The 55,020-nt window shown below is 69.8% G+C and carries 60 protein-coding genes (2 of these 60 only partly in view); 43 read left to right on the top strand and 17 right to left on the bottom strand.

Translation table 11 applies throughout. The features are described from left to right. Both ACYVIH_RS04580 and ACYVIH_RS04585 read left to right on the top strand, forming a co-directional pair. Positions 1 to 1,287: the 3' portion of a hypothetical protein gene (locus ACYVIH_RS04580; protein ID WP_460866471.1), read on the top strand. 33 nt of this gene lie to the left of the window's left edge; the window shows 1,287 of its 1,320 coding nt (coding positions 34–1,320); the start codon falls outside the window, past its left edge; the stop codon is at positions 1,285 to 1,287. A gap of 117 nt (positions 1,288 to 1,404) precedes the next feature. Then, positions 1,405 to 1,548 carry a hypothetical protein gene (locus ACYVIH_RS04585; RefSeq protein ID WP_460866473.1) on the top strand — a complete coding sequence of 48 codons (144 nt, stop codon included), beginning with the start codon at positions 1,405 to 1,407 and terminating at the stop codon, positions 1,546 to 1,548. Between the two features lie 30 nt (positions 1,549 to 1,578). Here ACYVIH_RS04585 and ACYVIH_RS04590 read toward each other — a convergent pair whose 3' ends face one another. Continuing rightward, positions 1,579 to 1,866 carry a hypothetical protein gene (locus ACYVIH_RS04590; protein WP_460866475.1) on the bottom strand — a complete coding sequence of 96 codons (288 nt, stop codon included), beginning with the start codon at positions 1,864 to 1,866 and terminating at the stop codon, positions 1,579 to 1,581. After that, on the bottom strand, positions 1,866 to 2,477 hold the full coding sequence (locus ACYVIH_RS04595; protein ID WP_460866477.1) for a hypothetical protein: 612 nt from the start codon (positions 2,475 to 2,477) through the stop codon (positions 1,866 to 1,868). The genes ACYVIH_RS04590 and ACYVIH_RS04595 overlap by 1 nt, the downstream gene beginning before the upstream one ends. Before the next feature lie 103 nt (positions 2,478 to 2,580). Here ACYVIH_RS04595 and ACYVIH_RS04600 point away from each other — a divergent pair, with 103 nt between their 5' ends. The 30 genes from ACYVIH_RS04600 (at position 2,581) to ACYVIH_RS04745 (ending at position 33,684) form a co-directional block, all read left to right on the top strand. Then, positions 2,581 to 3,411 (top strand): hypothetical protein, encoded by an 831-nt coding sequence (locus tag ACYVIH_RS04600; protein WP_460866479.1) that lies wholly within the window; start codon positions 2,581 to 2,583, stop codon positions 3,409 to 3,411. A gap of 103 nt (positions 3,412 to 3,514) precedes the next feature. Further along, positions 3,515 to 4,825, top strand: coding sequence for a PhoH family protein (locus ACYVIH_RS04605; RefSeq protein ID WP_460866481.1), 1,311 nt, complete (start codon positions 3,515 to 3,517; stop codon positions 4,823 to 4,825). An 85-nt stretch (positions 4,826 to 4,910) separates the two neighbouring features. Next, the gene (locus tag ACYVIH_RS04610) at positions 4,911 to 5,831 is read left to right on the top strand and encodes a hypothetical protein (RefSeq protein ID WP_460866483.1); all 921 of its coding nucleotides are present in this window, start codon (positions 4,911 to 4,913) and stop codon (positions 5,829 to 5,831) included. Between the two features lie 2 nt (positions 5,832 to 5,833). Next, a complete protein-coding gene (locus ACYVIH_RS04615; protein WP_460866485.1) occupies positions 5,834 to 6,457 on the top strand; it encodes a hypothetical protein in 624 nt (207 codons plus the stop codon). Positions 6,458 to 6,471: 14 nt separating this feature from the next. Further along, the gene (locus ACYVIH_RS04620) at positions 6,472 to 7,050 is read left to right on the top strand and encodes a hypothetical protein (protein WP_460866486.1); all 579 of its coding nucleotides are present in this window, start codon (positions 6,472 to 6,474) and stop codon (positions 7,048 to 7,050) included. Further along, positions 7,047 to 7,472, top strand: a complete 426-nt coding sequence (locus ACYVIH_RS04625) for a hypothetical protein (protein ID WP_460866489.1) — start codon at positions 7,047 to 7,049, stop codon at positions 7,470 to 7,472. The genes ACYVIH_RS04620 and ACYVIH_RS04625 overlap by 4 nt, the downstream gene beginning before the upstream one ends. A 179-nt stretch (positions 7,473 to 7,651) precedes the next feature. Then, positions 7,652 to 10,528, top strand: a complete 2,877-nt coding sequence (locus ACYVIH_RS04630; protein ID WP_460866491.1) for a vitamin B12-dependent ribonucleotide reductase — start codon at positions 7,652 to 7,654, stop codon at positions 10,526 to 10,528. Between the two features lie 115 nt (positions 10,529 to 10,643). Then, a complete protein-coding gene (locus tag ACYVIH_RS04635; RefSeq protein WP_460866493.1) occupies positions 10,644 to 11,411 on the top strand; it encodes a hypothetical protein in 768 nt (255 codons plus the stop codon). Between the two features lie 74 nt (positions 11,412 to 11,485). Then, on the top strand, positions 11,486 to 11,884 hold the full coding sequence (locus tag ACYVIH_RS04640) for a hypothetical protein (protein WP_460866495.1): 399 nt from the start codon (positions 11,486 to 11,488) through the stop codon (positions 11,882 to 11,884). Positions 11,885 to 12,001: 117 nt separating this feature from the next. After that, positions 12,002 to 12,772, top strand: coding sequence for a hypothetical protein (locus ACYVIH_RS04645; protein ID WP_460866497.1), 771 nt, complete (start codon positions 12,002 to 12,004; stop codon positions 12,770 to 12,772). A gap of 221 nt (positions 12,773 to 12,993) precedes the next feature. Further along, the gene (locus ACYVIH_RS04650; RefSeq protein ID WP_460866499.1) at positions 12,994 to 13,344 is read left to right on the top strand and encodes a hypothetical protein; all 351 of its coding nucleotides are present in this window, start codon (positions 12,994 to 12,996) and stop codon (positions 13,342 to 13,344) included. Between the two features lie 56 nt (positions 13,345 to 13,400). Further along, positions 13,401 to 14,462, top strand: a complete 1,062-nt coding sequence (locus ACYVIH_RS04655; RefSeq protein WP_460866501.1) for an ArdC-like ssDNA-binding domain-containing protein — start codon at positions 13,401 to 13,403, stop codon at positions 14,460 to 14,462. A 129-nt stretch (positions 14,463 to 14,591) separates the two neighbouring features. Further along, on the top strand, positions 14,592 to 15,170 hold the full coding sequence (locus ACYVIH_RS04660; RefSeq protein WP_460866503.1) for a hypothetical protein: 579 nt from the start codon (positions 14,592 to 14,594) through the stop codon (positions 15,168 to 15,170). A gap of 51 nt (positions 15,171 to 15,221) precedes the next feature. After that, complete coding sequence (locus tag ACYVIH_RS04665) at positions 15,222 to 15,713, top strand: hypothetical protein (RefSeq protein ID WP_460866504.1); 492 nt, start codon at positions 15,222 to 15,224, stop codon at positions 15,711 to 15,713. Between the two features lie 69 nt (positions 15,714 to 15,782). Beyond that, positions 15,783 to 15,989, top strand: coding sequence for a hypothetical protein (locus ACYVIH_RS04670; RefSeq protein ID WP_460866506.1), 207 nt, complete (start codon positions 15,783 to 15,785; stop codon positions 15,987 to 15,989). Then, entirely contained in the window at positions 15,986 to 16,564 is a 579-nt protein-coding gene (locus tag ACYVIH_RS04675) for a hypothetical protein (RefSeq protein WP_460866509.1), read from the top strand. Before ACYVIH_RS04670 ends, ACYVIH_RS04675 begins: the two co-directional genes overlap by 4 nt. 286 nt (positions 16,565 to 16,850) lie before the next feature. Beyond that, positions 16,851 to 17,918, top strand: coding sequence for a pilus assembly protein PilM (gene pilM, locus ACYVIH_RS04680; protein WP_460866511.1), 1,068 nt, complete (start codon positions 16,851 to 16,853; stop codon positions 17,916 to 17,918). Continuing rightward, positions 17,918 to 18,706, top strand: a complete 789-nt coding sequence (locus ACYVIH_RS04685; RefSeq protein ID WP_460866514.1) for a hypothetical protein — start codon at positions 17,918 to 17,920, stop codon at positions 18,704 to 18,706. Before pilM ends, ACYVIH_RS04685 begins: the two co-directional genes overlap by 1 nt. Beyond that, positions 18,703 to 19,314 (top strand): hypothetical protein, encoded by a 612-nt coding sequence (locus ACYVIH_RS04690; protein ID WP_460866516.1) that lies wholly within the window; start codon positions 18,703 to 18,705, stop codon positions 19,312 to 19,314. The genes ACYVIH_RS04685 and ACYVIH_RS04690 overlap by 4 nt, the downstream gene beginning before the upstream one ends. A 5-nt stretch (positions 19,315 to 19,319) precedes the next feature. After that, positions 19,320 to 20,048 carry a prepilin peptidase gene (locus ACYVIH_RS04695; RefSeq protein WP_460866518.1) on the top strand — a complete coding sequence of 243 codons (729 nt, stop codon included), beginning with the start codon at positions 19,320 to 19,322 and terminating at the stop codon, positions 20,046 to 20,048. A gap of 197 nt (positions 20,049 to 20,245) precedes the next feature. Beyond that, positions 20,246 to 21,937, top strand: coding sequence for a GspE/PulE family protein (locus ACYVIH_RS04700; protein WP_460866520.1), 1,692 nt, complete (start codon positions 20,246 to 20,248; stop codon positions 21,935 to 21,937). Beyond that, entirely contained in the window at positions 21,934 to 22,239 is a 306-nt protein-coding gene (locus ACYVIH_RS04705) for a hypothetical protein (protein WP_460866522.1), read from the top strand. Before ACYVIH_RS04700 ends, ACYVIH_RS04705 begins: the two co-directional genes overlap by 4 nt. 54 nt (positions 22,240 to 22,293) lie before the next feature. Further along, entirely contained in the window at positions 22,294 to 23,637 is a 1,344-nt protein-coding gene (locus ACYVIH_RS04710; RefSeq protein WP_460866524.1) for a type IV pilus twitching motility protein PilT, read from the top strand. A 28-nt stretch (positions 23,638 to 23,665) separates the two neighbouring features. Beyond that, positions 23,666 to 24,934 carry a type II secretion system F family protein gene (locus ACYVIH_RS04715; protein WP_460866526.1) on the top strand — a complete coding sequence of 423 codons (1,269 nt, stop codon included), beginning with the start codon at positions 23,666 to 23,668 and terminating at the stop codon, positions 24,932 to 24,934. Positions 24,935 to 25,168: 234 nt separating this feature from the next. After that, on the top strand, positions 25,169 to 25,699 hold the full coding sequence (locus ACYVIH_RS04720; protein ID WP_460866528.1) for a hypothetical protein: 531 nt from the start codon (positions 25,169 to 25,171) through the stop codon (positions 25,697 to 25,699). A gap of 203 nt (positions 25,700 to 25,902) precedes the next feature. Then, positions 25,903 to 26,526, top strand: coding sequence for a type IV pilus modification PilV family protein (locus ACYVIH_RS04725; RefSeq protein ID WP_460866529.1), 624 nt, complete (start codon positions 25,903 to 25,905; stop codon positions 26,524 to 26,526). Beyond that, complete coding sequence (locus tag ACYVIH_RS04730) at positions 26,523 to 28,070, top strand: hypothetical protein (protein ID WP_460866531.1); 1,548 nt, start codon at positions 26,523 to 26,525, stop codon at positions 28,068 to 28,070. The genes ACYVIH_RS04725 and ACYVIH_RS04730 overlap by 4 nt, the downstream gene beginning before the upstream one ends. A gap of 16 nt (positions 28,071 to 28,086) precedes the next feature. After that, positions 28,087 to 31,083 carry a hypothetical protein gene (locus ACYVIH_RS04735; RefSeq protein ID WP_460866533.1) on the top strand — a complete coding sequence of 999 codons (2,997 nt, stop codon included), beginning with the start codon at positions 28,087 to 28,089 and terminating at the stop codon, positions 31,081 to 31,083. Positions 31,084 to 31,154: 71 nt separating this feature from the next. After that, on the top strand, positions 31,155 to 32,384 hold the full coding sequence (locus ACYVIH_RS04740) for a hypothetical protein (protein WP_460866535.1): 1,230 nt from the start codon (positions 31,155 to 31,157) through the stop codon (positions 32,382 to 32,384). Between the two features lie 118 nt (positions 32,385 to 32,502). Further along, complete coding sequence (locus ACYVIH_RS04745) at positions 32,503 to 33,684, top strand: hypothetical protein (protein ID WP_460866537.1); 1,182 nt, start codon at positions 32,503 to 32,505, stop codon at positions 33,682 to 33,684. 321 nt (positions 33,685 to 34,005) lie between these two features. Here ACYVIH_RS04745 and ACYVIH_RS04750 read toward each other — a convergent pair whose 3' ends face one another. From ACYVIH_RS04750 to ACYVIH_RS04820, 15 genes are all read right to left on the bottom strand, one after another. Beyond that, complete coding sequence (locus ACYVIH_RS04750) at positions 34,006 to 34,647, bottom strand: RES family NAD+ phosphorylase (protein WP_460866539.1); 642 nt, start codon at positions 34,645 to 34,647, stop codon at positions 34,006 to 34,008. A gap of 11 nt (positions 34,648 to 34,658) precedes the next feature. Then, positions 34,659 to 35,435 (bottom strand): hypothetical protein, encoded by a 777-nt coding sequence (locus ACYVIH_RS04755; RefSeq protein WP_460866541.1) that lies wholly within the window; start codon positions 35,433 to 35,435, stop codon positions 34,659 to 34,661. Positions 35,436 to 35,517: 82 nt separating this feature from the next. Continuing rightward, positions 35,518 to 35,760, bottom strand: a complete 243-nt coding sequence (locus ACYVIH_RS04760) for a hypothetical protein (protein ID WP_460866543.1) — start codon at positions 35,758 to 35,760, stop codon at positions 35,518 to 35,520. Positions 35,761 to 35,765: 5 nt separating this feature from the next. Beyond that, on the bottom strand, positions 35,766 to 36,290 hold the full coding sequence (locus tag ACYVIH_RS04765; RefSeq protein ID WP_460866545.1) for a hypothetical protein: 525 nt from the start codon (positions 36,288 to 36,290) through the stop codon (positions 35,766 to 35,768). A gap of 73 nt (positions 36,291 to 36,363) precedes the next feature. After that, positions 36,364 to 36,936 (bottom strand): hypothetical protein, encoded by a 573-nt coding sequence (locus tag ACYVIH_RS04770; protein ID WP_460866547.1) that lies wholly within the window; start codon positions 36,934 to 36,936, stop codon positions 36,364 to 36,366. A 188-nt stretch (positions 36,937 to 37,124) separates the two neighbouring features. Beyond that, entirely contained in the window at positions 37,125 to 38,897 is a 1,773-nt protein-coding gene (locus tag ACYVIH_RS04775) for a hypothetical protein (RefSeq protein ID WP_460866550.1), read from the bottom strand. Between the two features lie 65 nt (positions 38,898 to 38,962). After that, positions 38,963 to 39,823 (bottom strand): ATP-grasp domain-containing protein, encoded by an 861-nt coding sequence (locus tag ACYVIH_RS04780; RefSeq protein WP_460866552.1) that lies wholly within the window; start codon positions 39,821 to 39,823, stop codon positions 38,963 to 38,965. 569 nt (positions 39,824 to 40,392) lie between these two features. After that, positions 40,393 to 40,635: a hypothetical protein gene (locus ACYVIH_RS04785; RefSeq protein WP_460866554.1), complete on the bottom strand. Its 243-nt coding sequence runs from the start codon at positions 40,633 to 40,635 to the stop codon at positions 40,393 to 40,395. Then, positions 40,632 to 41,804, bottom strand: coding sequence for a sigma 54-interacting transcriptional regulator (locus ACYVIH_RS04790; protein ID WP_460866556.1), 1,173 nt, complete (start codon positions 41,802 to 41,804; stop codon positions 40,632 to 40,634). Before ACYVIH_RS04790 ends, ACYVIH_RS04785 begins: the two co-directional genes overlap by 4 nt. A 50-nt stretch (positions 41,805 to 41,854) precedes the next feature. Continuing rightward, positions 41,855 to 42,694, bottom strand: a complete 840-nt coding sequence (locus ACYVIH_RS04795) for a hypothetical protein (RefSeq protein ID WP_460866559.1) — start codon at positions 42,692 to 42,694, stop codon at positions 41,855 to 41,857. Beyond that, the gene (locus ACYVIH_RS04800; protein ID WP_460866562.1) at positions 42,691 to 43,098 is read right to left on the bottom strand and encodes a hypothetical protein; all 408 of its coding nucleotides are present in this window, start codon (positions 43,096 to 43,098) and stop codon (positions 42,691 to 42,693) included. The genes ACYVIH_RS04795 and ACYVIH_RS04800 overlap by 4 nt, the downstream gene beginning before the upstream one ends. After that, complete coding sequence (locus ACYVIH_RS04805; RefSeq protein WP_460866565.1) at positions 43,095 to 43,556, bottom strand: hypothetical protein; 462 nt, start codon at positions 43,554 to 43,556, stop codon at positions 43,095 to 43,097. Before ACYVIH_RS04805 ends, ACYVIH_RS04800 begins: the two co-directional genes overlap by 4 nt. After that, a complete protein-coding gene (locus ACYVIH_RS04810) occupies positions 43,553 to 43,804 on the bottom strand; it encodes a hypothetical protein (protein ID WP_460866568.1) in 252 nt (83 codons plus the stop codon). Before ACYVIH_RS04810 ends, ACYVIH_RS04805 begins: the two co-directional genes overlap by 4 nt. A 243-nt stretch (positions 43,805 to 44,047) precedes the next feature. Further along, complete coding sequence (locus ACYVIH_RS04815) at positions 44,048 to 44,224, bottom strand: hypothetical protein (RefSeq protein ID WP_460866571.1); 177 nt, start codon at positions 44,222 to 44,224, stop codon at positions 44,048 to 44,050. Beyond that, positions 44,224 to 45,846 (bottom strand): vWA domain-containing protein, encoded by a 1,623-nt coding sequence (locus tag ACYVIH_RS04820; RefSeq protein ID WP_460866573.1) that lies wholly within the window; start codon positions 45,844 to 45,846, stop codon positions 44,224 to 44,226. The genes ACYVIH_RS04815 and ACYVIH_RS04820 overlap by 1 nt, the downstream gene beginning before the upstream one ends. Positions 45,847 to 46,533: 687 nt before the next feature. Here ACYVIH_RS04820 and ACYVIH_RS04825 point away from each other — a divergent pair. The 11 genes from ACYVIH_RS04825 to ACYVIH_RS04875 all read left to right on the top strand — a co-directional run. After that, a complete protein-coding gene (locus ACYVIH_RS04825) occupies positions 46,534 to 47,724 on the top strand; it encodes a hypothetical protein (protein WP_460866576.1) in 1,191 nt (396 codons plus the stop codon). Between the two features lie 129 nt (positions 47,725 to 47,853). Next, positions 47,854 to 49,137 carry an AAA family ATPase gene (locus tag ACYVIH_RS04830; RefSeq protein ID WP_460866579.1) on the top strand — a complete coding sequence of 428 codons (1,284 nt, stop codon included), beginning with the start codon at positions 47,854 to 47,856 and terminating at the stop codon, positions 49,135 to 49,137. Between the two features lie 200 nt (positions 49,138 to 49,337). After that, positions 49,338 to 49,910 carry a hypothetical protein gene (locus tag ACYVIH_RS04835; protein WP_460866581.1) on the top strand — a complete coding sequence of 191 codons (573 nt, stop codon included), beginning with the start codon at positions 49,338 to 49,340 and terminating at the stop codon, positions 49,908 to 49,910. A 125-nt stretch (positions 49,911 to 50,035) separates the two neighbouring features. After that, positions 50,036 to 50,326 carry a hypothetical protein gene (locus ACYVIH_RS04840; RefSeq protein WP_460866583.1) on the top strand — a complete coding sequence of 97 codons (291 nt, stop codon included), beginning with the start codon at positions 50,036 to 50,038 and terminating at the stop codon, positions 50,324 to 50,326. A gap of 8 nt (positions 50,327 to 50,334) precedes the next feature. Beyond that, entirely contained in the window at positions 50,335 to 50,793 is a 459-nt protein-coding gene (locus ACYVIH_RS04845; RefSeq protein ID WP_460866586.1) for a deoxycytidylate deaminase, read from the top strand. A gap of 70 nt (positions 50,794 to 50,863) precedes the next feature. After that, a complete protein-coding gene (locus ACYVIH_RS04850) occupies positions 50,864 to 51,361 on the top strand; it encodes a hypothetical protein (RefSeq protein ID WP_460866588.1) in 498 nt (165 codons plus the stop codon). A gap of 56 nt (positions 51,362 to 51,417) precedes the next feature. After that, positions 51,418 to 51,684: a ubiquitin family protein gene (locus ACYVIH_RS04855; RefSeq protein WP_460866590.1), complete on the top strand. Its 267-nt coding sequence runs from the start codon at positions 51,418 to 51,420 to the stop codon at positions 51,682 to 51,684. Between the two features lie 229 nt (positions 51,685 to 51,913). Beyond that, on the top strand, positions 51,914 to 52,222 hold the full coding sequence (locus tag ACYVIH_RS04860) for a hypothetical protein (protein WP_460866592.1): 309 nt from the start codon (positions 51,914 to 51,916) through the stop codon (positions 52,220 to 52,222). Between the two features lie 96 nt (positions 52,223 to 52,318). After that, entirely contained in the window at positions 52,319 to 52,885 is a 567-nt protein-coding gene (locus ACYVIH_RS04865) for a hypothetical protein (protein ID WP_460866594.1), read from the top strand. A 71-nt stretch (positions 52,886 to 52,956) separates the two neighbouring features. After that, positions 52,957 to 54,012, top strand: coding sequence for a hypothetical protein (locus tag ACYVIH_RS04870; RefSeq protein WP_460866596.1), 1,056 nt, complete (start codon positions 52,957 to 52,959; stop codon positions 54,010 to 54,012). 255 nt (positions 54,013 to 54,267) lie between these two features. Next, positions 54,268 to 55,020 carry the 5' portion of a hypothetical protein gene (locus ACYVIH_RS04875; RefSeq protein ID WP_460866598.1) on the top strand. The gene runs 6 nt beyond the window's last position, so only the first 753 of its 759 coding nucleotides appear in the window; the start codon lies at positions 54,268 to 54,270; its stop codon lies off the right edge, out of view.

Genomic DNA, 55,020 nt, shown 5'->3' on the forward strand with positions numbered 1-55,020 from the left:
ATCCCCGTCGGCGGCCAGTTCGCCGCCACCGCGCACGCAGAGGCGGACCTGTCCCTGGCACCGGACAATGGTGGTGTGGAGCCGCCCGAGCACGAGTACACCTCATCGTGGGGCGAGACGTCCTACGAGTTCCCGCGCTGGGCGGAGGAGAAGGCAATCGCCTCCATCGAGCGGGCCAACCGCCGCGCCGAGAAGGCGGGGATCCCGGACCGGTTCGCCTACGAGATCGAGCACTACGAGCGGCGCGTCCCGGACCCGAACGGCGGTGTCGAAAGGTTCGAGGAGCGCACCCGGCTGACCCTCGACCGGCCCACCGTCGAGCATGACGGCTGGCGGTTCGCCGCCACCCTCACCTGGGATCCCGAGGCGGGCATGGTCTCGCGCACCGTGCCCGGCGAGACGCTCCTGGAGCGGCCCGAGGAGAAGCGTTGCGACGTGTGCGGCAAGCCTCGTAACCGTCGCGACACCTACGTCATCCAGCGCGACGGCGAGCAGATGCAGGTCGGCTCCGACTGCCTGGAGCAGTTCCTCGGGATCCGGCCGCAGGGCCTGTGGATGCTCGACTTCGAGCCCGACTGCCCAGACCCTCGCGACGAGGAGAACTACGGCGCCACCACGACGGCCCGCGACGTCCGCTACGACACCCGCGACGTGCTCCGGATCGGCCTGGCCGTGGTCCGCCAGCACGGTTGGGTTCCCCGCTCCGCCGCGTACGAGGGACGGCCAGCGACCGCGGACCTGGTCGCCGAGGTCGTGGAGAACCGGCCGCGCACCGACACCGAGCGACGCTGGATCGACGCGATCCGCACCGAGGCGCAGGACCTCGGCGAGGAGGCCGCCGAGGTCCTCGCCCTGGCCCGGGACATGGACGGCGACTCCGACTACGCCTTCAACATGCGTGCCGCCGCCGCACCGGACACGGTCACCTGGCGCAACGCTCCCCTGCTGCTGTCGGCCATCTCGACCAAGTACAAGAACGAGGAGCGCCAGGCACGGCGGAAAGCGACTGCGAACTCCCAGCACATCGGCAAGCCGAAGGACAAGATCGCCGACCACGAGGTCGAGGTCATCGGCGTGCGTCACACCGACGGGTTCCGCGGCGGGGTCACCACGATCGTGACGATGACCGACACCGACGGCAACGTGCTGAAGTGGTTCGCCTCCGGACACAAGGACTACGAGACCGGCAAGCGGTACAAGGTCAAGGCGACGATCAAGGGCCACGACGAGTACCAGGGCGTCAAGGAGACCGCGGTCACCCGTGCCACATTGGACCCGCTCGACTGACGACCCACCCGCAGTCGACCCCGGCGACGTGCCGAGCGGGGACTGTTCTGGTCCGCGGCTTCGCATGTGTCCGGGCATGGTGCCCCAGACCGCCTCTCACCGCTCAACGGTGCGCCGATGACCGGCAGGCCGGGACGGGACGCCTGGTTCGCCGCCCTCGACGGGCACGAGGTCAGGCGGGTGGCGACGCTGGCCAAACGCCGCCGGATCAAGGCGCTGCGAGACGAGCGACGTGAGTACCGTCGTCGCATGTCGGCCTGACTCGGCCCGCGCGTGCCAGCCGGGGCCGGTTCAGTGGGGGTCCGGAAAGCCAGGGAAGTCCTCGTCGGGACCGTCGGCTGGAGCGAGCACCTCGACCCTGGCCGCGCCCAGCATCGGGTAGTTCGTCTCCACCCGGCGCCCCGCGTCGGTGACGAGCACCGGAAGCCCACCCCCGAGGATGCCCTGCTCGACAGACTCGACGGTGCCTTCGATCACCAGCCGGACCCGGTCACCGGGCTCGATCTGGATCGGGCCGCTGCCTCGGCCGGGCTCGCGGACGCTCACGACCAGGTAGGCCGGTCGGCCGGGCTCGCGCATCAGAACTCATCCCGCTGGCCGGACTCGACCTGGTGGATCAGCCGGGCGACCTCGTGGTCCTGGACCGGGTAGAAGTCCCACACGTCCACGCCGACGTTCACGCCCCGGTCGCGGACGGTGTACAGCCCGTGCACGTGACCGTGGATCAGCCAGGCACCCTCGTCGCGGAGCCGGAACTGGTTGTAGCGCGGGCCGTCTAGGTGGTCGGCGTGATAGGGGAAGTGGCTGAGCAGCACCTTTCGGGCCGGAGCGCCACCCTTGACCTGCGGCAGGGCCAGCGTGCCATATTCCACGGCGCCGTGGAACCCGGCGTCAAGGTACTCGCGCTGGTGCGCCCAGGCGTTGGACTTGGTGCCCGATCCCCGGTCGTGGTTGCCCCACACGAGAACGTGCTCGCCGTTCAACTGTCCCAGGATCTCGGCCAAGCGGCCACGGTCGCCGAACAGGAAGTCGCCGAGATGGATCGTGCGGTCGCCCTCGCGGACCCGCTTGTTGTGGCGGCGGATCATCTCGTGTGCGCACTCGTCGACGGTCTCGAACGGCCGCTCGGCGAGGTCGTTGATGGCGGCATGGAAGTAGTGCTCATCGCTGGTCAGGAAGGTGGCGCCCATGCCGACCAGGTGTCCGGCGGATCCGAGTTCCCTCCCCAGCCGGTCTCAGGACACAGCCGCCATCCCCGGCGCATCGGGGCTTCCCGCCGCGCACCCCCAAGGCATGACCGAGAACCCGAACCGTCAGCCCGCAGGAGTGCCGACCGGCGGGCAGTTCGCCGCGGCAGCCAAGTCCGAGTCGGAGGTAACGCTCGTCGTCCAGCACGGCGCCGGGCACCTCGCGCTGACCAGGGACGGCCGCGCGGTCCCGGGCTTCACCTGCCCCGCGTGCGGCAACGGCTACGCCAGCCAGGCCGGACTCGACGCCCACCCGTGCGAGGGCGTTCCAGACGCCGCCGCACCGACGCCCCGCGACGTCGAGCACCTGGTCGAGCACAAGGGCGTCTTCGAGAACGGCTACGACCAGGACGACGTGAACCGGGTCCTCGGCAACTTCGAGGCCGCCCGTCTGGTGTGCACCTGGGACGCCCACGACGACCTCGGCTACGGCGGCGACTCCGAGTTCGTCGGCATCGCCAAGCAGGACCTGGGCGTGACCGCACACGGCCACCGCGCCACCACCGACGCGGGCGTGTGGCGCAGCATCCACCCCGACGTGTGGGAGTACCTGTCCGACCCAGACAGCGATCTCGACCCCGAGTCGATCCCGTCCCTGCTCGCCGACGAGCCGTTCGAGCGCCAGGACATCGACGACCTGCCCGGAGACGGGTGGTGCAACATCGCCTACGAGACCGATGGCGAGGAGTGCACGCACTGCGGCGGCCCGACCGACGACGGCGAGGGCTGGGACGGCTACTGCGGGACCTGCGAAGACCTGCGCACCCAGCACGACGCCGACGAGCACGCCGGTCGCCCCGACGAGGACTGCCCCGACTGCGTCCACGTCTTCACCGAGGCCGACGCCATGCGCAAGGCCGCGAAGGGCGAAGCGTGACCCGCCCTGACCTGTTTCGGCATAGGGGGTGGTGACGACTCACCTGATCGTCGGCAAGCAGCACAGACAAGCACCACACCCCTGAGAAGAAACCAGGTCCCCGATGTCGAAGCAGCACCCGAAGATGTACGTCCTGGACACCAGCGTCCTGCTCTCCGCCCCGGCGGCGTTCCGCACCTTCGCCGAGCACGAGGTGGTCATCCCGCTGGTGGTCATCAAGGAACTCGAAGGCAAGCGCCACGACCCAGAACTGGGTCACACCGCCCGGGCCGCGCTCCGCGGCCTGGAAGCGTTGCGCGAGCGAGGCGACCTCCGCGACGGCGTCGAAGTCACCGACGAGGGCGGCATCGTCCGCATCGAGATCAACCACGTCGACCAGTCGGGCCTGCCCGACGCGATGGCCAGCGATCGGACCCATGACACCCGGATCCTCGCCGTGGCCAAGAACTTCGCCAACCAGGGCCGCGACGTCACCGTGGTGTCGAAGGACATGCCGATGCGGATCCTCGCCGAGACCCTCGGCCTGGCTGCCGAGGAGTACCGCCGCGAGCAGGTCGTCGTCGACCACGCCTACAGCGGTGTGGTCGAGGTCGACGTCGAGCACAGCCTCGTGGACGCCCTCTACAAGGACAAGTCTGTCGACTACCCCACCGCCGACGACGAAGGCCTGCTCGTGAACACCGGTGCCGTGCTGCTCGGCCCGAACTCCTCGGCGCTGGCTCGCGTCGGTCGGCACAAGACCCTCGACCTGGTCGCGCCGGACCTGGAGGCGTTCGGTGTCCGCGGCCGCTCCGCCGAGCAACGGATCGCGCTCGCCCACCTGCTCGACGACGAGGTCGGCATCGTCTCCCTCGGCGGCCCCGCCGGAACCGGCAAGTCCTTCCTCGCCCTGGCAGCCGGTCTGGAGGCGGTCCTGGAGAAGAAGCGCTACGAGCGGATCACCGTGTTCCGGCCGTTGTTCTCCGTCGGCGGCCAGGACCTCGGCTTCCTGCCGGGCACCGCGGAGGAGAAGATGGGCCCCTGGGGCGCTGCGGTCTTCGACGCGCTGCGCGCCATGACGACCCAGGACGTGATCGACGAGGTGCTCGGCCGCGGCCTGCTGGAGGTGCTGCCGCTCACACACGTTCGCGGCCGGTCCCTGCACAACTCCTTCGTCATCCTCGACGAGGCGCAGAACCTGGAGCGCCCGGTGCTGCTGACCGCCTTGTCCCGGCTCGGCGAGAACTCGAAGGTGGTGCTCTCCTGGGATGCGGCGCAGCGCGACAACCTGCGTGTGGGCCGACACGACGGGATCGCCGCGGTCGTGGAGCGGCTGAAGGGCAACCCGCTGTTCGCCCACACCACCTTCACCAAGTCCGAGCGTGGCCCGATTGCTGCCCTGGTGACCAGGCTGCTCGACGAGATGGTCGCCTGATCCGGACGGGTCCAGAACGGCCCGACTGTCCACGTGGCTGCCGGGCCGTTCGGCGTTCCCCTCAGCACCCGCGCACCCACCGGGCATGACCGACTCCCCCACGAGCCGACCGACGCCGTCTGGCGACTCCGCCTCTCCGCGCGTGCCGCGCGGAGTCCCCGCCGGAGGCCAGTTCACCGCCACACGGAAGGCCGAGGCCGAGGTAACGCTCGGCACCGCGACCAGCGCCTCCGTCCTGACCGGGCGGGTCGGTGACGCGTTCGCACGCAACCAGGCCGACGGGCACGCCGGTTGGGCACTGGTCAACCGGACCCTGGCCGACGTCGGGGTCCACAACGTCAACGACGACCCGGTCACCGCCGGGATGGTCGCCCGCGCCGCCGGGTTCGATATCGATTGGGGCACCACCGCCGTCGAGGACAGCCAGGGCGACACCTGCACGATCACTCCGGGCGTCCTCGACGACGAGGCCAAGGCGCTCTACGAGGACGGGCCGCAGTCGCTGGCGCTCGCCGCCGCGATCGCTCGCGAGAAGGACTGGGACGTGCTGCTCACCTACGCCACCGGCGAGACCCGGATCTTCGACGCCCAGGCGATGGCACCCGCCGCGGCAGGTGCGCCGCTGGTCACCGTCAACGGGCTCTGCGAGGTCTACAACTCCGGCGGCAGCGAGTGGGTCGACGAGACCCGCTACGACGTCGAGATTATCCCCCGCCCCAGCAGGTCGGACCTGATCAACCACCTGGTCGCGGACTGGACCGACGCCCCGGTCCACGGCCCACTCGCGCAGACCTTCGTCTCGCCCGTCCTCGCCCAGGCCGCGCAGGAGCGCGAGGAGCGCGAGGAGCAGGTGCGGGCCTACATCGCCGCAGCCAGGCCAGGCCACCGGCTCTACGACGAGACGTTCAGGCCGTTCACCGTCGGTGGGCGCCCCGACGTCCGGCACTACGACATCGGCGACGACGGCCCGTCCGAGCACGACCTCAACGAAGCCTGGGGAGTCTGACCATGACCGAGACCCCGAACCGTCAGCCCGCGGGCACGCCGACCGGCGGTCAGTTCGCGCCGTCGGCGCACGCCGAAGCACCGGCAGTCCGGCTGCACCTGCCGGAGACCGCAGCCGACATCCGACTGGGCTTCAACCGGTTCACCGAAGCCTGGGACCAGACCGACGAGCCGGACTCGTTCCAGATGGACGACGCCCGCGACTGGGCCGCCCGGGTCGAGGGCGCCGCGTCTCGTGCCGAGAACGCCCCGGCCGACGAGGTGAGCGCCGTGTCCGCGGCGATCGACCACTGGGACGGGCTCGACGAGCACGACCTGGACGCCGCCAACGATCTGGTGCAGACGAGCAGCACCCTGATGCACTCGCTGACCGCTCCCGCACCGCCGACTCCGACCGAGACCCAGTTCCGCGCCGCCCTGCTGGCGGCCAAGCCCGGCGAACGGCTCACCGACGAGGACGGCGACACGTTTACGCTGGGCGTGAACACCGGGGTGCGCTACTACGACGGCTGTCCGATGTGCCAGCAGGCCAAGGAAGCGGACTCGGCGTTCTTCCCGATGCACAAGGCGATGCCGCACTGCCGCTCCGGCGGCCGCAACCACTGCACCTGCGGGACTTGCTGGTAGTGGAGGTGGCACAGATGAGCACGACCCGAGTCCCCGCTGGCGTTCCTGCTGGTGGCCAGTTCACGGCGGCCGCGCACCCGGAGAGCCCGACGACCCTGATCGCTGCTGCCCCCGACCGCACCGACAGCCGCACCTGGGGCTACGGCCACTTCCCCGAGGCGGCCGCGTACGACGAGATGCCCGGCCTGGTCGGCGGCTACGACGGATACGACCACCACCGGATGCCGTGGCTGGGCGACGCTGAGTTCACCCTCACCCACAACTACCGGCTCGACAGCGTCTCTGCACCGTGCGAGGCATGGCAGTACACCGCCGAGATGGACTGGGACGAGGACCAGGCCGACGAAGCCGACGAGCACACCGCGGACTACGAGTACCTCGCCGACGCCCTCGAAGACACACCATGGGACGTTCCGCCGCTGGTGGTGGTCGAGCGACCCGGCTGCGGTCACCACGACCTGCTCGACGGCAACCACCGGGCCGGGCTCGCGCTCGCCCGCGGCGTGCAGATCCACCCTGCCTACGTCACCACCGCACCGGAAGGCACCGAGTGCCCCTCCTGCGCCTTCACTACCCCGGCGGGACGGGCGTGAGCGGGCCCCGCCGCGTCGCCCGGGGCGCCCCCGCGGGCGGGCAGTTCGCGCACCGGGACCGCGCCGAGGCCGGGACGACCCTCTACTTCCACGTGGCCCCGGAGTCCGCGTGGTACTCGATCGCCGAGCACGGGCTCGACCACACCCGCGGGGAGTCCGCGTACGCCGACATCTCCCTGGAGTACCCACCCGGCAACTACCTGTTCACCGACCCGGACGCGGCCACCGCCTACGCCGCGGTCCGCGAGGCCGAGGAACGCGACGAGTACGGACTGCTCGACGCCGAGGAGTACGCCGTCTTCGAGGTCGAGCACGACGGGCCGGTCACCCTCGACCCGTTCGCAGACGACGAGTCCGGCCTCGGGCAGAGCGCCGTTTACACCGACCAGCCGATTCCGCCGCACCTGGTCCGTCGTTGCTGACCGGCCCGACGCCGAGGTCTGCTCCTGCGGCGCTGTCGCTCCGGCGATCCCCCGCACACCCACCACATACGTCCCTGACGGGCGGCACCACTCCAAGCAGTAGTAGCCCGCGTTCGTTCGCCGGTCCCCCACGCGGCGGCATAGGGCGCTTCAGTCACCACCGATAAGAAGGACAGTCCATGACCATCCACACCGAGGCGGAGTCCCTCCGCAACGGCCAGAGCCGTGACGGCATCGTCATCGAGCGCGTCTACACCACCGAAGGTGTCCACCCCTACGACCAGGTCACCTGGGAGCGCCGCGACGTCGTCCAGAAGAACTGGAAGACGGACGAGATCGTCTTCGAGCAGCACGGCGTGGAGTTCCCCTCCACCTGGAGCGAGAACGCCTCCACGATCGTCACCACCAAGTATTTCCGCGGCGCGCAAGGCACCGACGCCCGCGAGCACAGCCTGAAGCAGGTCGTCGAGCGCGTGGTCAACAAGTACACCGCGGCTGCCGTCGAGCACGGCTACATGGACGAGGCGAACGCCGCCGTCTTCGGTGACGAACTGCGCTACATGCTGATCCACCAGATCTTCTCGTTCAACTCCCCCGTCTGGTTCAACGTCGGCACCTCCGCCCCCCAACAGGTCTCCGCGTGCTTCATCCTGTCGGTCGACGACTCGATGGAGTCAATCCTGAACTGGTACAAGGAAGAGGGCTTCATCTTCAAGGGCGGCTCCGGTGCCGGTCTGAACCTCTCGCGCATCCGCTCCAGCAAGGAACTGCTCCGCTCCTCCGGCGGTACGGCATCCGGCCCGGTGTCGTTCATGCGCGGCGCCGACGCGTCCGCGGGCACCATCAAGTCCGGTGGCGCCACCCGCCGCGCGGCGAAGATGGTCGTCCTCGACGTCGACCACCCCGACATCGTCGAGTTCGTCGAGACCAAGGCACGCGAGGAGGACAAGATCCGCGCGCTGCGTGACGCCGGGTTCGACATGGACCTCGGTGGCAAGGACATCACCTCGGTGCAGTACCAGAACGCCAACAACTCCGTGCGCGTCAGCGACGAGTTCATGCGCGCGGTCGAGTCAGGCGACACGTTCGGTCTGCGTGCCCGCAGCACCGGCGAGGTGATCGAGGAGGTCGACGCCCGCGACCTGTTCGGCAAGATCGCCCAGGCAGCCTGGGAGTGCGCCGACCCGGGCATCCAGTACGACGACACCATCAACGCCTGGCACACCAACCCGGAGACCGGTCGGATCACCGCCTCCAACCCGTGCTCGGAGTACATGAGCCTCGACAACTCCTCGTGCAACCTCGCCAGCCTGAACCTGATGAAGTTCCTCCGCGCCGACGGCTCGTTCGACGTGGCGACCTTCGCCAAGGCTGTCGAGGTCATCATCACCGCCATGGAGATCTCGATCTCCTTCGCCGACTTCCCGACCGAGCCGATCGGCGAGACCACCCGCAACTACCGGCAGTTGGGCATCGGCTACGCCAACCTCGGCGCCCTGCTGATGGCCAAGGGGCTCGCCTACGACTCGGCCGAGGGACGTGCGCTGGCCGCCGCGATCACCTCGGTGATGACTGGCGTCTCCTACCGCCGCTCCGCCGAGGTCGCCGGTGTCGTGGGTCCGTACAACGGCTACGCCCGCAACGCCGAGGGCCACAAGGCCGTCATGCGCAAGCACCAGCAGGCCGCCGGTGACCTGGTCGCCGCGGTCTCCGGAGCCGACGTCGACTTCGTCTCCAAGGGCATCGTCGCGGTGCTCCCCGAGGCCGCCCCGATCGCGCGGTTCGCCCTCGACGAGTGGAACCGTGGCATCGAGATCGGCGAGGTGAACGGCTGGCGCAACGCGCAGGCCAGCGTGCTCGCGCCCACCGGCACCATCGGCTTCATGATGGACTGCGACACCACCGGCATCGAGCCCGACTTCGCGCTCACGAAGTTCAAGAAGATGGTCGGCGGCGGAGGCATGACGATCGTCAACCAGCAGGTCGCCCCCGCCCTGCGCCGTCTGGGCTACAACGACGAGCAGGTCACCGAGATCGAGGCGTACATCCTCGACAAGGGCACCGTCGTCGGCGCACCGGGCCTCGCGGCCGAGCACTACAACGTGTTCGACTGCGCCGTCGGTGACCAGCGGCAGATCGAGGCGATGGGCCACGTTCGGATGATGGCGGCCGTCCAGCCGTCGCTGAGCGGCGCCATTTCCAAGACGGTCAACCTCCCCGAGAGCGCGACGGTCGAGGAGGTCGCCGACATCTACATGCAGTCGTGGAAGATGGGTCTGAAGGCCACCGCGATCTACCGCGACAACGCGAAGGTCGGCCAGCCGCTGTCCGACGGCAAGGCCAAGGACAAGGGCGAGAAGACCGAGGCCCAGCAGGTCGAGCCCGAGGTCCGGATCGTCGAGGTCCCGCGTCGGCAGAAGGTCCCGCAGCGTCGCCGCGGCACGATCACCTCGTTCCAGGTCGGCGGAACCGACGGGTACCTCCAGACTGGTGAGTACGACGACGGCAGCATCGGCGAGTTCTTCTTGAAGATGAGCAAGCAGGGCTCGACGATGGCGGGCATGATGGACGCCTTCTCCATCGCGGTGTCGATCGGCCTCCAGTACGGCGTCCCGCTGGAGACCTACGTCGACAAGTTCATCAACCAGCGGTTCGAGCCCGCCGGTCTGACCGATGACAAGGACGTGCGGATGGGGCAGTCGATCATCGACTACGTCTTCCGTCGTCTCGCTCTGGACTATCTGCCGTTCGAGGCTCGCAGCGCCTACGGCATCTACTCGACCGCGGAGCGCACCGCCGCTCTGGAGACGGGCTCCTACGAGCCGGTGGAGGACGAGAAGGTCAACCAGGACGAGGTTGGCCGCAGCGCCAAGAAGGTCGAGCAGGAGACCGCGCCGGTGACCGCGGACACCAACGCCGACGTGCTGGCCGCTCGCGCCAAGGCCGAGGCCGACAACGCGCCGGAATGCTCGGTGTGCCACACCTCGAAGTTCATGCAGCGCAGCGGGGCCTGTTACGCCTGCCGCGAGTGCGGAACCACGACCGGTTGCTCGTAGGGGCAACCCGGCTGCTGGCCTGACAACGGGCGCTCGTCTTCCCTCAGGAGGGCGGGCGCCCGTTGTCGTCCCCACTCACACCGCAGCGGCCTGCTCCGCCGCGCACCTGCCAGGCATGACCGACCACTCCCCCACGAACCGGGTGCCCTCAGGCGTCCCCACCGGCGGCCAGTTCGCCACCTCCGCCCACGCAGAGTCCGACGTTGCGCTGCACGGGCCCGGTGCGACCAGCCCGGCCTACGCCGCGCTCGCTGCCCGGTCCCTGCCCGGGGTCTTCACGGCAGACGGCGATGTCGCCGTCTACACCGCGCCGGACCAGCACCAGTACCGGGTACGGATCAGCGAGGACCGGTACGGCTTCTCCGTCCACGCCGAGGACGTCAACGTGTGGGCCGCGACCGCCGCCTTCCACCCCGCAACCGAAGAGCAGGTGGTCGCCTCGCTGCGCGAGGTCGAGCAGCAGGCGCACGCCACCCGCTCCTTCAACCAGGTCGCCGCCGCCTACGTCGGCCAGACCAGCGCCCTCGCCCCCTACGACGTGGCCACCCTCGATGAGTACGAGGGGACGGTCACCATCGACGACGGCTCCGATGGCCCGGTGACGCTGGGCGGGTTCGCCGCCCACGACGACCGGTTCAGCGGCAGGCGGTCATCGCTGCTCGCCACGATCTCCGACCGTCGCGGCAGCGGTCACGAGTACACGGTCGCGGTCGGTGCCGACCACTTCGTCCAGGTCTACCGCGGCGAGGACACCGAGGCGCCGATGCCGGGCTGGGAGGCCGAGGCGGTGCTGGGCGAGATCTCGCGGCGCGGCGGCGGGTTCGACGCCGCCGGGCTCCTCCTCGAAGCCCGCTCTCGCGCCCTCCGAGGCGCTCCGGCATGATTCCCGAGCGACGTCGGCAGCCCCGCGGCACGTCGGCTGGCGGCCAGTTCGCCCGGGAGCCCCATAGCGAGTCTGTGTGTGTTCTGACCGCCGCTCCAACAGCGGTCCCCGGCCTGCCCGACTGGACGCCCCCGGTCGGAACCGACGACCCGGCTGGAGCGTTCTCCCGTTGTAAGGAGGTCTCCGCCGAGTACACCGAGCACCTGCGCATGCACGGCATCGACGCCGACTGGGTGCAGGTGGTTGGGCCGCGGGGAGACTTCCCGGACGCGCAGACCCAGTGGCGCACTGTCGACCAGGCGTTCTGGCAGCACTACCTCACCCGAGTAACAGCGTCGGACGGCACGCCGTGCTACATCGACTGGACTGCGCGTCAGTTCGACCCGGCGGCTGCGTACCCGCAGATCACGCCGGTCGACGACCGCTACCTGGCCGCATGGCGTCGGGAGAACCGGACGGAACCGCGGAAGTAGCGATGGCCGCGCTGCGGCGCGGCAGCCGACGGCACGGGCCCCGGCCGCTACTGCCTGATGTGTTCGTGACAGGAGGGGCGACTAGCGGCGCCCCGGTCCGCCGCGCACCCAAGGGGCATGACCACGAACCAGAACCGCGTCGCCGCAGGCGTCCCCACCGGGGGTCAGTTCGCTGTCTCCGTCCACGCCGAGTCCGACGTCAACCTGGCCACCCCGGACGACTTCTACACCGGCCCGAGCAGCAACAAGGGCCTCGACAGGTTCTGGAAGATCAGCCGCACCGTTTCGGGATACGACGACAAGTTGGGGTGCGCCTCCGCGGTCAACGAAGCGGTCGACGCCGTGCCGTACGACGAGAAGGCCCTGGTGGCCTACCTGCTGCTCACCGAGACGACCGACGACGAGCACCGGCCGTACTACTACGCCGACCTCTACGATGCCGACGGCAACAGCATGGGACACACCGTCCCCGTGCCCGGCGAGACCTTCCATGGCGAGCAGGTGCCCGAGGCGTTCCGCCCCGACGACGAGACAGCCCTGCCTGGCCAGGACCTCCCGCGGCACGGCAGCACCTACGCCCGCGGGCACATCATCGACGTCGCCAAGGTCCGCGGCTTCGACTGGGACGCCGAACAGGTCCGGGTGCAGGAAGAGGTCGCGTTCGCCGCGATCGACCCGAACTGGGAGCACTTCGTGATCTCCCCCAGCGTGATCCGCGACCAGATCGACGAGGAACTCGACGGCGACGAGGAGTTGACCGACGCCGAACGCGAGGAGGTGGTCCACCGCTACGACGGGATCGAGCCCGACTACGAGAAGGTCTACTCCGCCTTCCACTCCGAGGTGCGCCGCTCCGTCGAGTCGGTCCTCAACGAGCGCGGCCGGTGACCGGGAGCCGGGTCCCCCGCGGAGTCCCCGCAGGGGGTCAGTTCGTCTCCCGGCAGCGCGACGAATGCGAGGCGCCCCTCGACCGGCGCTCTGCTCGCCTTCTCCCTGAACGGCGGGACGAGCCGCAGGACGCCTGGCCAGATGAGTGTGAGACAGAGTCCGCGGCGGATTGGCGCGACCAGCAGATCCAGGTCGGGGGCCGTCGGTTTACCCTCGGCGACGTGCACGGCGGACGGCTCTTCCACGGAAGCCCGCACAGGCTGGAGCCCGGCTCCGTACTGGTGCCCGGGGCGGCCGAGGCGAACTTCGCCGAGTCCACCGACTCCGCGGTCTCGATCACGTCGCTCGCCGATCGCGGCCTGTACTGGGCCCGCGAAGCCGGAGGTGAGGCCACCTACGTCTACGAGGTCGAGCCGCTCGACGAAGTCACAGCGCATCGCGCCGGGCTCGCCAACTACGGACGGAACATCAACCTGTTCGAGGGCCGGGTGGCCCAGGCACGGATCGTGGGCGTGGTGCCGGTCGAGGAGGCCCGCGAGTACAGCAAGCGGCTCATCTTGCCTCACGACTGAGCAACGACCAGTCCCGAAGGCGCGCAACGCGGCGGATCCCCGCGCACCCACCAGGCATGACGACGAGCACGTTCCAGCCGCGCCAGCCCAAGGGCCTGCCTGCGGGCGGTCAGTTCTCCACCAAGGCCCACGGCGAGTCCGAGGTCGCCCTCGACGCCCCCACCGAGCCGCAATCGAGCCGCACCTACGCCGACACCCAGGGTGAGGTGTTCACCCAGAAGTACGACAGCGTCGAGGAGAAGGTCGCGGCCTACAAGGCCGAACTCGACCAGGCCGTCGCCGACCTCGACCAGGACGAGAACTGGCTCAACTATGTCGACACCATGAGCAAGTTCCACCGCTACTCACCGACCAACCAGATGCTCATCTGGCTCCAGACCGGTGGCAAGGCCACTCGGGTCGCGGGCTTCCGCAAGTGGCAGAACGACTTCAACCGCACCGTGAAGAAGGGCGAGAAGGCGATCGGCATCCTCGCCCCGCGGGTCATCAACGTCACCGAGCGCGACGCCAACGGCAAGCCGAAGAAGGACGCGGACGGCAAGCCGGTCAAGCGCAGGCAGGTGGTCGGGTTCACGACCGCTTCGGTCTTCGACGTAGCCCAGACCGAAGGCGACCCGCTGCCCGAGATCGACGTCGAACTGGCCGAGACCCCGCCCGACGGGTTTGTCGACGACATGGTCGCCGCCGCCAACAGGGCCGGGTACGAGGTCGAGTTCCGCCAGATGGACTCCCACGCCAACGGCACCGCCCAGGGCTGGACGAGTCCGCGCGAGAAGAAGATCGTCATCGACGCCTCGCTCACCTCCGGATCCCAGGCCGCCACCCTGGCCCACGAACTCGGCCACGTCCACGCCGGACACGTCGACGGTGACCTCGGGGACTACCACACCGGCCCGGGCGGCTGCCGCGGCCGCTACGAGGTCGAGGCAGAGAGCGTCGCCTACGCACTCGGCCGGTCTCAGGGCATGAAGATGGACGGCGCGAAGTTGAGCGCCCAGTACGTCGCAGGTTGGTCGCGCCACGACAAGGAGGCGCTGCGCGAGTCCGCGGACACGGTCTCCAAGGCGGTGAAGAAGATCCTCACCGACAACGACTTCCGCAACACCGTCGAGGACTGACCGCGGTCCCTGGCCTGCTCTGCGACGGGCGGGCCGGGGACAGGACGCAGTCTCTATGCCGCGGCACGCCCCATCGGCCGCACGGCCATGTCGCGGCACAGCAAGTTCACCGACTTCGAGGAGGACGCCGTGACCACAGGTCCGATCGTCGAAGCACTGGGCGAGTGTCCGGATGCGTGCGGACCGCTCGTCCGGGTCCTCGACACCGACGCCTCCCACGTCGGCTACGCCCTGGCCCTGCTCCGCGCGGTCACCGACGGTGATGCGGAGTTCGCGGCAACCATCAAGCAGGCTCTCGACCGCGAGGAACTGCTCCGCGGCTGCCTGGAGTTCGCCCGTTCGCTCGCGTTCAGCATGGCCACCGCCGCGTCCAACATCCCCGGCCTGCCGCACACTCCCGAGCAGGGGCTCGCCGCCGACTGCGCCGCCGCCTACACCTACCTGTCCGGGGCGGCCGACACGATCCGTCTCGCGGTCGGCTCCTCCCCGTCGAACGGCGGTGTGGTGGCCCAGGTAGCGCTGGTATTCGATGACCTGGCCTGGCACATGTACGCCGAGGACTCCGCCCAGATCACCGTGCACGCCACCACGGTGACTGCCGCCGCAGGCGCCTGCAAGATCCTGTCGGACTCGTGCGCTCGACGGTTCGGGGTCACCTTCGACGACCAGGCCGACCTGTTCGTCCGCGCGTTCGCGGCCGGAACGTGAGGCATCTGCCCCGGCGACAGCCGGTGCACCCGGCAGCGGCATAGGGCAAGCATGGAACCCAGCGGCACTCCGACCCCGCCCGCCCCTCTGATCACCCTCGACTGTCTCGATGGCACCCACATGGGCGTCGCCGTCGTACTGTGGCGCGCCGCTCTCGACAGGGACGTGCGGACCAAACGGCTGGTCGCTGAGTTCGTCCCCGCATCAGAGTCGCTGCGCAGCGCCGTCGAACTCCTGCTCAGCCTCGCACGCACCGCGGCCGAGGCCAACGGCGAGTCCGACTCGGGGGTCCGCATCCTGCGGGTCCTCGCCCAGCAGACCTCCAGCGCCCCGAAGGCACGGTTCTGCCACGAGGTCGCCGACGCGCTCTCCAGGAGCCCCCGCCCGGCCAGTCTCGCGTTCGGCGCCGTCCCGGTCTTCAGCCTGGTCGATCTGTGCACTCTGCTGAGCCAGTTGATCTACCACCGCACCGGTGTCGAGCCGAACGAGCAGATCGCTGAGTGGACCGAGCACGTCCGCCTGTCCTCGCTTGCCGCCGCTTGACCGGCAGCACCCTGGCGCGCCGCGCACCTGCCGAGCATCACCAACGGACCACCGCCTGAAGGAGCCCTGATGAGCACCAGCACCGCTACCGCCCGTACCGACGAGGCCCCGGTCGAGGTCATCGACGAGGCCACCAACGTCGTGATGGTCTTCCGCACCGCAGCAGACGCGGAGTTGTACGGGCTCACCGGCGTCCCGAACTGGATGCAGGTCCGGGTGCCCCGCCCCGACGACGTCGTCAGCCTCAGCCTCACCGACCTGGCGCGGGCGCTGTGACCAGCCACCCGGGGACGCCCGACTTCGCCCCGATCATCGAGGCCGTCGACGAGTGCCCCGACCACCGGGTTCCGCTGCTGCTGGTCCATGTCACCGACGGCAGCCACCTGGGGTACGCGCTGAACGTGCTGCGGGCACGCCACGACGGCGACGACTCCTTCGCCGCGCAGATCATCGGGCTCGTCGGCGAGCCTGAGGTGCTGCGGTCCGCGATCGAACTCGTCTGCGCGACCGTATCCGGGCTCGTCGTCATCGACTGCGACAACGAGCAATGCGACCAGCACGACTGCGACGACGAGGACGGATGCGCCGACCCGCTAGCCAACTACGGCTACCTCACCGCGCTCGGCGACATCCTGCACGCGACGCCGGGCCAGGCGGACCTCGCGCTGCTGTGCGAGGACATCGCGGACTCGTTCCTGGTCGAGGACGACCAGGTGGTCGTGCACGAGATCTCCGCCGAGCGGGCGCTGGCCCTGGCCGAACGTCTCGTCGGCGTCGTGGAGACCCGGCACGGCTGGTCCCTCGACGAGCAGGTCCTCGCCTACCAGCGAGCCCTCGCTACCGGTGCGTGACAAACCGGACGAACTGGGTAACGTGGGGCACGGCCGGGGTCCGCTGTCGAATCCCGGCTGACAGGCCCCGCGAGCGCGGCCCCCACCCATGAAGGTCCCGCATCCCCCCGCCGGACCTTTACGCTCGCGGGGCCGCCCCCTTTCCTAGCCGAGCACTGCGCCCACCGCAGCGGTTTCGACGAGATTGGCTCTCGGTGCCGCCCAGGCCTGCGCCGTCTACGCATGTGACCCGGTGGCCGTGTCTCCACGCGGCAGCACCGCTGATCTCACCACCGAGAGGGTCACCATGACCGACCGAGTTGTCGGCCTCGACATCGGCGCCTCGTCCGTCAAGGCCGCGCAGGTCCTGCGCAAGGGCGACGGCACCTTCACCGTCGAGAAGCAGGCCGCATCCGCGCTCCCCTTCGGCGTGGTCCAGGACGGACACGTCGAGGAGAAGGAACGAGCCCGCGTTGCCGCGATCATCCGGCAGATGTGGACCGAAGCGAAGTTCGACACCAAGGACGTCATCGTCGGGTACAACTCCTCCTCGGCGGTCTTCATGACCGAGATGCGGGTGCCGCTGATGAAGCCCGAGGACGTGCACAAGGCCCTGCCCACGATCGTCGAGGCGCGCAACCCGAGCCTCAGCCCCGACGAGAACGAGATGTCCTTCACCGTCGTCGGCGAGGTCGACGGCGACGACGGCCCGGAACTGAGGGTGCTGGCCTACTCGGTCCGCTCCGACTTCGCCGAGGCCGCCGGGCGGCTGGTCGACGACGCCGGGCTCAACCTTGTCGGCGCCGACCTGAGTGCGCTGGCCACGCTTCGCGCCATGCAGATCCAGGACCGGCCCGACACCCAGTTGGACGCCCTGGTCGACATCGGCGCGAACATCACCACCCTGGTGCTCCACCACAACGGAGTGCCGAAGATGCTGCTGCTCGACCCTGACTCCAGCGGCAACGTCGCCACCACGCGCATCGCCGACGCGATGGGTCTCGACGAAGGCGACGAGCACCAGGCGGAGTGGCAGAAGATCAACGACGAGTCGCCGGTAGGCATCGTCGCCCAGGCCCGCAACGAGTACAGCGCCAACCTGGCGGCGAAGGTCGCCAACGGCTTCGGCGCCTACCTGAACCGGCACCAGGACCAGTTCGAGGGGCTGGCGAACGTCACCCTCGTCGGCGGTGGAGCACTGCTCCACGGTCTGGGCTACTTCCTGCGCCAGTCGCTGGGCTCGGTGCCACTGTCCTACGCGCAGGTCGACGACAACATCACGGGCCCCAAGGGCGGTGAGGTGGAGCGGCTGGAGAGTGCCTCCGGCGGCGACTTCCTCGTTGCGGTAGGCCTCGGAACGGGAGCGAGGCTCTGATGGAACTGACCCTCACCAGGAAGAAGGCGCCCGGTGCCGCCGACATGACCGTCCAAGGCGGCTCGGTCTACACCTGGCCCAGCGCGGCGAAGCCGTCGGCGCTCCTGATCCCCGCCTATGTGCGCGAAAAGCGGGCCGCGGCCCGCACCCGCAAGCAGGTCGCGGCCGGGGTCGGCGTGGCGCTGGCCGCGATCGGAGCAGCCGTCGGTGGTGCCGCGTGGCTGGCCTTGCAGAGCACCGACGCGCTCAGCGCCGCGCAGGCGGACCGGGACCAGGTCAAGGTCCAGGTCGACGCACTCGCCGACGTGGCCGCCTACTACGACGGGATCGAGGCACGTCGTTCCGCGACGCTGGACCACCTGTCTAAGGACGTGGAGCACGCCACGATGCTCAGCCAGGTCCTGGACTCGCTGCCCGACGGCGCGGAGGTCACCTCCTACGCGACCCGGACCGGTGACCAGTGCAGCGGACCCAACCCGTTCGAGGCGATGAACACCATCGGCTGCGTAGAGATGACCGCGACCGGACCGACCGAGGACACCCTGCCGCAGTTCCTGCGCAACCTCGACCGGACCGACACCAAGAACGTGCTGCTGGTCGCTCCGTTCGCCGCCAACGTCGTCAACGACGGCGGTGTGACCCCGGAGGGCGCCGAGGAGAACCCGTTCACCTTCAACGTCACCATCAACTTCACCCCCGAGGCGTTGTCGATGAAGTACGTCCCCAAGGACCAGGTCGACGACGTACGCGCGAAGGTCCAGGAGCAGAGCACCGAGGAGACCCCGTGACCGCCCAGCAGCAGAAGACCGTCGGCATCGGCGCCGCCATCGTGATCGTGGCCCTGATCGCCGCCTACTTCCTCGGGATCTCACCGCAACTGGAGACCCGGGCCCTGAACCAGCAGCAGACGGACCTGGCCGTCCACGAGACCGGCGTGCTCACCCAGACGCTCGCGGACCTGGAGACCAAGCGCGCCAACCTCGGCGAGGCCGAGCGCGAGTTCGCACAGATCGTCGCGCAGTTCCCGCACGACTACCAACAGCCGGACTGGCTCGAACTGGTCTACGCCGCCGCAGCCAACACCGACGTGACCGTCCTGTCCATCGACCCCGGCGTCCCGGTCGACCCGGCAGTGGCCGACGTCGAAGGCGGCCAGACGGCCAGTCCCGGTGCGGGCGACTACCCGATCGCGGTGTCGCAGGTGCAGTTGGCCAGCCAGGGCAGCGCTGAGGCCACCGCCGAGTTCGTCCGCGCACTGGAGAACCTCGACCGGCCGCTGCTGATCTCCGACATGGAGATGAGCGGCAAGGCCGACAACGTCGGGCTCCTGCTCAGCGGAAAGGTCTTCCTGACCCGGCCGATGGAGCGCCCCGGCGACGCGCTCCCGGCGACCTGACGAACGTGGCCGACAAGACGACGGACGCAGCGCCCCGCGCCGTAGCCGTCCCGGTGCCTGTCGTGCTCGAACCGGGAGCCGTGCTGGCACCCCGGTGGGTGGTGGGCCGGGTCCGGCTCGGCGACTGGACGGCCCTGTTGACCGGCTCCCCGCGCACAGGTGCCGCCGTGCTCCTGGCTGGGGTGGTCCTGGCGGTCTCGGTCGCCGCGATGCCTGGCCGGGTCACCGGGGTCGTCGCCTCCGGTGCGGCCACCACGGTGGCGTGGATGCTGCTGGCCGCGGTCCTGCCGCTGCTGTCCTACATCGACCTGCGCGCACGTCGCCTGCCGACCCGGATCCTCTACGCCACCGGCACGCTCGCTGGGGCGCTGCTGGCCTGGGACGTCGTCGCCGGGGATCTCCCGCTGGCTGCGCTCGGCCGGGCGGTGGGCGCCGGGACGGCGTTGGCCGTCATCTACCTCGCGGTGCTGCTCGTCGCGCGGGTCGGATCCTTCGGGATGGGTGACGTCCGGTTCGCGGGTGTCGCCGGGTTCGTGCTCGGCACGCACTCGTGGGTGCTGGCCTTCAGCGCCCTGCTGCTGGTCCCGCCGCTGGCCGGGATCGGTCCCGGCCTTATCCACGCGGCCCGCGCCCGCAGCACGTCGGTGTCGGTGCCGTTCGGGCCGTTCATGGCCGTCGGTGTGTTGATCGCCATGACCGTGCCCACCGTCCTCGTCGACCTGGTCGTCAGGTGAGCACCTCCTTGACGGCCGCCGCCCACGTCCCCCGCGGCATAGGGCCGGACAGCGGGCCCAGAAGAACACCTCGAACCAAGGAAGGAGGGACACCGTGAAGAAGTTCATCGTCCTCGGCGTTCTCGTCGTCATCGCCGTCGTCTTGCAGGTCATCTGACAAGACCATCGCCCCACCGACCTCGAAGGAAGACACCCCCATGAGTGCCATGCAGGTCCCAGAGGAGTACCCCGAGTACCCCAACGAGGGCGAGGATCAGGCCGCCGACGCCGACCCCGGTGTCGTCCCCGCGGTCTCGTCGCTGCCGGTGCCGGTGTCCTCGCCGGGTGCCTCCGAGCACCAGGAGATCGCCCGGCGCAACGGCTGGTTCTTCGTCGACCTGGACAACCCGATGTACCAGATCGCGGAGGAGACCCTCGCGCTGCTCCCGGCACGCGACGCCCGCGCGCACGAGGCAATCCCCGTGCTCACCCGCGGCAAGAAGGTCACCGTGGCTGTGGCCAACCCCGACGACTTCGCGAAGGCCTCAGCACTGCGGCCGCTGTTCGCGGGGATGACGGTGCGCCTGATCTACGCCAACCCGGCCGCGATCCGGCGCAAGATCGACCAGGTGTACTCCGCATCGGTGGAGGCCGCCCGGCTGGCGGCGCAGCACGAGGCGACACGTCGCCGCGGCGACTTCGACGGAGGCGACCTGGGCCGGGTCACCTCCACGGCCTCCTCCAGCAACGTGCAGTTGCTGCGCCTGGTCATCGAGCAGGCACTGCGCGACAAGGCCTCCGACGTGCACATCGAGCCGGTCCAGGGCGCACTGGAGGTCCGCTACCGCGTCGACGGGAAACTGCGCCTCCTCGGCGTCTACCCCGAAGCGCGCAAGGACGGCCTGGTCACTTTGATCAAGGTGGACGCGAAGATGCGCCAGGACAACCTCCTCGTCCCCGACTCCGGGGTACTGGTCTACGACCTCGGTGGCGGGGAGAAGGTCGACATCCGCGTCGAGACCGCGCCTTCCGCCTGGGGCACCAGCGTGGTGATGCGACTCCAGGCCGACATCTGGCGGCCGTTGGAGACTCTGGGCTTCTCCGACTACAACCTCGACCGGTTCAAGTCCGCGATCGACCAGCCGTACGGGATGGTGCTGCTCACCGGCCCGACCGGCTCGGGCAAGTCCACGACGAACTACTCGGCGCTGCGGGAGAAGATCAATCCCGAGGTGAAGATCATCACCCTGGAGAACCCGATCGAGTACAAGGTGCCGCAAGGGATCACCCAGATGTCGGTCAACGTCGACCAGGGGATGACCTTCGCGGCCGGGCTCAGGTCGATCCTGCGCCAGGATCCCAACATCGTCCTGGTCGGTGAGATCCGTGACGCCGAGACGGCCGAGACGGCCGTCGACGCGGCGATGACCGGACACATGGTGTTCTCCACCCTGCACACCAACGACGCACCAGGCGTGGTCCCGCGACTGACCCGGATGGGCATCGACCCGTTCCTGGCGTCCTCCTCCCTGCTGTGCGTGGTCGGGCAGCGGCTGCTGCGACGGCTGTGCAACAACTGCAAGGTCGGGCAGCGCCTGGACCGCGGTCGGGTCGCCGCCGCCGGGTTCGACGCCGACGGCGACCTCCCCGACTTCCTGTTCGAGGCCAACCCCGAAGGGTGCATCGAGTGCATCGGCGGGTTCTCCGGGCGGGTGCCGGTACACGAGGTGATGCTGCTCAGCGAGGAACTCAGAGACGCGATCGCGGCCAACCAGCCGGAGTCGGCGATCAAGGCGGCCGCACGCCGCGCCGGAATGCGCACGATGCGCGAGGACGGGTTCGCCAAGGTGCTCGAAGGCGTGACCAGCCTGACCGAGGTCAACGCCGAGATCCGTCGGGACCTGGCGTGAACGACACCGACTGCGCTGCCCGCTGCGGCCGGACAGCGTCCACGCCGTCCGGCTTCTGCACCGACTGCTGGGACCACGTGCCCAGCGGGCTGCGGCATGCCGTCACCGTGACCCGTCGAGCGCTGGCGCGCCAGCCCCTCAACGGTCCCCTGCGCGACTACCACGAGCAGATGGTGCGCGCCGCCCTGGTCGCCATCGCCCGCGGTGCGAGCCGCCACGACGCGTGCTGCGCCGACGGGGAGTATTGCGCCTACCACGCGCAGCCCTGCCACAACCCGTCCCGACTGACGGTTCACCGGTAGGCACGCGCCGGTCCCTGCCACCCGGTCACAGCCGGTCTACGCATGTGACCTGGCATGAGTCAGCCGTTCCCCACCGACTATCTCGGCCAGCCCCAGTCCGCCGGGGCCGCAGAGGTCGATGTCGCAGCACTCCTGGAGGCGCAGCCCGGCACCGCCCCGTCGGTACAGCACCCGGCCATGGTCGCTGCGCAGCCGAGCAGGGCACCCCAGTCGGTGTCGGTGGTGGACCCACGCGGTGACCTAGGGGTGCTCCTAGACCAGTCGTACGCGGTCCCCACCGCCCCGGTCGCGGCCAACGCCGCAGACCGTCCCGAGATCGAACGACTCCTGGTGGGCCTGGTCCACAACGGCGGCTCGGACATGCACCTGTACCACGGGGAAATGCCGCGCTACCGGATGAACGGCGGACTGCTGCCAGTCGGCGGGGAGGAGCCCCTGGAGGACGCCGAGATCCTGCGCATGCTCGAAGAGATCGTCCGACCCGAGCAGTGGTCGCAGTTCCTGGCCGAAGGCGACCTGGACACCGCCTACCAGATGCGGCAGAGCGACGGCGCAGCGCTGACCGTCCGGTTCCGCGTCAACGTGTTCCGTGCCATGGGGCACGTGGGCTGTGTGTTCCGGGTCATCCCGACCCAGGTCAAGACGCTCGACGAACTCGGCATCCCGCCGCAGGTGAAGAAGTTGGCCACCAAGCCGCGTGGCCTCGTCCTTGTGTGCGGGCCGACCGGCTCAGGCAAGTCGACCACGCTGGCGGGGCTGGTCGACCTGATCAACACCACCCGCAGCGAGCGGATCTTCACCTTCGAGGACCCCATCGAGTTCACCCACTCCTCGAAGAAGTGCCTGGTCTCCCACCGCGAGATCGGCACCGACACCCCCACGTTCGCCGAAGGCCTGCGCCGGGTGCGCCGCGAGGACCCCGACATCATCCTCATCGGCGAGATGCGCGACTACGAGACGATCGACGCCGCCATCGAAGCCGCCGACACCGGACACCTGGTGCTGGCGACGCTGCACACCAACAGTGCTGCGGAGACGATCTCGCGGATCATCAACTCCTTCCCCGCCGAACGCCAGGAGCAGGTGCGCGTCACCCTCGCCTCGGTGCTTGTCTCGGTCGTCGTTCAGGTGCTCGTCCCGGCGACGAACGGCGGCCGGGTCGTGGCGACCGAGATCATGATGGTCACCGACGGGATCCGCAACAGCATCCGCGAGAACGACATCCCCGCGATCCGCAACGCGCTCACCGACACCCAGCACGGATCCATCGCGCTCGACGCGCACCTGGCCGAACTCTTCCGCAGCCAGCAGGTCACCAAGCGGGAGGCGCTGAAGAAGGCCTCTTCACCGGACTCGCTGGAGCGGTATCTCGGCAACGACGGCGGAAGCATCATCTGACCCGGCCCCGGCCAAGGAGCAACCCAACATGGCAACCAAGACCGCCGACCTGATCGCCTCGGGAGCACCCGACCAGGTCAAGCAGTTCACATACAAGGCTCGCAACGCCGACGGCAAGGAGGTCACCGGCGTCGCCAAGGCGACCACCAAGACCGACGTCACCAAGGAGTTGCTCTTCCGCGGCCTGGTGCCGCTGTCGGTCTCCTCGCCCAACGCGGGCGGGCTGAGCCTCCAGACCGAGATCACCCTGCGCCGCACCGCCAAGAAGCGCGACCTGGTGCTCGCCACCCGGCAGATGGCCGCCATGCTCGACTCAGGGCTGTCCTACATCGAAGCCATCGACGTAGTGAAGAACGAGTGCGAGGACACGGTCCTGAAGAACGCGCTTACCGAGGTGCGGCTGGCCATCTCGAACGGCTCGACGATGTCGGCCGCGCTCGCCGCGCAGGGCGAGGTGTTCCCTCCGGTGATGATCAACCTGATCACCTCCGGTGAGGCCGGTGGCCAGGTCAAGCAGTCGATGAACCGGGTCGCGGACCAGTTCGACGCCGAGGACCAACTCCGCGCCAAGATCAAGAAGGCGATGATGTACCCCGCGGTCGTCTTCGTCCTCTCCGGTGTCGTGTTCGTGGTGATGATGCTCTTCCTAGTCCCCTCCTTCGCCTCCACCTTCGAGGAGATCGGCGGCCCGGGCACCGAGTTGCCCGCACTGACCCGCGCGGTCGTCGCCGTATCCGACGCGATGCGCTGGCTGCTGCCCGCCTTCGCGATGGCGGTCGTGCCCGGCTGGATCTGGTACCGCAGGATCAAGCACCGGCCAAAGGTCCGCGAGTTCGTGGACCCGCTGAAGTTGCGACTGCCGATCTTCGGCAACCTGTTCCACAAGATCGCTCTGGCCCGGTTCACCCGCAACCTCTCCGGCCTCCTCGGCGCTGGCGTCGAGCGGCTCCAGGCCCTGACGATCGCGGCAGAGACAGTCGGCAACATCAAGATGGAACGCGCCATCATCGCCGCCCGAGAGGCACAGCGACGCGGACAGCCGCTGGTCGAGCCGCTGCGTGCCGAACCGCTGTTCCCCGGCATGGTGATCCAGATGGTCGAAGCCGGTGAACGCTCCGGCCGGACCGCGTACATGCTGGAGAAGGCCGCCGACATCTACGACCGCGATGTGGACCAGATCACCGACAACATGAGCGCCCTCATCGAGCCGCTGTTCCTGGTCGGTCTCGGCGTCATGGTCGGCACGCTGGTGATCGCGATCTACCTGCCGTACCTGTCCATCGGCAACATCATCTGAGCCTCACCCCGAAGTCCGGCGCGCCCCAGTGGCCGCCGGGCTTCGCCGTCGGTGGCAGGTGGACGGGGCCAACCAGTTCCCGGTCGGTGATGAGGCACCGGCGGTGTGTCTACGCATGGGGTAAGACAGCAGGCGGCAAGCCCGCTGCCTGCGTGAGCACCAGTTTCGTCTGCGGAGGCGGACCTAGCCACCGAAAGGACCATCACCATGGTCACCACTCACAAGCGTTCTCTCATGGGACGTCTGCACCACCGTCTGGAGGAGCGCCGCGACGGCGCCGAGGACAAGGGCCTCGCACTCCTCGACGTGCTGATCGGCATGGCGATCTTCGCCCTGATCGCGATCATCGCCCTCTCGGCCATCGGGCAGTTCCGGCAGCGGGCGTTCGAGACCAGCGTCACCTCCGACGCGCGGTCGATCGGCACCACGCTGGAGGCCGACTTCACGACCAACCAGGCCTACCCCGACACCAGCAAGTTGGTCGGCAGCAACCACGGCAGCAGCGCCTCGCCTGAGGTGAAGGCGACCTACGGCGGCGGTGCCGCGATGGTGATCGACGGCCTCTCGCTGACCCGCGGCGTGACGATCAAGAACTACACCAACCTCGACGGCGCCGGTGTCACCGGCTTCAAGTTCTGCGTCGAGCACACCTCGGGCTCCGACGTCGACGCGTGGGCTGCCTACAACTCCACCAAGGGTGGCGTCGTCGGCTCCGGCCGTGGCGCGGGATGCTCCTCGGCGGCCGCGCAGGCCGCCCTGTCCTGACGGCTGTACGACCGCCTCTAGCGAGCCCGGTGGCCGGGCAGGGATCCGTCTCTGCTCGCGCACCGGGCTCGTGGCATTACTCGGGCCTAGCCGGACCCGCCGGAGGCCGCCGGTCTACGCATGTTGATCGGCAGCGGCCGGGCCGATCGCCGCGCACCTCTCCCTGGAGAGGCGAGCCACCGCACGGATAGGACGACACCCACGTGGACACCGAGCAGTACCTCACCACCCGCGAGGGCGGTGCTCGGGCGTACCTGCGCAGGCACCTGGCTCGTCTCCGGACGGCCCGAGCCCAGGACGACCGCGGCTCGGTGATGATCGAGTCGCTGGTGGCAATCATGGTCGTCGGCCTGGCGATGGCCGGGTTCACCTCCACCTCGATAGCGGTCAACAAGGGCCAGCGCCACGCACAGGCTCACGACGTCGCAACCCAGGTGGCGCACGGTCTGTTGGAGAAGGCCAAGGCGACACCGTGGAACCGGCTCGGCTACGCCCCCACCCAGCCGAGCCTGAACAAGGTGGTGCTGAAGGCAGGCGGCCAGGTGCTGCTGCCCTCCCCGGCGACCACCCCTGAATGGCTGACCGACCTCCCCGGCGACCCCGTCGTCACCGTCGACAACATCAACGTCACCGTCGTGGTCTCGGTGCGATGGAAGCCCGGTCAGGGTTCGGGCACCGCCGAGAAGCCCGGCACCAAGGTCGTCACGGTCCTCGCCGAATGGCCGGTGCCCGGTGACGACGACATCCAGAGCGCCACCTACACGCTCACGCGCACGGCCCGTGCCGTCGAGGCGGCGCCGACCGGCCTGCCGGAGGCAAGTTCATGAGGATCCCGACGCTGTCCCTGCGCCGCCGCAACGACGACGGCATGGTGGCTGTGCCTGCCATGGCGATCATGCTGCTGCTGGCCGCGACCTCGCTGAGCATCTTCTCCGCGGCCGCCATCTCCACCGAGCAGTCCCGCACGGGCCGTGACTTCACCCAGGCGCGCGAGAACCTCGACCAGGCGATCGCCGACGTCATGTGGAACCTGAACGAGGGCACACTGGGCGACCGGATCGCCGACGTCACCACCTCCGACACCAGCACCGGCAAGGGCGAGCGGGGCTACTGGCGCTGGAGTGTCAGCGACGTGCACCGCGACACCGAGCGCGGGGTGGTCGGCTGGGATGTCACGCTGACCTCCTGCGTCGACGGGGACCAGAGCCGTGCCGCGCACGCGGGTACCTCCATCGCGACCGGGTACGCACGCTGTGTCTCCTCCGACTCCGGGCTCACCCAGACCCGCACCGTGCCGGTGGGCTACACCTACGTCCAGTTCGTCGACGACGGCACCAAGCCCGGCGGCTACCGCTACGGCGTCGACCCGTACGGGGCGTGGCAGTACGCGCTCAGCGTCACCGGCGACTCCTGGCTGGCCAGCAACAGCCTGACCGACGTGGTCGCCGCGTTCGGGCCCGCCAAGGTCGACGACCGGACCGGCGACGGTTTCGACACCCTGGTCTCCTACGACGACCGTGCCAAGGCCACGGGCGGCGATGCCGAGCAGCACCGTGTCTCGCTCAACGCCACCTTCGACGCCAAGACGTTCGCGGCGAAGAAGGCCCAGTGCGCCGGACGGTGGCAGGGCGAGTTCAACAACAGCGTCCCAGTGAACCCGCCGACCACGCCTGGCACCGACACCAGCAGTTACCGACGCGGCGCGTCCCGCTTCGTCGGCCACGTCCCCGACGTCCGGGGCAACACGATCCGGGTGGACACCGTCGACGCCGTCGAGCGCCGAGGCCTGGCCTGCTTCGACTCGATCAAGGTCGTCGACCTGGCTCGGCTCAGCGGGTCAGGGAACATCGCCGAGGTGGTCGTCAAGGGCGACGTCGAGATCGGCCAGGGCTACCGCCTCGACCCGGGCATGCGGCGCCAGATGCACCTGTACGTCGGCGGAGACATGCGGTTCTACGCCGCCAAGGACACCTGGCGCTGGGAGTACGACTACCGCACCCGTACCCGGGTGCCGGAGTACAACTACGAGCCCGGCAAGAAGGGCGAGCCACCGGTCCGGGTCCCGCCCTACAGCCGGTGGACGTCATGGAGCGGCCACACCAGCCCCGTCCAGACGGTGTCGGGTGCCTCGGCCTCTCCGGCCAGCCGCTTCAACGGCTTCGTCTTCGCCCCCGACGGTGCCTGCGCGACCATGAGCGGCGCCGGTGTGCTGCCGGTGACCGGTGCGCTGGCCTGCGAACGAGCCGGGACCTCGGCCAGCAACGGGCTGCGAGCAGACATCACCTACCAGTCCCCGTTGCTCAGCGGGGCCGGGCCGACACCCATCTACTACACCCAGTCGCAGGGCTTCACCGCCCTCACCCACCCGTGAGCCAGGAGCGAACAACATGATGCGGTCCACTCCCCTGCGCAGTGAGCGCGGCGAGAGCGCGGTGAGCGTGCTGATGGGCGCACTCATCGGGCTGATCGTGCTCAGCGCGTTCAGTCTGTTCTGGGTGCAGTCCGACAAAGCAGCCACCCAAAACGTCGCGATGACCGGCCAGGAGTCCAAGGCCCTCCAAGTGCTGAACCGGGTCGGCCGCGACGTCCAGGACTCCACCCGGATCCTGCACGCCACCGCCGTGGACCTGGTGGTCGCCCGGGAGAACCCGAACGTCGCCACCGACATCGCGCTGACCCGCTACCGGATCAAGAGCGGCCTGTTCACCCAGCAGACCTGGAAGCGGGCTCCCGAGTCGGCGCTCACCGTCCCGCACCCGCTCGGCGCGTGGGACGAACTCGACTTCGCCACCGCCGACCCCACCATGATCTGCGACGAGAGCGCCCGGGCCAGCACCGTGCAGACGTGTGCGGTCATCGCCGAGGACGTCATCGACGACGGCTCCCGCAGCAAGTTCGCCTACCAGGCCAAGGATGGATCGCCCTGGGACGGCACGGACCTGACCCAGATCGCCCGCGTCGACATCTCCCTGGTCACCGGGGCGGGCAAGGGTGAGGTCGCGCTGGAGTCCTCCGCGGCGGTGGACACCACGGTCTCGGCCGACGGCGGCGGCACCCCCTCGACCCGGTTCCTGCCCTGCCCGAGCGGGCTGACTCCCCCGGCGACGGTGCGGCGCGGCGGCGAGGACGTCCCGCTCGTGTCGTGGGGCGCCGTGCCCAACGCCGAGCGCTACCGCGTCTCCGCCAACGGCACGAACCTGGCGACCGTCACCGGCACCTCCTGGACCGGTCAGCCCGGCACGTTCCGCGACGACACCACCTACACCTTCTCCGTGCAGCCGATCGCGGCCGGGTACGGCTCCGACAAGTGCCTGGCCGGTCCGTGGAACAAGGTGGGCCCGCAGGTCCCGACGCCGGGCGCGTTCGGAATGCAGGCGTGGGCGAAGAACTACTCGCTGAACACGGTGACGTGGGACCAGTTCCCCGGCGCCACCGGCTACCGGATCGACCGCCGCCGCCACGACACCAACGGGTCCTGGCACACCGGCGTGGGCACGGTCGGTGCTGGCGTCCGGACCTGGGACGACGCGTTGGTCAGAGGAGCGCCGAACAGCAACGACCAGTCGCAGTTGGGCAGCGTCTACGAGTACCGGGTGGTCGCGCTCGGGCCGGGGAAGAAGTCCGACACCGGGTTCGTCACCCAGTTCCCCGCCGACCCGGTGTTCACCGCGCTCGGCTCGTACCGGAAGACCGGTGCGGAGGCCGCGAAGGACACGCTGAAGACGCCGACCCACATCGGCCAGAACCTGGTCACCTGGAGCGCGGTCCGCTCGGCGAACCGTTACGAGGTGAGCAAGTACCAGGCCTACGAGTCGTTGACGGGAAACAACCGGATCAGCCCGGTAGGCAACCCCGCGGCGGTGTCCGCGCTCTCCTACGAGGACGGCTCGGTCAAGCGCGGCAGCGAGACCCTGTACCGCACGACGGCGCTCAACCAGTGCACCCAGCGCTCGGGCAGCCAGGTGGTCTTGCAGCGCTGCGAGTCGCCAAACCACGACGACGTGCCGACTCTCCAGAACCTGAAGCGCGCCTACCAGGTGCCGAAGGCTCCCGAGACCACGGTGACCGACGAGCCGACCCTGGAGAAGCAGACCTACACCGTCACCTCCTCGCACACCATCGACACCGACGCGAGCCGTCCCTACTGCGACTCCGACCCCGAGGCGGCGGAGTGCGGGTACCGGCTCCAGGTCCGCAACGAGGCCAAGGGGTCAACCGAGGACATCGGCGACCGCAGTCTGCGCTCCGACTCTCCGTGGGGCTCCAGCGACTGGGTCGCCGCCCGTGCCTGCAACGCGGGCGGTTGCTCGCCGGTGGTCACCCCTGGAGGCGCCTGGATCAAGGAGCAGGCGGAGAACTTCAACGTCAAGTGGGTCCACGAGTACCCGGGGCCGTTCGAGACCGCCATCAAGCGCGAGGACCTGGGCCAGGAGTTCTTGATGAATGTCTACTCCTCCAACCCGAGCCCGGAGCCAGCCAACACGGCGGCCACGATGACGATTCCGTGGACCAGGTCCGCTGGTGTCATGGCGGACGACGGTGCCTACACCGTCCGCTGGACGGCGACCAAGCGGGACCCGAACGACAGGTCGGGGAGGAAGACCTTCGACGCGTCCACGACTCGATTCGACGGCCCGTTCGGGAACGGCGTGCGGGTCACGCCCGGTGCCCAGTACGAGGTCACGGTGACCGCTCAGGCAGCCAACGGCCTCGACCGGACGATCACCACGAGGGTCACGATGCCGCCGCCGCCGGTCTCGTTCTTCCAGATCGGCACCTTCTGCAACACCGGCCAGAACCAGAACGGATGGAAGGCAGCCTTTCGCTACTCCCCCTTCGGGGTCTCCGACAACACCAACCCGGACGCGAAACTGCCCTGGGTCTCGCTGAAGTCCTCGATCGACCGGTACGTGATTCGCGCATTCCGAGGCACCGCGCCGCGCGGCGAGGACCCGTTCGTCTACCTCCAGAGCGGGCTCAACAGCGTCGAATGGGACGGGGGAAACGCCCAGAACAACCTGGTGACGTGGGCTCCGGAGACTCCGATTCGGCTCTTCCGCGAGATCGACGAGCCCACGCCCTCGACCGCTGACGAGTTGATGGGCAGCAACACCAACACTCGACTGATGAACAACTCGGTCGGCTCCGGAGGCGCCATGTCGATCACCGCGATCAGCCCGCTCGACCCCGACTCCGAGGTACGCGATCCCAGGTCCAAGCAGATGACGGTCAACCTGTGGAAGGTGGGCTCCGAGCCGGTCGCCTGTCAGCCCGGCACCGGCTGGCACTGGAACGGAAACTCCGTACCGGTGGTCCGTTGGGCCTTCCCCGGAACCAAGGGCGACCAGCCCAACCGCTCGGTCTGGGACGTGACCGGCTATTGACGGCGACATGCAGCCTCGGCCTGCGTGGCTGAGGCTGCCGCTGCTCATCCGGACGTGTGCATAGGAACGACATGACATCACCTGCGAAACGGACGGTCGTTGCCGCCGTCGGCCTGAGCGTCCTGACGCTCGGGCTCCTCGGTACCAGGGTGTACGAGCCGGGCACGGACTCCCCCACCCCATCCTCCGGCACGGCCCGCGACGACTTCGGTCTCAGCCTGGCCACCGACCCGGAGGTCATCGACGAAGCCAACGACACGCTGCGCCAGTCGGGCCGCACCCTGCCCGGTCTCGAAGCAGCGGGCCCCGAGGAGTCGGCCGAGATCCGCGACGCGGCGGCTCGCCACGAGGAGGTGAAGGCACGCGTGCTTCCGTCGAAGGGCACCGCCGAGGCCCTGGTCACCCCGACCGGCGCATCGTGGTGGTCGCTGGTCACCGGACTCGCCGCCCAGGTCGAACTCAGCGGTTCCCCAACCCCCGCGGGGGCGAACTGGTACGCGTTCTCCGGAGGCACCACGTTCGGGACGAACGCCGACCTGGTTCCGTACTGGACTGCCGTCCACGTCGGCTTCGACTCCCCGCAGCGGGCCGCCCGGTTCACCGAGCACGTCCGATCTGCCCGGGGCACGGATCACCGCTACGTCTTCGAGCGCGACACCGTGGTCAGCGTGGTTCCGGCCAGCGTCTACCCCGAGCAGGAGACCTTCGCCACCCAGATCCCGGTCCTGACCGCGGGGGCACCACTGTCTCGGGCCACCTGGAGCATCGACTGGGGCACGAAGGTCACCGCCCAATCAGCCGGACACCGCAACGAACGAGCACTGGCCCAGATGTGGTCCGCGCTCGGCTTCGACCCCGCAGGCAGCCTGTGGACGGCCACCGCAGACCGCCCCGAAGGGCCCTGGCTGGGCACCGTGGACGGCTGGCGGGCAGACCGGGTTGACGTCGAGGCGGCTGACCGGATCGTCCTGGGCACCACCGGGCAGGCGTGCCAGACATCCGAGGACGGCACCATCGCGATGCGTGCCTGTGTCGAGACCGACGAGGGGCTCTCCAGCGTGCTCGACTCGATCGGGTTCACCGACGGCGAAAGCCACCAGATGGGCCGCCTGGCGGTCGCGGAACCACCCCGGGACGGCGTCCTCGCCGGGGCGCTGCGGCCCGACGGGTGGGCAGAGGAGTTCCTGACCGGCCGCACCTACGACACGGCCGTGGAGAGGATCACGTTCACCGTCGACGAGCAGTCCCGGATGCTGCTGGATGTCACGATCGAGTCCGACCAAAATCAGGACGAAGAGTAAAAAGTCGGGCAGGGTGGGGAGGCAACGCGCCCGTGCCGGACACCTGGTGGTCAGAGACAAGGTAAAGACCGCAGCCCGATCAGCCGGGTGAGAAGAACAAGACTGGAGCACCACGATCATGAAAACCGCCACGCGACGCAGCCGCGCCCTCGGTGTGCTCGCCGCCCTCGGTGTGCTCGCCGCGACCCTGGTCGGCCTCGCCCCGGCCGCCAGCGCGACCGAGTACGGCGCCCTGAAGGTCACCGACAAGCAGTGGTACGTGGGTCGCAACAGCCAGGTGCTCCACGTTGACGAGGAGCACGACACCGCCGACGGCTTCTACTACGCCAGAGCCGAGGACAGGAACGACCCCGCCGCCCGGGACTTCACCTGGATCTACCAGCCCTACGGCGCGTACTGCCGCAACCGGTCACGCTACGTCGGGATGAACCCGTGGACCGGGAGGTACACCTGCCTTCCCGACTACGACATCCTCGAAGCGGGCGTCCCCGGCTACACCGCCGCGCGCGACGATTGCCGGGCGAAGACCGGGACCGACTACATGGAGGCCGCCGAGTACGTCGACGCCGCAGGCAACCGGATCGCGTGGACCTGCGATGACTGGGTGGTCGACGAGACTCGCAACGGTGCGGCCAAGATCGAGCCGACCGCTGTCGACTGCGCTCCCTGGGAGCCGACCGGCTACCGCGACGGCCTTCCGAACTGCTGGTTCACCCGCTACGCCTGGGAAGACGGCGGCACCGCCACCCCCGGTGACGATCCGGGCAGCAGCGACCAGGCCGTGCAGCGAGTGAGTCGACCCTTCGCGACCTCCATGTCGGCGCAGCAGAAGGCCACCGAGCAGGAGAGGCGTCGGGTCCGCCGGATGGTGGTCCAGCGTCGCGCCAACGTCACCGTCCGCGGCATCCGGTTCACCGCAGCCGGACGCGCGCCGGTGTTCACCTGGGGCCAGGCGACCCGTCGTCGCGCTGCCACCGCGACCCGGTCCTTCGAGGCCGTCGGTGAAGGCCTCTGCACTGGCCCGACCGTCGCAGTCGCCCGGCAGTGCGCGACCGAGAAGGCCATCGAGGACGCCCGGGTGAAGGCCGAGCGCGGCGCCTACGAGCGTGCTGTCCTCGCTGCCCGGGACCTGGCACACAAGAAGGCCAGCCAGGCTGCTGGTGCGGCCGCCCGGTTCCAGGCGAAGCGGGTCGAGATCCCGGTTCGGGCCAAGCGTCGCGCCATCGCGCTGGCGTCGCGTCGGGCCGAGGCGAACCTGGTCAAGGTCGTCCAGCGTCGCTTCCCCGGCTACCAGGGCTGAGCCGCCTGTCTCACCATCCCCTTCGTGGATCCTGCTGCCCAGGCAGTTCCACGGAGGGGATCGGTGTTCCTCGGCACGGCCACGACAGGTCCGGGCATGCTCGCGCCCGGTGTCCCCAATGGACACTGTGGAGTTGTGGGATCGGGAAGGCTCTCGTCGTCCTACGACGGCTCATCCGGGCCGCTGACGGTGCCAATCTGGCTGCGGTCTCTCCGGTGTTCCCTCATGCCTTATAGGTGTGCGGACGCCCCTGTCGACCTCCCCGGACCGGCCTCCTGTAGCCAGGCTTTACCCACGGATTCGGGGTGGCGAGACGGGTTCCTACAGCACCGTGTAGCCGATGCTCTTGGCCACCACCCGCAGTCGGTCGAGCAGGGCACCGCTGGCCAGCGGCTCGGAGAACGCGGGCGCCGCGGGCAGCGCTTCCTCGGCCGGTGCGAACAGGGTGACCATCTGGCGGCCGGTCAGTGAGGAGAGACTCAGGAGTCCGTCGGCGTCGGGGTAGGCCAGCCGGAAGGCGCGGGCCCACGCACGGGTCTTGGCCTTGTCGCTATCGCCGTTGATCGCGTGCGCGGCACCCACCCGCAGCGGCCAGTCGCCGGTGAGGTCGAGCAGCCGCAGGGACCGGGTCACGGCGAAGCCGGAAAGGAACGGTGCGCCGACGTCACGGATGACCCGGCGCTGCTCGTGGAACACCTCGGCTAGTGCGGTCGGCACGTCGAGTGCGGCGTAGAGCACCTTCTCGGCCTGCTCGTGGGGCGGTGGCTCGTGCGGGTCGAACCGGCACGTCGGCGCCGGTCCCCAGGAGCGCATCTGGTTCCACGCCGACGGGTGTGCTCCCTCGGTGCTATGCACCCTCCAGAGCACCGCCCCACCCTCTGGGAGCGGCGGCAGCGTGAAGGCGTAGACCGGACGGCGTGTGGCAAGCAGGATCGGCTCGGGCGGCCAGGGGAGTTTCTCCACGAGACCCTCGGTCAGCCGAGCACGAAGTAGGCCTCGGCGCCTGCGAGAACCGGGGACAGGTCGCCATCGGAGAGCAGCCAGTCGCGGACCGATACCGGCTCGTCGTTGATCGTCAGCCAGTGCCGGGGAAAGGTGAAGAACTCGCTCACCATCAGCGGGTGCAGTCCCTCAGGCAGCGCTGATAGGACCCGCTTCAGGTGCGGCACGACTCGCCAGGACCCGCCCGCCTTCTCGAACTGCCATCGAGGGAACCGCAGGCCGCCTTCCGCAGGCAGCGCGTACAGCGACCCGTCGCGCTTGCGGTGCCGGACGCTGGAGGTCGAGATACCCAGCCGCTCAGCCACCTCATCGGTGCTCAGCGCGCCCTTCGTCAGCAGAGCAGTATCTGCGAGGAGGCGCGCGGTGTTCCATCGAGCCGCCTCGTCCGCGCCCTCCATGAGGCCTGGTGTCACCCCGGAGTGGGCGTCGAAGAACTCCGCCGCAGGCTTGGACAGGGTCGCCCTGGTGTGCGTGGTGGGGCCGACCCAGGCCTGCGCAAGAGCCTCCGTGATGGCGATCGTGATGTCTCCAACGCCGATTCCAGCCACACTCAGCACCGAGGCGAGTTCAATGTCGTGACGCCGCAGATCGTCGGTGGTCTCCACGATGCGGGAACGCAAGTCGCCCAGCGCCAGGTCGACCGGGCGGAGGTTCACGATCAGGTCGTAGCGCGCGAGGGCGTCGTCCGCACCGCTGGCCTCGCCCTCGGTCGGGGCTGTGTCGTCTCGACGCCCAGTTCGCGCGCTCACCGGTGGCTCCTCACCATCCACACGGTACCACTGCGTGGCGGTTCGTGGCCTACTCGGCAGTAGTCCGGGCCAGCGGCCCGGACTACTGCTCCTGGTGGCAAGCGCAGGCGCACGGGACGACCCGGCGCACCGCCTTGTCGCCATTGATCGCCTCACCCAAGCAGTGGCGGATCGACTCCCCCACCTTGTTCGTCTGCCTGCCGTCGCGGCACTCGGGGCCGGGTCCGCAGAAGCCGGAGTACCAAGGCTTGAACACGCGGATCTCGATCTCGCGGTCCGGTGCGGTGCCCGGTGCCGTGGGCAGCATGGTGTCGAGAGCGCTCATCGTGCTCACTCCGCGTCGTGGGTGTAGAACTGGATGACGCCGAGGTTGGTTAGCGAGTGCAGGAACGCAACCTCGTCGGACGGGTCGATCCACAACACGTTGCCGGTCGGCGCGACCCGCTCGGTGTACGGCTCGTAGTCCGTGGCAACGAGCACCAGCGGAACCGAACCGAGGTCCCAGGTGTCGAAACCCTCGACCGGGACGGTCTTGTCGCTGAACAGCGCGGTGAGCACCTCCTCGCTCTCCGCGGCCGGGTCGAAGGTACCCTCGGCGGCCCGGTCCGCGCAGATCAGCGCCTGGACGTCGGAGGCGGTGGCAACACAGGTCCGCCAACGGGCGACAAGGGCCTGTGCGTTCCCGTCCTCGGTGTCGGGCAGGTTGGCGTACCCCTCGATCAGGTGGCCGACCAGTTCGGTCGCGGTGTCGGCGAAGACGGTCTGGTCACCGCGCACCAGGGCCATCGGCCACTGGGTGCCGTCCTCACGGATGTGCTGGTCGGTGACCTGGGTGTCGACCAGGATGCTGCTCATGGGTTCGTCCTCGTGTCTGTCTGCGGAGCGGGCGGGAAGTCTCGCTGAGCCCCCAGGTGGAGTCTCACTGGTCCTATGCCGGTACCGGCATGGCGGCGGCCGGTGCGGGCGAGAGGAAGAAGGACCTCTCCGCGCGGATCCGCAGCCCCGTCGCCAGCGAACTGGTGCTGCGGGCGATGACGGTGGTGGGATGGAGCCCGGCGAAGGCGGTGAACATGCTGTCACCCGAGGCGATCACGAAGCGGGAGAACCCGCGGTCGGCCAAGTGCCAGGCGAGGTCGAGGAGGTAGCGGTCGGCCGCGTCCGGCGCGAACGGTACAACCCGCAGGGCGACGCCGCGCTCGTCGAGCACGAACGCGGTGCGGCGCAGCAACGAGTCGGCCGCTGCGGCAGCGACCACGTAGTCGACGTTCCCGGCCAGGTCGAGCACCTCGTCCATGGTGCGGGCGGCCATCGCCGGGCACAACCACATGTCGCGAACCCCGACCGGCAGGGGAGCCGCCAGGGCGGCGTGCGTGGCGACGTCGTCGCAGCAGCGAGTCGACCCCGCAGCGGGGTGCTCGGGGACGTGCAGGATGTTCTCCAGGTCGACCAGCAGGGCACTGCGGCTGGTCGCCTCCCGCGGGGTTGATGTGCGCCGGGTCATACCTGGTAGGTGTGCGGTGCCGGGGCGAACCGTCTCCACCTCCCGGGACGCCGAGAGGCCCCGCAGATGCAGTGCAGTCGGCGGTGCCTCTCGTACTCGCGCAGTCCCAACCCTCTGGCATTGGCCGTCTCGTCGGTGCGATTGGCTGGCGAGTGTCTATGGAGTTGTCTTCATGGGCGTCGGGCGGGTCAGTCCCACCACACGCGCCAGGCGCGTTCTCCGGGGCGCCACGGCGTCTGCTCCAGGCTGATCTCGTCTGCGGTTCCGGCGGCGTCCAGGCCGAGGTCGCGCATCCGGGCGTAGATGTCCCCGGGGCTGTCCAGGCTGCCGTCGGTGTCGTAGAGGTGGACACCCTCGGCGGTGACCCGCTCGTCGGAACGGTGCGGAAGCACCGCGTAGCCGTGCACCTCGATCAGGTCGGGGTGTTCCGCGGCAGCCCTCAGCGCGGACCGGAGGCTGGGTGCCCCATCTGCCTGGCGGACCGCGAGGTTCTCCTCCGGCAGGCTGTCCAGGAGCGCTCGGGCGGCGGGGCCGCTGACCCCGGCGAACATCGGGTTGCCCAGGTCGTTGCGGTAGAACTCCCCCGGCTCGCCGAACTTTGGCTGGTAGGCCCAGGACACATAGGTCTGGGAGGTGAAGGGCTCCAGCGTGTCGACGGCGTCACGGGTGAACCCGCGCTCGGGGCCGAAGATCATCGGTCGGTGCGGGTCGGTCATGTCCGCGCCGAGAGCACCGTCGAACTGGGAACCGAGACGTGACGTCATCGCCTCTGGGTCACGCCGGTGCGGAACCCCCGGAGCCCGGCCTGCGCCGGACGACCCTTTTGGGTCCGCATCACCGGTGCCGCTGCTCGGTCGCGGAGTCCCTCCCGGCATGCGTGCTGCCAGTCCCGGTGGCGGGGTGAACTGACGGACCCGCTGCCGGGCCTCGGCGATCTGCTGGGCTGCCCGGCGCTGCTCCAGGTTCACCGGCTTCGGGCCGGGGGCCGGGGCCTTCGGGGCGACCGGGCACAGGTGCCCGTTCTCCTCGGCGAAGAACCGGCCGCACTTGGCGCAGTTGGAAACCTGGGCGCCGCCGTGGCCCTTGACCAGGCTGTTGAACGTCGCCCCGGGGCTGGCCGAGCCGCGGACCGCTGCGAACGTGTCGGCGTCGACGTGGTGCCCGTAGACGTTGCCGTTGGAGGTCTGGGTAACCATGACCCCGGCGTCGGAGTTGTACCCGACCGCGGAGATCCACTTGGAACGGACCGGCTCCATCGTCGCGCCCTGGGCAGCAAGCCTGGCTCGGTGCCGCTCGATCAGGTCGCCGGTGGCCATCGCACCCAGGCGGGGGCGGCGAGACTCCAGGCGGGAGGCGACGGCCTCGCTGATCTTGGCGTTGGTCGCACCGGTGAAACCGAGCCCCTCGGCCGACCACACCCCCGCGCCGTTGTTGGTCACTCGGACCCAGCCGGAGACCGTCCGGCCGGAGGAGTCCTGGGCGGAGACGGGGACGTCGAAGGTGGACCCGGTCTCCTGGGCGTACCGCTTGATCGAGGTGACCGAGGGCATCCGGAACGTGACGTCGCCGTCGGTGTAGTTCATCCGGTGCGTGCGGCGGTGGCCAGACAGCGCTCGGCCCAGTGTCCGCTTGGGCGTGTAGTCGTCGGGCATCTTCGGGTAGCCGCTGCCCTGCTCGTCGTGCTCGGCGGAGATGAAGTGCTGCTCCCACCACTCACGGCGGCGGGCGGTCGAACGCGGGTCGTCGACGGCGGCGAAGAACGTCGGCGGGACGTAGCCGCGACTCAGCAGCGCGTCGTGCCTCTCGGCGTCACCGAACAGCCGGTCTGCGTGCGAGGCGGGCGGGCGGCGCGCAGCACCGGGACCGTCGAGGGTCAGGCCTGCCTCGCTGTGCTCGCGGTTCGCGAACTGGCCGCCGATCGGGATGCCCTTGGGCTGCCGCGGCTGGTACTCCGTGCTCATGCCTGCCAGGTGCGCGGGGGAAACCATGAACGCTCGCACCAGGTCGGGTTTCTCCTCTCGCGGGGTCAGGCGCTTGCCGGGGCTGCGAGGACCAGCCGTCGCTGACGCGCGGCGCGCTGCACCAGGTAGGCGTCCGGGCGCCACCGCCACGGGTCGTCGCCGCCGACGATCCGATTCGCGGCCAGGACCACATCGAGGACCGCTTCCACGTCCGCGCCGTACGGCGCGGAGGACCAGGCCGGGTTCGCCTCCAGGACGAACCACTCCCCCGCCGCAGTTAGGGCGATGTCAAGCACGTAGGCCTTCGGCTGCCGACCGGCCAGGGCCGCGCACACGTCGGTAGCGAAGGCGTGGGCGTCCGCGTCGTGGTTGCTGCGCATCTGCTCGTGCCATGTGGCCGCGTCGATCAGGTACGGGCTGGAGGTGACCGGCTGCCGGTCCAGCACGAAGACACGGTGCTCCTCGACGACCCGCGGCAACGGCTCGGACCACTGCACGTCGGCGTCGGCGGGCAGCCCGAAGCGGAGGCAGGCCTCCTTGAAGTCCTCTGCGCTGCGCCAGGCAGCGGGGACCGCCTCGACCTTGAACTCCGCAGGCTTCCACCAGCCCTCGCGTGACATGGCCGGGTGCTCCCCGACGAGGCTCAGGGGACCCGAGGCCACCCTCCGGCCGAGCAGTGGGGCGGGGACGTGTCCGAGCCAATGGGGTCCCGGTGCGGTGAGGGTCATGTCGCACCCGGCTTGCAGCGCGCGGGCGGCCCACTCGGTGGGTGCCCACCACGCGACGTCGCGCGGGTCGTCGCCATACACCGGCACGTCGAGGCCGAAGGAGTGGGCGATCCGGAGCCCTAGGCGATCAGCGACGGCGGCGAAGTCGTCGGCGAGCCACCGCCGCTGGGTGACCACGACGAGGGTGCTCGCGCTCATGGGGGACTCCTCTGGACCTGGCCGACCTCGCGCCCCGCAGGAACCACCTGGGCCGAGAAAGGAATAAGCGGCCGTCGTGGGTAGCCCTTCGCCGTGCAGGATGTCGGCGTTGACGGGGCGTCGGGTCGAACATCGGTTCCTATGCCGACGTTGCTCGCACCGGCGGCGAACATCGGCCGACTCGGTTGGGCTGCCGTAGGGTGGTCGCAACCGGATGGCCCTCAGACCTGCCAGGGGGTGTACGACGATGCCCGAGGACGACGTGAACTACTGCGGGCGGTGCAAGAACGCCATCCCCTCAGATGCTGCGCTCACGGTGGTGAGGTCCTCCGACGCCCCTGAGCAGATCCTCTGCGGGTCGTGTACGGAGGCCCTCCATCGGGAACTCTGGGACGGTCCGTGACGGCGACTCGCGGAGGCTGAGCATCTGCCTCATGCAGTGTCGTGCTGGCACGGGACTGCGCGGCAACGAAGAAGCGGCGAGGAGAGCGTTGGTTGACCGACCGGTGCTCTCCCCGCCGCTGGTGTGCGCTCACCCGCGGTCGGGCGGCGCAAGATCGAAGGGGCTGTCAGGCGTTGTGCTCACGCGCCGGAAGCAGGCTCGGCGGGAGGTCGGGCGCTGGTCGGTCGTCGAAGGTGGCGGTGAGGCTGGGGAGAGCCAGTTCAGCCGCTCCTGCCATCGCCGCGAAGATGTCCTGGTCCGTGGCGTCGTCGGGCAGGTCCACGGTCACTTCGACCGGCTGCCCCGGTGCGGAGACGAGCCGCGGGTTGTACCGCGTGCCCGCCCCCTCCGGTGCGTTGGACGCGCTCACGCGGCTGCCCACCGGCCGGTGCGCTGGAAGATGTCGGCGAACGTCTCCCGGGTCTCGGTCGGGATCCCCTTGACATCCTTCGGCATCTTCTCCATCAGGGTCTTGACGCCGGGCAATGCCACATCGGGGCGGGCGTTCTGGCCGCACACGGTCAGCGCGCGCATCGCCTGCTCCCACGACTTCGCGTCGCCACGGTTCAGCGCGAGGGCGGTGATCGCGTAGGTGAGGGCGAAGAGGCGGTCGGGCCGCTCCTTGCTCCACTTCACGATGTTGGGGTTCTTCATGACCTCGGCCGGGTCGTGCAGGTCGGCGGTGGCCACCCAGGCGAAGAACTCCTTGGCAGCACCCTCCCCGACGCAGCCCTTGACCACCAGGATCGCGGCCTCCTCGTCGCTGGGGTCCAGGTGGGCCAGGACGTTGATCGCGTTGGTCCACGACCGGGGCGAGGGCCAGGCCATACCCGCTTCGGTGGGGTCCTTCGGCGCGCCGGGCTTGACCAGGTCGGGGCGGGTGCGCAGGAAGCCGGTGATCAGGCCGTAGGTGCGGGCGTGGTCGTTGTCGTCGCCGTTGCCGAGCATGTCGTCGAGGCTGTGCACGGCGAGGTTCTCGAAGCCGGTGCCCAGGCCCTCGAACCACTCGTCGAGGTCGAACTGCCAGTCCAGGTGCATGAGCCGGTTGGCGACCGGGGCGGGCAGGTCCCATCCGTCGGCGGCGCACTCGGGCGGGTTGGCGGCGGCGACGATCGCGACGGAGTCGGCCAGCCGGTAGTCGCCGGTGTAGCGCTCCTGGAGGATGCGCAGCATCGCCTTCTGCACGCTCGGGGCGGCGGTGGTCAACTCGTCGAGGAACAGCAGGCCAGCATCGGCCGCGTTCAACTCCACGGCCCATGCCGGGGGCGAGTAGACGACTCGTCCGTCGTCCTCGATCGGCAGACCGAGGTAGTCCGAGGCCTCACGGACGGAGCCGACGACGGTCTTGACCAGACGTCCCCACTTGGCGCCGTGAGACTCGATCTTGGCGGACTTGCCCTCGCCGGGCTGGCCCCACCACAAGACGGGGGTGTTCGAGCGGACGCCAGCGGCGTAGGCGCGCATCGCGGGAGTGGAGTGCAGAGCCATGAGGTGCTCCTTGATCGGGTGCCCGGTGAACCGGGCGGGTCGGTCGGTCACCACTCATGTGTGCGGGCCTCGGGAGATCTCTCCCCACCCCACCGGTCGGGTCAGAGGAGTTCGCGGATCGCGTCCCGAACCGGGCCTAGGTCGACCTCACGGACCGGTTGTTCGTCCTGCGACTTGGTCAGTGCGGCCTCCGGTGCGTACGGGTCCAGCAGCGGCTCGACCAGGTCGACCAGGTGGCCGGGTGCCCGGCGGAAGACGAACCGGCGCAGGATGTCGGAGTCCGGTTCCCCTGCGTCACGTGCTGCCCGGGCGAGCAACGCACCGGCGGCGTTCGCGGCGCGGTCGCGTAGCGTCGGCGCCTCGCCCAGCAGCAGGTCCCGGTGCTTGTCGGTGTCCTGGACGAGGCTGAACATCCCCATGTCGGAATCGGCGCGCAGGGCGACGCTGGCCATGCACGCCACCGGCGGGGTATAGCCGGGCATCACCCGGTCCCAGGCCTCCCGGCGCTCGTCCCACTCGGCGTCGGTGACGTCCTCGGGCTGGTCGGCGTTGTTCCAGTAGCCGTACGGCTCCACCTGCGGCAGCGCTTCCCATGCCTCGACGTACTCGGGCCGGTCGGCGTAGAGCAGCACCAGCATCCTGCCCGAGGGCTTGTCGCGGCCGATCGCCAACTCGAACCGGTGTGGGTCGTGCAGGCGGCTGTCGGGACCGGTCTTGCGTTGCAGGTCGTCGTAGGCGCTCATCGCGTCGAACAGCGGCATACCCGGCCGCGGGCGGCCGCCGAGGTCGGCGCCGTCGATGCTGCGGACCGCGCCGCCGATCAGCGCCCGGGCGTCGAGACGGTCGCGGATCGGGTTCATGGTGCGCCGGACGTGGTCGACGAAGTCGAACAGGTCGACCCCGGCGGCGAGCCGGTAGCCGTGGTAGATCTTCGTGCTCATCGGCGTCGCTTCTTCGGCCGGGGCTGTCCTGCGAGCCAGGCGCCGGGCAGGTGCGGGCTCCACGCGGGCCCGGCCGGGGTGGCTGCGGTGACCGGCTTCCCGGCCAGGTCCCGGGCGAGGGTGCCCTCGGGCCTCGGGGTGAAGGGGCGCCAGTTCGGGTCGTCGTCACGCACGAAGGTGATGTTGTTGAAGTAGTCGATGCTCACGTGCTGGTGGTAGGTCCGGCCCTGAGCGTCGACGTACAGCGGCGTCTCGCGCTGTTCGTAGCCGTTGTCGTGGACCCGGGTCTGACCGGTCGCGGTCAGGTGCTTGACCTCGACGTAGGCGACCTCGTGCTCGCAGCCGTAGGCGCAGGTCTCGACGACGCGGCCCACGGTCCGGTAGACGGTGCGGGTGTCCTTCATGCCCCCGATGTGTCCGGCGTCGCGCTGTCGGCTCCCCGGAGCCGCGCCAGCACCTCCGCGACCGCCTCGCGGGTGTACTCGGCTCCGGAGAACTCCTCCCACGGGCCGTACCACTCCGAGTCGTCGGTGTAACGGCGGACGCGACGACGTTCGGCGACGATGTGTCGGACGCTGCTCTCGTACCCGTCGCACAGGTGAGCGGCGCGGGCCGTCATCACCTGGTGGATCGCGTCGGCCTCGTCCCGGGCGCTTCCGACGCCCCACGGGCCGACCACCTGGTACTCGACGTCCTCGCGGAAGCCGACCGCGGCCGTGGCGGCGGTGTGGAGTTTCTGCCGGATCGCGGTCTTCGACCAGTGCGCCCGGGCGCTGCGGTGGTTGGCCAGGATGAAGTCGAGGTCGTTGATCTCGGCGTCGGTCAGGTCGAGCCGGATCTCACTCGTCGTGTCGTGGCTCACCGCTCCTCCTGGTCCCGCGGGGTCCGGATCCGCAGCCACACGTCGACCAGGCCCGCGAGCCACACGATCAGCGGGACGCCCACCCCAGTCGGCGGGTAGAGCAGCGCCCGCAGGCTGACCAGGAACACCCCGAGGACGAGCAGGCCGGTGCCGATGGCCCCGGCGAGCATCGAGCCCAGTCCGGGGACGAGAGCCGAGGCGAGCAGCAACAGCGCGGTCGGTCGGCGACGTGTCGGGGTGGTGTTCACAGGTACCCCTGTGCCGCTGGCGTGGTGACCGGGAGCGCTCATGCCCAGGTGCCGCCGTCCCACGAGCCGGTAATGCACCCGTCCCGGTGCCGCCGCAACGGCTCGACACCGCAGTCGGGGCATGGCTGGCCCAGCCACCGGTTCAGCGCTCGGCGCCAGCGCGGGCTGCGCGGCAGGCGCGGTTGCCGGTCGGTCCGGTGTTGACCGGGAACCGGCGCGCGGTGCGCTGGGCGAGACCGCCGATCACGGCAGCAGTCCTCCGGCGGCCACGATCCTCTCGGCGTCGCGGCCGCACGGGCCGCAGTAGACGACGAACGCGTACGGGTTGTGCGCGACCTGCTGTGTCCCGGCCTCGGTGAGTTCGCGCACCGGGTCCCCGCAGGTCTGGCAGTCCAACGTCGGCTGACGGTGGCCGAACATCACGCCACCCCTGAGTCCACGACGACGGTCTTGATGAAGTCCGGCACCAGCGAGGCGTACTGCTCGGCGTACTTGGCTGCGTCGCCGCCGTCGCCCTGCGGGATGATCGCGGCGATCACCGGGATGCGTCCCCGCGTCTCGGGCCAGTCGGTGCCGCCGTCGGTGAGGACGACGATCGCGGTCGGCTTCTCGCCCCGGCTGTTCTCGATGTGCTCGATGCCCACCGTCATGGAGGTGCCGCCGCGACCGGCGACCTTCTCCAGCGACTTGCGGCCCCGGAACTTGACCTCCTGGTGGACCGCCGCGTCCACGTCGAGCACCCGGAGCGCGTCGCCGCGGATGCCGATGCGCTTGGCGATGGCCTCGACCTCACGGGTCACCGCTGCGATGTCGTTGGCCCCCATCGACCCTGAGGTGTCGCGAATGACGGTGATGGTCGGCTCGGGGGTGTACGTGCCCGGCACGACCACGCGACCCCGGATGCCGCCGCGACGCGAGGGGATCTCCTGCCGGTGACGACGACGGTTCCGCCGGGACCGGTCCAGGTCGAACGGGCCGGACTTCGTGGCGACCGCGCGGCGGAGGTGGGAGGCGAGCACCTGTTGCCACGGTGTCTTGGATGGTGCGAGCACCTTGTCGGCGATCTCGACCAGACCACCGGGCACGGTGCCGCGGCCCTTGGCGACGTAGTCCTTGATCTGCGCAGCCGTCGCGGTGCGGATCGCCTCCTTCTCGATCGACGAGGCAGCCGGAGCGACCCCGCCGAAGTCGTCGGAGGAGGGCAGTTCGACCGGCGCGGGCTGGCCGCCTGAGCCGGAGCCGCAGCCCTTGAACACCGGCATCTGCTGGCCACAGTCGGGGCAGGTCCCCGCACCGGAGCCGGAGCCCGGCTGCTGGCCCTGGGCCGAGCCGCCCTGTCCCGTACCGGAGGCGGCTCCCTGGCCGGACTGCTGCCCACCCTGCGAGCCGCCGCCCTGACCGGTCGGGGAGCCCTGGCCCTGCTGGCCACCCTGGGAGCCCTGGCCACAGGTGCCGCACGAGCCGGGCTGACCCTGCTGGCCACCCTGGGAGCCGGGCTGGGAGCCGGACTGTCCGCTCTGCGAGCCCTGGCCCTGCTGGCCCTGCTGAGGCTGGCTCTGCTGCTTCTGCTGCTGGGCCTGCTGCATCTGGCGGATCTTGGCGAAGTACACGTGCGGGGTCTGGTAGTCCGCCTCGCCGATGTGCTGGGGAAGCATCGCGTCGGCCTCGATGGTCTTGCAGCCCGCGTCGCGCAGGTCGTCGTTGATCGCGCAGTCGGCGGCGACGTTCCACTCCCGGTTCGTGGCCGCAGTCACCCCGAGATCCTCGGCGAAGGAGGCGTGGTCGGCGAACAGGTGCGAGCACTCGTGCAGCAGCGCCTCGGCGCACCAAACCGCACCGCGCTGCTTCACGTCAGCGAAGTCGATGTACATCCGGTAGTCCCTGTCCACCGCGAACGTGCCGAGGCCGGGGGCGTCGAGCACGCGCACGCTGAACAGCAGTCGGGACATGTACGGCATGAGGATGAGCGCCTCGGACCGCCAGGACTGGAAGTCGGCGAGTTGCTCGTCGGTGAGCGCGGAGAGGTTGCCTCGGGTGGTCATGCACCACAGGTGTCCGGCACGGCCCCGGCCGCTCCCCAGGCTGGCCGCAGCGCCCCGGCAGCCACTTTCGGAACCGCTTCTGGCCGGTCCGGCCACGACCTTCACGCTCAGCCGAGCCGGTTCTGCCACTTTACTTTGAAACTGGCAGTGGAAGTGGCTGGTCGATCTGAGGGCAAAACCGCAGGTCAGAGGCCATGTAGTAGTAGAAGAAGAAGGGTTCCTACCACTTTTAGATAGATAGATAGATACGTCATACGACCCAGAGGCATCTATCTCTCCAGTGGACATCAATCAATATATGTGTTCTCACATATATGTCCTATGTACCCAAACTGGAAACTGACAGAATCGAGGCAAAACGGCCTCTGACCTGCGGTTTTACCCTGCCAGAAGTGGCTGAGACCGTCTGGGAACTGGCAGGGCACAGCGGCTGACGGCCACAAGAGGGGTCAGCGGAACGGCGATCGGCCTGGTTACTGGACGCCCGGCAAGGGGGTTGAGGGCGTCGAGAGAGGGCTTCTCACGTGCGTGGTGGAACACAGGGGTCGTGGTCGGGCAGTAAGCGGCTCCTGGGGTTGTAGGAGTTCACCCCTCAGGTGCGCGGGGCGCATCGGCAGTGACAGCCTCTCCACCGAGCAGGTCGCGCTCGTGGGGAGCGGCCTCGCCCCCGCCGCACACCTGACCGGCATGACCGACCTGATGGACCCCAAGACCGAGCCCGTCGAGCACCGCACGACCGGGCAGTTGCTCGCGATCCACGACGCGAAGCGCCGCGCCGCCGCGACGGCCGCAGGGCACCCGACCGACCGCACCTTCACCGCCGGGATGCACCTGGCCGGGATGCTTGGCCAGGTCGCCTACACCGGCCCCGACTCGAAGGTCTACCTGCTCGACCTCGACGCCGACACCCCGGCCCAGCGCATGACCTACCGAGCGCTGCGCGAGGCGATCACCGACGCCTACGACCTCGGCGCGACCACCACCAAGCAGTACCGGGCCACGGTGATCGCCGACAAGGAGACGCTGCACCGGATGCTCCAGATGGCCGAACGGCACGCCGACGGAGCGGAGGCCACCCCCGAGGCGCGTCGCCTGTCGCGGCTGCTGACCTACCGTCGCGGCCTGCCGACCTCGGTCCACACTCCGGTGCTTACCGACGCGCTCGCCGTGCGGTTCTGGCTGCCGACCGGGCACGACCCCAAGACGCTCGACGGCTGGGCCGACGGGTTCAACCTGTCGGGGGACCCGCGCGGCCGGTCCGCGATCAAGCGGCTCGTCACGCTGGCGATGGACGGCGAGGTGGACCAGGAGACCTTGAAGTCGCTGCGCGACGCCGAACTGTGGGGAGCCCGGTCCGGCCAGTACGCCTCGCTGTCGAGCGCCTGCACCGCGTTCGCGAAGGCGACCACGGTGAACGACGCGTTCGCGGCGATGCTGTCGCTGGACCCGCTTCTGCGCGAGCGCAACGCCGTGGACGGCACCGTCGCGCAGATCCGCATCCTCCAGATCGACGCCAAGGGGATCACCGCTACCGTCTCCGACCCCTTCCGGCTGCGGGAGGGATCCAAGGTGTTCCTCTTCGACGGGCACGAGACCCTCGACCGCACCGAGGTCACCCTGCGCAGCGTGGACTTCAAGGACGGGCAGTTGCTCGTCTCGTTCTCCAACCCGCCGAAGAACGACCGCCACCGCCACATTGTCGAGGAGGCGAAGGCCAACTACCGGCCGCTGTACGCCGCTGCCGCGCCGTTCCTGATGGTCAAGCGCGCACCCAAGAACGCCCGCTGGGTCCAGGGCAACGACGGTGGCGAGGATCGCAACCTGCCGGTGGACATCCCGGTGGACATCGCGCTGGCCGGAGCGCCGACCATCGACTGATACCCATTCACCGCAGCGACCCCGGCCTGAGCACGACCTGGTCGGGGTCGCTCGTGCATGCCGCCCGCTGCTACCTCGCGTCCCGCGAGGGTGGGGAGCGTTCGGCGGGCTGCCGCATACCTGGGAGGCATGATCGACCTCTCCGACCTCGGCCTAGAGCCTGTCCACTCCGCGGCGACCGACAACGCCGCCGAGGTGGCCTCCAACGACAACCTGCTCGACGACCGCAAGGCGCTGGTGCCCGGCTCGATGCTGGCCCGCGTCCTCTACGCCGGGTTCAGCCGCCAGCCGGTGACCATCGTCGACTCCCCTCCCGGCGCAGGCAAGACCACCCTGGTGGTCGAGGCGCTGGAGCAGTTGATGAAGCGCAGCGACTTCAAGGTCGTCGTCGCCTGCCCCACCCGCCGGGGCGCGGCCGACCTGGCCGAGCGGCTCGCGACGGAACTCGGCGACGCCAAGGACGCCCCGCAGGTGATCTTCTCCGTCTCCGGCGCGGACCTGCCCAAGGGATGCGTGCGCTCCTCCAAGCCCGACCGTCGCTCGATCGTGGTCCGCACCATCGCCTCGTGCGGGTTCTCCGCCCCCGACTGCGACATCATGGTGTTCGACGAGGCCTACCAGGCGACGTTCGCCGAGGTCATGTCCGCATCTGACTCTGCCGACCAGGTGATCCTCGTTGGCGACCCTGGCCAGATCGGCCCCGTGGTCACCGCCGACACCTCCGCCTGGCGGCGGATGCGATCGGCCCCGCACATGCGCGCCCCGGAGGTGTTCGCTCAGCGCGACGACGCGATGGTGCTCCAGATGGACGCCACCTACCGCCTCGGCCAGCGCACCGTTGACGCGATCGCCCCGCTCTACGGGTTCGAGTTCTCCTCCAAGCGCCCGCACCGGGAACTGCTCGACCGGGACGGTTCCGTGCTGCCGGAGATCGCCGCGCACCGGGTCAACCCGGCTCCCAGCACCGCGCACGTGGACACCATGGTCGCGATCGCGGACCTGGCCTACGCGATGGTCGGCCGCAAGGTCCGCTCCCTCGACGCCGAAGGCAACGAGGTGCTCGACCGGGTCCGCGAGTCCGACGTGGCCGTGGTCGTCGCCCACAACAACCAGTCCTCGACCGTGTCCGCGATCCTGCGCTCCTACGGCATGGAGGGGATTACCGTGGGCACCGCCGACCGGATGCAGGGCGGGCAGTGGCACGCAGTGATCGCACTCGACCCGCTGGTGGGCGCGGCCGCAGTCGGCCCGCACCAGTTGAACCTCGGTCGGCTGTGTGTGATGGCCTCTCGTCACCTGACGCACATGACCTGGGTCCACGACGGAGAGTGGGAGCCCGCGCTGCGTGCCGCCGCCGAGGAGGAGCCCGACGCCAGGACCGGCATCGCGGTCCGGCGCCACATGACCGCCTGAGCCGTCCCCCGAACAGCCCGGCCGGGGCCTCGTACGGTGAGAGGTCGATCGCCCCGGCCGGGTTCTCGTCCCCTCCCCCATCCGGGTGTGGGGAGACTTCGCAGCCCCGCCGCACACCTGCTGAACCAGCGCCTCGGTGAGAGGCCCTCACGCCTGTGCGCATGTTGCCCCACCCGACGATCACACCCAGGAGAACCCCGATGAAGCACACCCCCCAGACCGCACTCCGCATGGTCGCGGTCGGCGCCGTCGCTGCCCTGTCGATCGGCTTGACCGCCCCAGCCCACGCCGCGCCGCGCCACACCGCCCTCGTCGACCCGACCAACGACGTCGTGTCGTACATGACCGGGGAGACCTTCGACGGCAACGGGGCCGACATCGAGAAGGTCACCGCGCGCTACCAGGCGAAGGCGAAGCGGGTGGCGGTGCGCGTCGACTACACCAACCTGACCCCGGCGAACATCTCTCCCGCAGCGGGGTACACCCACGCCATCGAGGTCCGTGTCGGCAAGCGGCTGGCCTATACCATCACGCGGGCACCCGGCAGGCGTGCGGCGGTGGAGAATCCCCGTGGCCGCACGGTGGACCGGTTCGTCATCAACCGCACCAACGTCCGCCACGACTTCGTCGTGTTCCTCGTTCCCAAGAAGATCCTCGGCAAGCGGGCCGCCACCGTCACCGTGCGTGCCCTGGCCGGGCAGAGCGACCGGTCGATGGGCTATGCGCTCACCAGCGACGAGACCGCCTTCACCGCACCGGTCCGGCTGCGCTGAAGCCCCCATCCGAACGGCCCGTGGATCCTGCCGACCACGGGCCGTTCGTCGTCCCCGCCGCCGACCACCGGGCCACCGGCATAGGCAGGTCGTTCGACACCCACGCCCCAAGGACCGTCATTACCGTGACTCTCAACCACCGGCCTGCCTCGCGCGACGCGAGGCCAACCCCCACGCCGCCGGTCGAGACCGGCCCGGGCATACCGCCTCGCAGCGGTCGCTGGTGGATCCCGGTCGTCGGCGCAGTCGTCCTCGCGGGCTGGTACGGCTTCCTGGTGAGCGTCTTCGGGTACGACACCGACGCCTCCCTGGTCTACCTGTTTGGATGCACGCTGGTGGCCGTGCCGTTCTCGGCGGTGCACACCGTCCGCCGCGTCCGCGACTATCGGCGGCTGGCCGTCTGCGACCAGGCATAGGCCAGGACATGACCACGACCGAAATCTCTTCGACACCGGCTACTCCCGGCCGCCGTCCCACCCGAGCCGAGTACGCCCTGAACCTGGCCGAGGTCGTCAAGACCCCCGCGGCCTGCACCCGCCGCCAGGTCGCCTGCGTGATCCTGGACAAGAACAAGCGAATCGCGGCCACCGGCTACAACGGCACCCCCGCAGGCGCGGTCCACTGCACCGACGGCGGCTGCCCGCGCGGTCGTTTCACCCATGACGACATCCCGCCGGATCTCGGCAACTCCGGACACGAGGTCGCCTGTGTCGCCAGGCACGCCGAAGAGAACGCCACCGAGTGGGCCCTGGAACACGGCGCCGATCCGGCCACCTCGCTGGTGGCCATCACCTGCGCGCCCTGCGCGGAGTGCGGTCCGATGCTGCGCGCACAGGGCTGGGGCGAGGTCGTCTGGCCCGGCGGCGGCTGGACCCTCGGCTGACCCCACCCCGGCAGCACCCGGCCCCACCTACGCATGTCACCCCACGTCCGACCCAGCACCAGGAGCCCTCGTGTCCGCCCCACGCGCACGCATCGTCCCTCTGACCGTGGCCCTGCTCGTCCCGCTGCTCGCGGCAGCCTGCGGCCTGGGCCCGGCGGCGCCCGACGACACCCGGGCGGCCTCGGCCAGCACTCAGGTGCACGTGGCCACCGAGGCCGACCGGCTAGAGGCGACCTGCCTCGACGTCTTCGCCACCCCGAGCGACCCTGCCGACCGGGCGATGCTGGCCACGTCCCGGATCGCTGCGGCACCGTACGTGGCTGCCGGGAAGGCCCAGGCCGCCCGCGCCCTCCGCGCCGCCGACACAGCGGTCTCGGGCCTCCGCTCGGTCGCCGCACGATCCGAGAGCCGCAGCGCTGCTGCGATGATCACCCGGCACGCCGACGCCGTGGCCGCGGCGACCACTGCCTACCAGCACGGCGACGCCCCCGACGCCGACGCCGTCCGCGACTCCGGTGCCCGACTGGTGAAGACTTGCGAGCCCTACATCGAACGGTCCCGCGGCTGAGCAGCCCGGAGCGAGGAGCGGTGAAGGACTCGGCGGCTGCCGCACACCTCACGGTCATGACCAGCCTTCCTGAACCGCACCCGAACAGCATCCCCCTACTGCGCACCGCCGACGGCGTCGAGATCGTCGACGGGCTGGCGGTGTGGGACTACGACCTGGGCCGCGGCACAGTCCGGCTCCCCCGCGACGGCTACAACGGCGTCGACTCCCCCACCTGGGACGGCTGGTTCGACGTCGTCGGTGACGATGGCGCCCGCACGTTGATGAACGGCGAGCGGGTCGTGACCCGGCACCCGGTCACCCGCGAACCCGCGGCACGGTAGGGCCACCGAACATGGCCACCTCGGCCCGGCGTCACCAGCGCCCCAGCATCACGGTCCTGGCCGCGATCGCGGCCCGGTCGATGTGCCCCACCTGCGAGGCACGGGAGCCGGGTCCCGGCGAGGAAGCGTACGCATCCTGCGTGTTCTGCGCCGGTGCCGCCGACGGCCAGCCAGCGGCGTGAGCACCGAACCGTGGGCAGGTGTCGGCACGGCGGCCTACTCTGCCGCTATGAGCAGCAGGCCGCAGCGTCACCACGCCGCACCGCCACAGATCCCGTCAGGGTCACCGGCGTTCGGCGTCGCGTCGTTCCGCGGCAAACCGGTCGACGAGTGGTTCCCGAGCGGCCCGGGGTACGCGGTGGTGTGCCCGTCCGGCTCCTACGCCACGATCTGCCCTGACCCCGACGACGAGGGCCTGTGGCACGGCGACATCACTCACGCGGACGCCAGCACCGACGACATCCGCGCCAACTCGCGCGAGCAAGCCATGTCCCTGTGCGAACGGGCGCTTGACTGCGAGCCACTCCCGACCCCATAGGTCGCCGACCTGTCTGCCTCTGCTCCGCCCGGGGCCGCATGGCCGCAGAGTCCGGTCCCTATGTCACCTCGGCGATCCCCCGCACACCTGCACGGCATGACCATCGTTCGTGTCCCGGCAGGCACTCCCGACGGCGGCCGGTTCGCCGCAACTGCCCGTCCCGAGGCTGCCCTCCGCCTCGTCGTCGACCAGACTGAGCCCGTCCCGGCGTTCCCGGAGCCCGGCGACATCGCCTCGGAGAACCGCAGCCAGCGGGCCGAGGAGTACGCGGTGCGCTACCACGAGATCGCCACCCACCCGGCCGCGGACGCCGCCACCCGACGCAACGCAGTCCGGATGGGCCTGGTCCGCGCGATGGACACCCGTGGAGGCTTCACCTCGCTGCCACCCGACGACGGCGAGGCACAGTCCTATGTCGCCGACGCCGTCCTCGACGACGCGAAGGTCGACGCCGCGGCCGCCCAGGTGGGCCGACTCAGCCCCGACCAGGCGCACACCTTCACCGACCGGATCGCCGGTGCCCTCTACGACATCGAGGTCGCCGACCGTGAGCAGCGACTGTTCGCGGTGGCCGCAGCCAACGCCCCGGCCCCCGATGCCTCCGAGGAAGCGTGGCGCGCACGCTTCGCCGACGCACCCTCGGAGCGCCGGGCCGCCGTCTAGGCAGCGACCGTTGCTCGGCGGCACAGACCCCAGGTGAGCGTTCGGGGCCTGTGCCGCACACCTACCGGGGCATGACCTCCCTCATCGCGAACACGCCACGCCGCCTGGCCGCGGCCGCCACGGTTGCCGCGGCCTTGGTACTCGGCCCGACCCAGGCGGTCACCGCCGCAGCCACCTCTGACCCGCTCCTACGGAAGTCCGCGGTCACCGCGTCCCCCTCGACGTCAGGTGCGGACCTGTACCAGCCGGTGTTCCTCGCCGGGAAGGTCAGCGGGCCGTCGAGGCTGATCCAGGTCGTGGAGAAGTTGCCGGACGGCTGGCGCAAGGTGGTCACCGGACGCACTCGCGCCGACGGCACCTACCGGGTCAAGGTGCCCACCAACTGGATCGGGGCGCACCGCTACGCGGTCGCCGTGCCCGCCACCGGAACGTTCGGCCGAGCACAGTCTGTCCCGACGGTGGTCCGGGTGAAGCCCGGCTACCGGGCGCCCGGGTCCGCGAAGTCGTGGGCGCTGAGCGAGGCCTACGGCAGCATCGGGTTCAGGTTCAACCCGTGCGAGGCGATCGCGTACCGCGTCAACCTCCAAGGCGCGCCCCGCGGGGCGCTGAAGGACGTCCACGAAGCAGTCCGTCGGGTCAGCGAAGCCACCGGGATGCGTTTCGTGTTCAAGGGAGGCACCAGGTACAAGGGCTGGACCCGGCACCCGGGGCGGGCTCCCAAGGACGCCGGGCTCACCTTCGCCTGGGCGCCGCGCCGCGCCTCGGACTACATCGGCGGGTCCGTGGGCCTTGGCGGGCAGACCAAGACCCGGGCTGGAGCGCAGGACGCCGCAGGCCGCGACGTCTACCTCATCGAGCAGGCAGCCGTGCTGATCGCCAGCGACGTCCGGTTCACGCCCGGGTTCGGCTCCGGCCCCCAGTACGGGTTGCAAGGCACCCTGGGCCAGTTGCTGATGCACGAGACCGCGCACGCCGTCGGCCTGGACCATGTCAACGACCGAACCCAGATCATGAGCCCGGTGATGAGCCGCAAGCCTGCACGCTGGGGCGCCGGGGACCTCGTCGCGCTGCGCAAGGTCGGCCTGGCCGCCGGGTGTCTGACCGAGCGGACCGAGAACAACGGGTGAGGCTCCTAGCGTTCGTCGCCCTCGTGGGCGGACGGCGGTTTGGCGCGTTCGCCCACGTCGATCCGGGATTCCTGATTGGGTTGGGGAGAAATCACCGCATATCCGGACACATGGACGGTCATGAACACACTTATCTCTCGCGGACTCGCCGCCGTCGCGGCCATGTCCCTTACGTTCGGCCTGGCCCTGGTGCCTGCGTCATCCGCCCAGGCCGCTGACGACATTGAAGTGGTGGACTCGCCCACCGTCAGGGTCATGTGGCCTGACCGCGCGGTGAGCATCCAGGAGTCCTACGCCTCGGTGGGCTACGTCTTCCCGCCCGCCTACTACACGGTGGGCCTGGAGGTCCTTCTGCCGAACGGTCAGGCGCAGCCTCTGGTGAACGTGAAGACGAACCACGTCGGCGTGTTCACCCTCCCCACCTCCTACCCGGTCCCGGGCCCCGCCACGCTGCGAGCACGTATCGTCAGCGGTGAGTACCCGGAACTGAGCGACCAGGCGACGGTCATGTTCGTGGACATGGCGCCCGAGGACATCCCCTACGAGCCCACCGGCCCGTTCGACGACCCGCAGGACCAGACCGGCGCGCCGCTCCCCGCGCCCGAGACGCCCGAGGTGGAGACCCCGGCCCCGAAGCCGCCGGTCGAAGAGAGCCCTGACCCTGCCGACGAGCCAGAGGTGAAGCCAGAGCCCGAGGCTCCGACCGTCCGACCCGAGCCGAAGGTAGAGTCCAAGGTCGTCGTCCGCGAGATCCCGAAGGTCGCCGAGGCCGGTGAGAAGGTACTGATCAAGGGCCGCGCCTCCGGCGGTGAGCGGGTCGTGCGGCTGCTGAAGAAGACCAAGAACGGCTGGAAGGTCGTGGCCCGGGTGCGCACCAACGCCCGCGGCTTCTACCGGCTGCCGGTTCCGACCGGGCGAGCGGGCAAGCACCGCTTCCGCGTCGTCGTCAACGCCACGCCCACCGAGAAGGCGGTCAGTTCCAAGCCGACCGTCATCCGGGTCCGTCGC

The organism is Nocardioides pakistanensis (assembly GCF_054781215.1).

What these genes read in the sequence shown, in the direction of transcription:
- ACYVIH_RS04865 (WP_460866594.1), top strand. Translation starts at nt 52,319, where the DNA reads ATGACCATCGTTCGTGTCCCGGCAGGCACTCCCGACGGCGGCCGGTTC.
- ACYVIH_RS04720 (WP_460866528.1), top strand. Translation starts at nt 25,169, where the DNA reads ATGGGACGTCTGCACCACCGTCTGGAGGAGCGCCGCGACGGCGCCGAG.
- ACYVIH_RS04760 (WP_460866543.1), bottom strand. Translation starts at nt 35,760, where the DNA reads ATGAGCGCTCTCGACACCATGCTGCCCACGGCACCGGGCACCGCACCG.
- ACYVIH_RS04620 (WP_460866486.1), top strand. Translation starts at nt 6,472, where the DNA reads ATGAGCACGACCCGAGTCCCCGCTGGCGTTCCTGCTGGTGGCCAGTTC.
- ACYVIH_RS04820 (WP_460866573.1), bottom strand. Translation starts at nt 45,846, where the DNA reads ATGACCACCCGAGGCAACCTCTCCGCGCTCACCGACGAGCAACTCGCC.
- ACYVIH_RS04765 (WP_460866545.1), bottom strand. Translation starts at nt 36,290, where the DNA reads ATGAGCAGCATCCTGGTCGACACCCAGGTCACCGACCAGCACATCCGT.
- ACYVIH_RS04860 (WP_460866592.1), top strand. Translation starts at nt 51,914, where the DNA reads ATGAGCAGCAGGCCGCAGCGTCACCACGCCGCACCGCCACAGATCCCG.
- ACYVIH_RS04770 (WP_460866547.1), bottom strand. Translation starts at nt 36,936, where the DNA reads ATGACCCGGCGCACATCAACCCCGCGGGAGGCGACCAGCCGCAGTGCC.
- ACYVIH_RS04590 (WP_460866475.1), bottom strand. Translation starts at nt 1,866, where the DNA reads ATGCGCGAGCCCGGCCGACCGGCCTACCTGGTCGTGAGCGTCCGCGAG.
- ACYVIH_RS04585 (WP_460866473.1), top strand. Translation starts at nt 1,405, where the DNA reads ATGACCGGCAGGCCGGGACGGGACGCCTGGTTCGCCGCCCTCGACGGG.
- ACYVIH_RS04745 (WP_460866537.1), top strand. Translation starts at nt 32,503, where the DNA reads ATGAAAACCGCCACGCGACGCAGCCGCGCCCTCGGTGTGCTCGCCGCC.
- ACYVIH_RS04685 (WP_460866514.1), top strand. Translation starts at nt 17,918, where the DNA reads ATGGAACTGACCCTCACCAGGAAGAAGGCGCCCGGTGCCGCCGACATG.
- ACYVIH_RS04735 (WP_460866533.1), top strand. Translation starts at nt 28,087, where the DNA reads ATGATGCGGTCCACTCCCCTGCGCAGTGAGCGCGGCGAGAGCGCGGTG.
- ACYVIH_RS04780 (WP_460866552.1), bottom strand. Translation starts at nt 39,823, where the DNA reads ATGAGCGCGAGCACCCTCGTCGTGGTCACCCAGCGGCGGTGGCTCGCC.
- ACYVIH_RS04870 (WP_460866596.1), top strand. Translation starts at nt 52,957, where the DNA reads ATGACCTCCCTCATCGCGAACACGCCACGCCGCCTGGCCGCGGCCGCC.
- ACYVIH_RS04830 (WP_460866579.1), top strand. Translation starts at nt 47,854, where the DNA reads ATGATCGACCTCTCCGACCTCGGCCTAGAGCCTGTCCACTCCGCGGCG.
- ACYVIH_RS04665 (WP_460866504.1), top strand. Translation starts at nt 15,222, where the DNA reads ATGGAACCCAGCGGCACTCCGACCCCGCCCGCCCCTCTGATCACCCTC.
- ACYVIH_RS04715 (WP_460866526.1), top strand. Translation starts at nt 23,666, where the DNA reads ATGGCAACCAAGACCGCCGACCTGATCGCCTCGGGAGCACCCGACCAG.
- ACYVIH_RS04825 (WP_460866576.1), top strand. Translation starts at nt 46,534, where the DNA reads ATGACCGACCTGATGGACCCCAAGACCGAGCCCGTCGAGCACCGCACG.
- pilM (WP_460866511.1), top strand. Translation starts at nt 16,851, where the DNA reads ATGACCGACCGAGTTGTCGGCCTCGACATCGGCGCCTCGTCCGTCAAG.
- ACYVIH_RS04670 (WP_460866506.1), top strand. Translation starts at nt 15,783, where the DNA reads ATGAGCACCAGCACCGCTACCGCCCGTACCGACGAGGCCCCGGTCGAG.
- ACYVIH_RS04645 (WP_460866497.1), top strand. Translation starts at nt 12,002, where the DNA reads ATGACCACGAACCAGAACCGCGTCGCCGCAGGCGTCCCCACCGGGGGT.
- ACYVIH_RS04800 (WP_460866562.1), bottom strand. Translation starts at nt 43,098, where the DNA reads ATGAAGGACACCCGCACCGTCTACCGGACCGTGGGCCGCGTCGTCGAG.
- ACYVIH_RS04605 (WP_460866481.1), top strand. Translation starts at nt 3,515, where the DNA reads ATGTCGAAGCAGCACCCGAAGATGTACGTCCTGGACACCAGCGTCCTG.
- ACYVIH_RS04635 (WP_460866493.1), top strand. Translation starts at nt 10,644, where the DNA reads ATGACCGACCACTCCCCCACGAACCGGGTGCCCTCAGGCGTCCCCACC.
- ACYVIH_RS04610 (WP_460866483.1), top strand. Translation starts at nt 4,911, where the DNA reads ATGACCGACTCCCCCACGAGCCGACCGACGCCGTCTGGCGACTCCGCC.
- ACYVIH_RS04795 (WP_460866559.1), bottom strand. Translation starts at nt 42,694, where the DNA reads ATGAGCACGAAGATCTACCACGGCTACCGGCTCGCCGCCGGGGTCGAC.
- ACYVIH_RS04600 (WP_460866479.1), top strand. Translation starts at nt 2,581, where the DNA reads ATGACCGAGAACCCGAACCGTCAGCCCGCAGGAGTGCCGACCGGCGGG.
- ACYVIH_RS04615 (WP_460866485.1), top strand. Translation starts at nt 5,834, where the DNA reads ATGACCGAGACCCCGAACCGTCAGCCCGCGGGCACGCCGACCGGCGGT.
- ACYVIH_RS04655 (WP_460866501.1), top strand. Translation starts at nt 13,401, where the DNA reads ATGACGACGAGCACGTTCCAGCCGCGCCAGCCCAAGGGCCTGCCTGCG.
- ACYVIH_RS04775 (WP_460866550.1), bottom strand. Translation starts at nt 38,897, where the DNA reads ATGAGCACGGAGTACCAGCCGCGGCAGCCCAAGGGCATCCCGATCGGC.
- ACYVIH_RS04700 (WP_460866520.1), top strand. Translation starts at nt 20,246, where the DNA reads ATGAGTGCCATGCAGGTCCCAGAGGAGTACCCCGAGTACCCCAACGAG.
- ACYVIH_RS04730 (WP_460866531.1), top strand. Translation starts at nt 26,523, where the DNA reads ATGAGGATCCCGACGCTGTCCCTGCGCCGCCGCAACGACGACGGCATG.
- ACYVIH_RS04710 (WP_460866524.1), top strand. Translation starts at nt 22,294, where the DNA reads ATGAGTCAGCCGTTCCCCACCGACTATCTCGGCCAGCCCCAGTCCGCC.
- ACYVIH_RS04740 (WP_460866535.1), top strand. Translation starts at nt 31,155, where the DNA reads ATGACATCACCTGCGAAACGGACGGTCGTTGCCGCCGTCGGCCTGAGC.
- ACYVIH_RS04835 (WP_460866581.1), top strand. Translation starts at nt 49,338, where the DNA reads ATGAAGCACACCCCCCAGACCGCACTCCGCATGGTCGCGGTCGGCGCC.
- ACYVIH_RS04815 (WP_460866571.1), bottom strand. Translation starts at nt 44,224, where the DNA reads ATGTTCGGCCACCGTCAGCCGACGTTGGACTGCCAGACCTGCGGGGAC.
- ACYVIH_RS04595 (WP_460866477.1), bottom strand. Translation starts at nt 2,477, where the DNA reads ATGGGCGCCACCTTCCTGACCAGCGATGAGCACTACTTCCATGCCGCC.
- ACYVIH_RS04845 (WP_460866586.1), top strand. Translation starts at nt 50,335, where the DNA reads ATGACCACGACCGAAATCTCTTCGACACCGGCTACTCCCGGCCGCCGT.
- ACYVIH_RS04630 (WP_460866491.1), top strand. Translation starts at nt 7,652, where the DNA reads ATGACCATCCACACCGAGGCGGAGTCCCTCCGCAACGGCCAGAGCCGT.
- ACYVIH_RS04855 (WP_460866590.1), top strand. Translation starts at nt 51,418, where the DNA reads ATGACCAGCCTTCCTGAACCGCACCCGAACAGCATCCCCCTACTGCGC.